The 55704-nt window shown below is 73.7% G+C and carries 58 protein-coding genes and 1 tRNA gene (1 of these 59 running past the window's edge); 42 read left to right on the forward strand and 17 right to left on the reverse strand.

The features are described from left to right. The 3 genes from Q6347_RS12035 to Q6347_RS12045 all read left to right on the forward strand — a co-directional run. Positions 1 to 47 carry the end of an NUDIX domain-containing protein gene (locus Q6347_RS12035; protein WP_304604534.1) on the forward strand. 385 nt of this gene lie to the left of the window's left edge, so the window shows 47 of its 432 coding nt (coding positions 386-432); its start codon lies off the left edge, out of view; it ends in the stop codon at positions 45 to 47. Positions 48 to 86: 39 nt separating this feature from the next. Then, complete coding sequence (locus tag Q6347_RS12040; protein WP_304607472.1) at positions 87 to 1604, forward strand: serine hydrolase; 1518 nt, start codon at positions 87 to 89, stop codon at positions 1602 to 1604. A gap of 152 nt (positions 1605 to 1756) precedes the next feature. After that, entirely contained in the window at positions 1757 to 2596 is an 840-nt protein-coding gene (locus Q6347_RS12045) for a CPBP family intramembrane glutamic endopeptidase (RefSeq protein ID WP_304607473.1), read from the forward strand. A 16-nt stretch (positions 2597 to 2612) separates the two neighbouring features. Here Q6347_RS12045 and Q6347_RS12050 read toward each other — a convergent pair whose 3' ends face one another. Next, complete coding sequence (locus tag Q6347_RS12050) at positions 2613 to 3143, reverse strand: NUDIX hydrolase (RefSeq protein WP_304607474.1); 531 nt, start codon at positions 3141 to 3143, stop codon at positions 2613 to 2615. A gap of 48 nt (positions 3144 to 3191) precedes the next feature. Between Q6347_RS12050 and recR the strand changes: the two genes are divergently transcribed. The 5 genes from recR (at position 3192) to Q6347_RS12075 (ending at position 7906) form a co-directional block, all read left to right on the forward strand. Beyond that, on the forward strand, positions 3192 to 3791 hold the full coding sequence (gene recR, locus Q6347_RS12055; protein WP_171245648.1) for a recombination mediator RecR: 600 nt from the start codon (positions 3192 to 3194) through the stop codon (positions 3789 to 3791). Positions 3792 to 3909: 118 nt separating this feature from the next. After that, positions 3910 to 4488 carry a DUF5063 domain-containing protein gene (locus Q6347_RS12060; protein WP_171245646.1) on the forward strand — a complete coding sequence of 193 codons (579 nt, stop codon included), beginning with the start codon at positions 3910 to 3912 and terminating at the stop codon, positions 4486 to 4488. Positions 4489 to 4545: 57 nt separating this feature from the next. Beyond that, on the forward strand, positions 4546 to 5325 hold the full coding sequence (locus tag Q6347_RS12065; RefSeq protein ID WP_304604530.1) for a TSUP family transporter: 780 nt from the start codon (positions 4546 to 4548) through the stop codon (positions 5323 to 5325). A gap of 146 nt (positions 5326 to 5471) precedes the next feature. Further along, on the forward strand, positions 5472 to 6779 hold the full coding sequence (locus Q6347_RS12070) for an aspartate kinase (RefSeq protein ID WP_304604529.1): 1308 nt from the start codon (positions 5472 to 5474) through the stop codon (positions 6777 to 6779). A gap of 5 nt (positions 6780 to 6784) precedes the next feature. Then, entirely contained in the window at positions 6785 to 7906 is a 1122-nt protein-coding gene (locus Q6347_RS12075; RefSeq protein ID WP_304607624.1) for an aspartate-semialdehyde dehydrogenase, read from the forward strand. Positions 7907 to 8023: 117 nt separating this feature from the next. On the opposite strand, the gene Q6347_RS12080 is transcribed toward Q6347_RS12075, so the two are convergent. Then, entirely contained in the window at positions 8024 to 8593 is a 570-nt protein-coding gene (locus Q6347_RS12080) for a hypothetical protein (RefSeq protein WP_304607475.1), read from the reverse strand. 152 nt (positions 8594 to 8745) lie between these two features. Between Q6347_RS12080 and Q6347_RS12085 the strand changes: the two genes are divergently transcribed. The 5 genes from Q6347_RS12085 to Q6347_RS12105 all read left to right on the forward strand — a co-directional run bounded on the left by Q6347_RS12085 (position 8746) and on the right by Q6347_RS12105 (position 13308). Continuing rightward, the gene (locus tag Q6347_RS12085) at positions 8746 to 9732 is read left to right on the forward strand and encodes an ABC transporter ATP-binding protein (protein ID WP_304604527.1); all 987 of its coding nucleotides are present in this window, start codon (positions 8746 to 8748) and stop codon (positions 9730 to 9732) included. Further along, positions 9729 to 10538: an ABC transporter permease gene (locus Q6347_RS12090; protein ID WP_304604526.1), complete on the forward strand. Its 810-nt coding sequence runs from the start codon at positions 9729 to 9731 to the stop codon at positions 10536 to 10538. The genes Q6347_RS12085 and Q6347_RS12090 overlap by 4 nt, the downstream gene beginning before the upstream one ends. Positions 10539 to 10612: 74 nt before the next feature. Continuing rightward, a complete protein-coding gene (locus Q6347_RS12095) occupies positions 10613 to 11347 on the forward strand; it encodes a glutamine amidotransferase (RefSeq protein ID WP_304604525.1) in 735 nt (244 codons plus the stop codon). 51 nt (positions 11348 to 11398) lie between these two features. Then, complete coding sequence (locus Q6347_RS12100) at positions 11399 to 11899, forward strand: NUDIX domain-containing protein (protein ID WP_304607476.1); 501 nt, start codon at positions 11399 to 11401, stop codon at positions 11897 to 11899. Between the two features lie 275 nt (positions 11900 to 12174). Beyond that, the gene (locus tag Q6347_RS12105) at positions 12175 to 13308 is read left to right on the forward strand and encodes a 3-deoxy-7-phosphoheptulonate synthase (RefSeq protein ID WP_246246252.1); all 1134 of its coding nucleotides are present in this window, start codon (positions 12175 to 12177) and stop codon (positions 13306 to 13308) included. Here Q6347_RS12105 and Q6347_RS12110 read toward each other — a convergent pair. Then, positions 13209 to 13868: a sigma-70 family RNA polymerase sigma factor gene (locus Q6347_RS12110; protein ID WP_304604523.1), complete on the reverse strand. Its 660-nt coding sequence runs from the start codon at positions 13866 to 13868 to the stop codon at positions 13209 to 13211. The two genes, Q6347_RS12105 and Q6347_RS12110, sit on opposite strands and share 100 nt — an antisense overlap. Before the next feature lie 279 nt (positions 13869 to 14147). Between Q6347_RS12110 and Q6347_RS12115 the strand changes: the two genes are divergently transcribed. The 3 genes from Q6347_RS12115 (at position 14148) to Q6347_RS12125 (ending at position 16919) form a co-directional block, all read left to right on the forward strand. Beyond that, entirely contained in the window at positions 14148 to 15359 is a 1212-nt protein-coding gene (locus Q6347_RS12115; RefSeq protein WP_304607477.1) for a S8 family peptidase, read from the forward strand. A 215-nt stretch (positions 15360 to 15574) separates the two neighbouring features. After that, positions 15575 to 16141: an ECF RNA polymerase sigma factor SigK gene (gene sigK / locus Q6347_RS12120; protein ID WP_304604521.1), complete on the forward strand. Its 567-nt coding sequence runs from the start codon at positions 15575 to 15577 to the stop codon at positions 16139 to 16141. Next, positions 16134 to 16919, forward strand: a complete 786-nt coding sequence (locus Q6347_RS12125) for an anti-sigma factor (protein ID WP_304607478.1) — start codon at positions 16134 to 16136, stop codon at positions 16917 to 16919. The genes sigK and Q6347_RS12125 overlap by 8 nt, the downstream gene beginning before the upstream one ends. A gap of 174 nt (positions 16920 to 17093) precedes the next feature. Here Q6347_RS12125 and Q6347_RS12130 read toward each other — a convergent pair whose 3' ends face one another. Continuing rightward, complete coding sequence (locus Q6347_RS12130; RefSeq protein WP_171245634.1) at positions 17094 to 17798, reverse strand: fasciclin domain-containing protein; 705 nt, start codon at positions 17796 to 17798, stop codon at positions 17094 to 17096. Positions 17799 to 17944: 146 nt separating this feature from the next. On the opposite strand from Q6347_RS12130, the gene Q6347_RS12135 reads away from it, so the two are divergent. After that, positions 17945 to 18553, forward strand: coding sequence for a hypothetical protein (locus tag Q6347_RS12135; RefSeq protein WP_304607479.1), 609 nt, complete (start codon positions 17945 to 17947; stop codon positions 18551 to 18553). A 49-nt stretch (positions 18554 to 18602) separates the two neighbouring features. Further along, positions 18603 to 20507: a cytochrome c biogenesis protein DipZ gene (locus tag Q6347_RS12140; protein WP_304607480.1), complete on the forward strand. Its 1905-nt coding sequence runs from the start codon at positions 18603 to 18605 to the stop codon at positions 20505 to 20507. Positions 20508 to 20641: 134 nt separating this feature from the next. Here Q6347_RS12140 and Q6347_RS12145 read toward each other — a convergent pair whose 3' ends face one another. The 3 genes from Q6347_RS12145 to Q6347_RS12155 form a co-directional block, all read right to left on the reverse strand. After that, the gene (locus tag Q6347_RS12145) at positions 20642 to 22177 is read right to left on the reverse strand and encodes an FMN-binding glutamate synthase family protein (protein ID WP_304607481.1); all 1536 of its coding nucleotides are present in this window, start codon (positions 22175 to 22177) and stop codon (positions 20642 to 20644) included. A gap of 45 nt (positions 22178 to 22222) precedes the next feature. Further along, the gene (locus Q6347_RS12150; protein ID WP_304607482.1) at positions 22223 to 23425 is read right to left on the reverse strand and encodes an NAD(P)/FAD-dependent oxidoreductase; all 1203 of its coding nucleotides are present in this window, start codon (positions 23423 to 23425) and stop codon (positions 22223 to 22225) included. A gap of 118 nt (positions 23426 to 23543) precedes the next feature. Then, positions 23544 to 24137: an HdeD family acid-resistance protein gene (locus Q6347_RS12155; protein ID WP_304607483.1), complete on the reverse strand. Its 594-nt coding sequence runs from the start codon at positions 24135 to 24137 to the stop codon at positions 23544 to 23546. Between the two features lie 206 nt (positions 24138 to 24343). Between Q6347_RS12155 and Q6347_RS12160 the strand changes: the two genes are divergently transcribed. Next, a complete protein-coding gene (locus tag Q6347_RS12160) occupies positions 24344 to 26242 on the forward strand; it encodes an adenylyl cyclase (protein ID WP_304607484.1) in 1899 nt (632 codons plus the stop codon). A gap of 116 nt (positions 26243 to 26358) precedes the next feature. Here the strand turns inward: Q6347_RS12160 and Q6347_RS12165 are convergent, their stop codons facing one another. Beyond that, complete coding sequence (locus Q6347_RS12165; RefSeq protein ID WP_304604513.1) at positions 26359 to 27333, reverse strand: LacI family DNA-binding transcriptional regulator; 975 nt, start codon at positions 27331 to 27333, stop codon at positions 26359 to 26361. Between the two features lie 89 nt (positions 27334 to 27422). On the opposite strand from Q6347_RS12165, the gene Q6347_RS12170 reads away from it, so the two are divergent. The 3 genes from Q6347_RS12170 to Q6347_RS12180 are packed head-to-tail and all read left to right on the forward strand — an operon-like array spanning position 27423 to position 29348. Further along, a complete protein-coding gene (locus Q6347_RS12170; RefSeq protein WP_304607485.1) occupies positions 27423 to 28382 on the forward strand; it encodes a hypothetical protein in 960 nt (319 codons plus the stop codon). Positions 28383 to 28385: 3 nt separating this feature from the next. Next, the gene (locus tag Q6347_RS12175) at positions 28386 to 28742 is read left to right on the forward strand and encodes a GntR family transcriptional regulator (RefSeq protein ID WP_304607486.1); all 357 of its coding nucleotides are present in this window, start codon (positions 28386 to 28388) and stop codon (positions 28740 to 28742) included. Between the two features lie 39 nt (positions 28743 to 28781). After that, positions 28782 to 29348, forward strand: a complete 567-nt coding sequence (locus Q6347_RS12180) for a GNAT family N-acetyltransferase (RefSeq protein ID WP_304607487.1) — start codon at positions 28782 to 28784, stop codon at positions 29346 to 29348. A 30-nt stretch (positions 29349 to 29378) separates the two neighbouring features. Here the strand turns inward: Q6347_RS12180 and Q6347_RS12185 are convergent, their stop codons facing one another. The 4 genes from Q6347_RS12185 to Q6347_RS12200 form a co-directional block, all read right to left on the reverse strand. Next, positions 29379 to 29741, reverse strand: a complete 363-nt coding sequence (locus Q6347_RS12185) for a hypothetical protein (RefSeq protein WP_304607488.1) — start codon at positions 29739 to 29741, stop codon at positions 29379 to 29381. 100 nt (positions 29742 to 29841) lie between these two features. Then, positions 29842 to 29918: transfer RNA gene (locus Q6347_RS12190), tRNA-Pro, on the reverse strand. A gap of 93 nt (positions 29919 to 30011) precedes the next feature. Further along, on the reverse strand, positions 30012 to 30914 hold the full coding sequence (locus Q6347_RS12195) for a metallophosphoesterase (RefSeq protein WP_304607489.1): 903 nt from the start codon (positions 30912 to 30914) through the stop codon (positions 30012 to 30014). A gap of 11 nt (positions 30915 to 30925) precedes the next feature. Next, positions 30926 to 33262 (reverse strand): transglycosylase domain-containing protein, encoded by a 2337-nt coding sequence (locus Q6347_RS12200; RefSeq protein ID WP_304607490.1) that lies wholly within the window; start codon positions 33260 to 33262, stop codon positions 30926 to 30928. 130 nt (positions 33263 to 33392) lie between these two features. On the opposite strand from Q6347_RS12200, the gene Q6347_RS12205 reads away from it, so the two are divergent. After that, a complete protein-coding gene (locus tag Q6347_RS12205) occupies positions 33393 to 33554 on the forward strand; it encodes a DUF4177 domain-containing protein (RefSeq protein ID WP_171245625.1) in 162 nt (53 codons plus the stop codon). Positions 33555 to 33561: 7 nt separating this feature from the next. After that, positions 33562 to 34029, forward strand: coding sequence for a RidA family protein (locus Q6347_RS12210; RefSeq protein ID WP_304607491.1), 468 nt, complete (start codon positions 33562 to 33564; stop codon positions 34027 to 34029). A 224-nt stretch (positions 34030 to 34253) separates the two neighbouring features. Here Q6347_RS12210 and Q6347_RS12215 read toward each other — a convergent pair whose 3' ends face one another. Then, complete coding sequence (locus Q6347_RS12215; RefSeq protein ID WP_304604505.1) at positions 34254 to 34931, reverse strand: Crp/Fnr family transcriptional regulator; 678 nt, start codon at positions 34929 to 34931, stop codon at positions 34254 to 34256. A 209-nt stretch (positions 34932 to 35140) separates the two neighbouring features. On the opposite strand from Q6347_RS12215, the gene nth reads away from it, so the two are divergent. Further along, positions 35141 to 35869, forward strand: coding sequence for an endonuclease III (gene nth, locus Q6347_RS12220; RefSeq protein WP_304607492.1), 729 nt, complete (start codon positions 35141 to 35143; stop codon positions 35867 to 35869). 19 nt (positions 35870 to 35888) lie between these two features. Here the strand turns inward: nth and Q6347_RS12225 are convergent, their stop codons facing one another. Then, positions 35889 to 36821, reverse strand: a complete 933-nt coding sequence (locus tag Q6347_RS12225; protein ID WP_304604623.1) for an alpha/beta fold hydrolase — start codon at positions 36819 to 36821, stop codon at positions 35889 to 35891. A gap of 27 nt (positions 36822 to 36848) precedes the next feature. Then, positions 36849 to 37610: a response regulator transcription factor gene (locus Q6347_RS12230; RefSeq protein ID WP_304604503.1), complete on the reverse strand. Its 762-nt coding sequence runs from the start codon at positions 37608 to 37610 to the stop codon at positions 36849 to 36851. Positions 37611 to 37696: 86 nt separating this feature from the next. Here Q6347_RS12230 and Q6347_RS12235 point away from each other — a divergent pair, with 86 nt between their 5' ends. From Q6347_RS12235 to Q6347_RS12245, 3 genes are all read left to right on the forward strand, one after another. Continuing rightward, the gene (locus Q6347_RS12235; RefSeq protein WP_171245622.1) at positions 37697 to 38431 is read left to right on the forward strand and encodes a hypothetical protein; all 735 of its coding nucleotides are present in this window, start codon (positions 37697 to 37699) and stop codon (positions 38429 to 38431) included. 134 nt (positions 38432 to 38565) lie between these two features. Further along, the gene (locus Q6347_RS12240) at positions 38566 to 39027 is read left to right on the forward strand and encodes a thioredoxin family protein (protein WP_304607493.1); all 462 of its coding nucleotides are present in this window, start codon (positions 38566 to 38568) and stop codon (positions 39025 to 39027) included. Beyond that, positions 39024 to 39476 carry a DUF4395 domain-containing protein gene (locus Q6347_RS12245; RefSeq protein ID WP_304607494.1) on the forward strand — a complete coding sequence of 151 codons (453 nt, stop codon included), beginning with the start codon at positions 39024 to 39026 and terminating at the stop codon, positions 39474 to 39476. The genes Q6347_RS12240 and Q6347_RS12245 overlap by 4 nt, the downstream gene beginning before the upstream one ends. 16 nt (positions 39477 to 39492) lie before the next feature. Here the strand turns inward: Q6347_RS12245 and Q6347_RS12250 are convergent, their stop codons facing one another. Next, a complete protein-coding gene (locus Q6347_RS12250) occupies positions 39493 to 39870 on the reverse strand; it encodes a DsrE family protein (RefSeq protein ID WP_171245619.1) in 378 nt (125 codons plus the stop codon). A gap of 153 nt (positions 39871 to 40023) precedes the next feature. Here Q6347_RS12250 and Q6347_RS12255 point away from each other — a divergent pair, with 153 nt between their 5' ends. The 14 genes from Q6347_RS12255 to Q6347_RS12320 all read left to right on the forward strand — a co-directional run bounded on the left by Q6347_RS12255 (position 40024) and on the right by Q6347_RS12320 (position 54516). Then, positions 40024 to 40596: an FABP family protein gene (locus tag Q6347_RS12255; RefSeq protein ID WP_304604500.1), complete on the forward strand. Its 573-nt coding sequence runs from the start codon at positions 40024 to 40026 to the stop codon at positions 40594 to 40596. Beyond that, positions 40593 to 41762, forward strand: coding sequence for a folate-binding protein YgfZ (locus tag Q6347_RS12260; RefSeq protein WP_304607495.1), 1170 nt, complete (start codon positions 40593 to 40595; stop codon positions 41760 to 41762). The genes Q6347_RS12255 and Q6347_RS12260 overlap by 4 nt, the downstream gene beginning before the upstream one ends. Positions 41763 to 41769: 7 nt before the next feature. Continuing rightward, a complete protein-coding gene (locus tag Q6347_RS12265; protein WP_304607496.1) occupies positions 41770 to 42906 on the forward strand; it encodes an aromatic acid exporter family protein in 1137 nt (378 codons plus the stop codon). A gap of 72 nt (positions 42907 to 42978) precedes the next feature. Then, the gene (locus Q6347_RS12270) at positions 42979 to 43275 is read left to right on the forward strand and encodes a type II toxin-antitoxin system Phd/YefM family antitoxin (RefSeq protein WP_171245615.1); all 297 of its coding nucleotides are present in this window, start codon (positions 42979 to 42981) and stop codon (positions 43273 to 43275) included. A gap of 16 nt (positions 43276 to 43291) precedes the next feature. Continuing rightward, entirely contained in the window at positions 43292 to 43714 is a 423-nt protein-coding gene (locus tag Q6347_RS12275) for a type II toxin-antitoxin system VapC family toxin (protein ID WP_304604496.1), read from the forward strand. Positions 43715 to 43723: 9 nt separating this feature from the next. Next, positions 43724 to 44062, forward strand: a complete 339-nt coding sequence (locus Q6347_RS12280) for a DUF2516 family protein (RefSeq protein WP_304604495.1) — start codon at positions 43724 to 43726, stop codon at positions 44060 to 44062. Next, positions 44056 to 45057, forward strand: coding sequence for an asparaginase (locus Q6347_RS12285; RefSeq protein WP_304607497.1), 1002 nt, complete (start codon positions 44056 to 44058; stop codon positions 45055 to 45057). Before Q6347_RS12280 ends, Q6347_RS12285 begins: the two co-directional genes overlap by 7 nt. Further along, positions 45054 to 45479 carry a D-aminoacyl-tRNA deacylase gene (gene dtd, locus Q6347_RS12290; RefSeq protein WP_304607498.1) on the forward strand — a complete coding sequence of 142 codons (426 nt, stop codon included), beginning with the start codon at positions 45054 to 45056 and terminating at the stop codon, positions 45477 to 45479. Before Q6347_RS12285 ends, dtd begins: the two co-directional genes overlap by 4 nt. Before the next feature lie 94 nt (positions 45480 to 45573). Continuing rightward, a complete protein-coding gene (locus Q6347_RS12295; protein WP_304607499.1) occupies positions 45574 to 47208 on the forward strand; it encodes a helix-turn-helix transcriptional regulator in 1635 nt (544 codons plus the stop codon). A gap of 183 nt (positions 47209 to 47391) precedes the next feature. Then, on the forward strand, positions 47392 to 49986 hold the full coding sequence (locus Q6347_RS12300; RefSeq protein WP_304607500.1) for a glycosyl hydrolase family 18 protein: 2595 nt from the start codon (positions 47392 to 47394) through the stop codon (positions 49984 to 49986). A gap of 41 nt (positions 49987 to 50027) precedes the next feature. Then, entirely contained in the window at positions 50028 to 51866 is a 1839-nt protein-coding gene (locus Q6347_RS12305; RefSeq protein ID WP_304604490.1) for a glycosyl hydrolase family 18 protein, read from the forward strand. Positions 51867 to 52017: 151 nt separating this feature from the next. Further along, the gene (locus Q6347_RS12310) at positions 52018 to 52575 is read left to right on the forward strand and encodes an RNA polymerase sigma factor (protein ID WP_304604489.1); all 558 of its coding nucleotides are present in this window, start codon (positions 52018 to 52020) and stop codon (positions 52573 to 52575) included. Between the two features lie 67 nt (positions 52576 to 52642). Continuing rightward, the gene (locus Q6347_RS12315; protein ID WP_304604488.1) at positions 52643 to 54016 is read left to right on the forward strand and encodes a hypothetical protein; all 1374 of its coding nucleotides are present in this window, start codon (positions 52643 to 52645) and stop codon (positions 54014 to 54016) included. 56 nt (positions 54017 to 54072) lie between these two features. Then, a complete protein-coding gene (locus tag Q6347_RS12320) occupies positions 54073 to 54516 on the forward strand; it encodes an OsmC family peroxiredoxin (protein WP_171245605.1) in 444 nt (147 codons plus the stop codon). A 52-nt stretch (positions 54517 to 54568) separates the two neighbouring features. On the opposite strand, the gene Q6347_RS12325 is transcribed toward Q6347_RS12320, so the two are convergent. After that, positions 54569 to 55678 (reverse strand): NAD-dependent epimerase/dehydratase family protein, encoded by a 1110-nt coding sequence (locus tag Q6347_RS12325; protein WP_171245604.1) that lies wholly within the window; start codon positions 55676 to 55678, stop codon positions 54569 to 54571. Positions 55679 to 55704 lie beyond the last annotated feature (26 nt).

The raw sequence follows: 55704 nt of genomic DNA on the forward strand, positions 1-55704 counted from the left end.
TGATGTCCCGGTTCGGTGCCGGGCGGCCCCGGACGACGCCGGGGTAGCCCGCCGGAGCCTCGGCCTCGACCTGCGACAGTGGTTCCGTGACGACGACGCACCACCTGCTGCCCCGCGCGACCCCCGTGTCCCAGGGGGTCGACCCCGAGTCCCTGCGGCGCCTCGTCGCGGCTCTCGACCAGGTCCGTGACGTCCACAGCCTGATGGTGCTGCGGCACGGTCACGTGGTCGCCGAGGCGTGGTGGGATCCCTTCGCCCCGGGCGATCCGCACCGGACGTTCTCGGTCTCCAAGTCGGTCACCGCCACGGCGGTCGGGATGGCCGTGCACGAGGGGCTGCTCGGCACCGGTGACCGGGTGGTCGACCTGCTGCCGGAGGACGCCCCCGCGGACCCGCCGGAGCATCTGGCGGCGATGACCGTGCGCGACCTGCTGACCATGACCAGCGGTCACGGCACCGACACCATGAACTTCACCCTGCGGAACCTGCGCCGACCCGGGTCGGGCTGGGCCCGGGACATCCTGGCCTCCCCGATGGTCCACGCGCCGGGGACCCGGTTCGTGTACGACACGGGGGCCACGTACCTGCTGTCCGCGATCCTGCACCGGCTCACCGGGCAGCGGCTGCTCGACTGGCTGACCCCCCGCCTGTTCGAGCCGCTGGGCATCGCCGGCGCGACCTGGGAGCAGAGCCCGCAGGGGATCGACGTCGGCGGGTACGGGCTCGCCGTCACCACGGAGGACCTCGCGGCGCTCGGGCAGCTCTGGCTCCGGCGGGGCCGCTGGGGCGGCCGGCAGCTCGTCCCGGCGTCCTGGGTCGACGAGATGACCGCCGCGCAGGTGGACAACGGCCCGGACGTGAAGCCCGACTGGGAGCAGGGCTACGGGTACCAGTTCTGGCGGTGCCGGCACGGTGCGTACCGGGCCGACGGTGCCTTCGGCCAGTTCGTCGTCGTCTGGCCGGAGCACGACGCCGTGGTGGTGCTGACCAGCGGCACCACCGAGACCGCGGCCGAGCTGGACGCGATCTGGGACACGCTCGGCCGCGCCTTCGACTGGGTGCCGGAGCTCGGCTCCCCGCAACCCGCGGATGCCACGTCGTTCGCCCCGGACGACCTGGCGGTCCTCACGCCGTCAGGCTGGGAGCACGGCGTGCTCGAGGACGTGGTGCGCGGCTGCTGGTTCGTGCTGGACCCGGAGGACGACGCGGAGGCCGCGCCGTCCGACACCCCGTTGCCCTGGCACGCGATCTCGGTGGACCGCGTCGACGGTGACCTGGCGTTCCGGTGGGTCGGCGCGCCGGGCGGCGCGGAGCACACGGTGCGGTGCGGTCTCGGGCGGTGGGTCACCGGCCGTGCCGAGCTGGACCACGGTGAGCGGGTCGCCGTCGCCGGGGCCGCCGCCTGGACGGGGGGTCACGAGCTGACCCTCCGCATGATCCGGTGCGGCACGCCCTTCACCCTCGAGGTCCGGCTCTCGTTCGGGGGTGACGCCGCAGGGCACCGGGTCGAGGTGGCCGCCGACCAGCCGGTGTCGTTCGGCCGGACCGCTCTGCTGCGTGCGACGGGGGTCGGAGCGCGACGGGAGCCGCCGCGCCAGGTGTGACGGCGGGCGGCGCGTCCGGCGCGAGCGGGTCCGGCGGACGGGGCGAGGAGTCCCGTGCGGTCGGGCCGTTGGTCCCTACCGTCCCGACGGCGGGCGGGGTTGGCTGGTCGCAGCAGGGCTCAGTGACCACGTGACCGCCCCGGGGGCGCACCATGACGACACCGGACGCCGGACCCCCGCGAACCCCGCGGCCCCCCGGCACCGCCGACCACCGTCCACGGGCCCTGCGCCGCTGGGTGGCGGCGCATCCGCTGGCCGCCTTCGTCGTGCTCGCCTACGGGATCTCGTGGACCCTGTGGGTGCCCCTGGTCGCCGGCCTCGGCGGACCCGCGGCCCAGGCCCTGCTGCTCGTGGGAGGGCTCGGGCCGGCGGCCTCCGCGCTGATCGTGCTCCGCGGCACCGGGGCGCCCGTCCGTCCGTGGGCGCGGCAGATCGTCCGGTGGCGCGTCCCGCTGCGGTACTACCTCTACGCGCTCGGCCTGCCGCCGCTGCTCCTCGCGATCGTGAACGTCGAGCTCGCCCTGGTCGGTCAGGAGATCGACCTCGCGCTGCTCGGCGAGCGGCTGCCCGCCTACCTCGGGACGTTCCTGCTCGTGGCCACCGTCGGCGGTGGGTTCGAGGAGCCCGGCTGGCGAGGGTTCGCCCTGCCCCGGCTCCAGGACCGCTTCGCCCCGCTGGCCGCCACCTGCCTCCTCGCGGTGGTCTGGGGAGTCTGGCACCTCCCGTTGTACGGGCTCGGGTTCGTCGGTCCGATGGTGTTCGCGTTCTTCTACACCTGGCTCTACAACCGCACCGGCAGCGTCCTGCTGTGCATCCTGCTGCACGGGAGCTTCACCCCGGCGCTCGACCACCTCGTGCTCCGCGCGGACAACACGACCGTCGACGTCGCCATCGGGGCCACCCTCGTGACCGCCGCGGTCGTGCTCGTCCTCGTGACCAGGGGTCGCCTCGGGTTCGACGCGGCGCGGAACCGCGCCCACCGGGCAGCCTGAGCGGCCGGCCCGCCCCTCAGTCGCTCCCGTGGCCGGAGGCCCGCAGGGCGTCGAGCCAGCGGTCCAGGACGGCCACCGAGTCGGGCACGAACGCGAGCTCGTCCACCATCTCGACCAGGCGCCGGGGGGAGACCCACCGGCCCCAGGCCACCTCCTCCGGCTGCCACCGCACGGGGCCGTCGTAGGTGCAGGTGAACAGGAACGCGCGGTATCGCGTGTGCGCGTCGGCGTAGTCCCGCTCGCCGAGCCGCAGCAGGGGGACCCCCTGGACGCCGAGCTCCTCGGCGACCTCGCGGCGTGCGGACTGCAACGGGGACTCGCCGGCCCGCAGCACCCCGCCGGCGCAGAAGTCGTAGCGGCCGGGGTAGACGTCCTTGGTGTCCGTGCGGCGGTGCACGTAGACCTCGCCGGCGGCGTTGCGGACGACGACGGCCGTCGCCGCGTGGCGCAGGTTCTCGGCCCGCACGCGACGACGCGACGCGGTGCCGCACGGTGCACCGGTGTCGTCGAAGAGGGCGACGAGCTCGTCCCTCGTGTCCTCGCTCATCCCTCGCATCATGCCGGAGAAGTCCCCGCCGCGCCGTAGGCTGGGCGCGTGTACGAAGGTGCGGTCCAGGACCTGATCGACGAGCTCGGCCGGCTTCCCGGTGTCGGGCCCAAGAGCGCGCAGCGCATCGCGTTCCATCTGCTCGCCACCGACGCCGCGGACGTGCGGCGGCTGGTGGACGCCCTGACGGAGGTCAAGGCGCGGGTGCAGTTCTGCGAGACCTGCGGGAACGTCGCGGAGTCGGCGACCTGCCGGGTGTGCGCGGACCCGCGGCGCAGCGACGAGGTGATCTGCGTCGTCGAGGAGCCGAAGGACGTCGTGGCGATCGAGCGCACGCGGGAGTTCCGCGGCAAGTACCACGTGCTCGGCGGCGCCATCAATCCGCTGGAGAACGTCGGACCGGACGACCTGCGGATCAGCGAGCTCATGGCGCGACTGGCCGACGGCACCGTCACCGAGGTCATCATCGCGACCGACCCGAACGTCGAGGGCGAGGCCACCGCGACCTACCTCTCCCGCCTCATCGGGCCGATGGGGGTGACGGTGTCCCGGCTCGCTTCCGGGCTGCCGGTCGGCGGGGACCTGGAGTACGCCGACGAGGTCACCCTCGGCCGTGCGTTCGAGGGACGGCGCGTCGTCGGCGGCTGAACCGGGGCCCGTCGACCTCGCGGGCACGTCTGGCGCCCGGGCGGCCTGTCGGTGGAGACTGGGACGGAGCACGACGGTCCGTCGGCCCGACCGGCCGGCGGCAGGCACCACAGGACGGATGAGCACCGTGTCAGAGATCGCTGCAGACTCCGAGCTCCGCGAGGTCGCCGACCAGATGTCGACGCAGGCGCGGACGTTCCTGTCCACGGCGTCGCAGGTCGCCTCCGGCGGGTTCCCGGGGGCCGAGCTGTCCCTGCTGATCCTGGCCACCTCCGACCTGCTGGCCGCGGGCGCCCGCCTGGCCGCCATCGTCGACGTCGTGCCGCCGCAGCGGTTCGAGCCCGACGCGGGCCGCGAAACCGACGTCGACCCCCTCCGCACGGCCCTGGGCCAGATGTTCGACGGGTTCGACGACTACGTCGAGGTCGTCGACCCGGTGCTGGGCCGGGAGCTCGGCCCGGCGTCGCTGTCCGGCGACCTGGCGTGCGTCGCCGAGGAGATCGCCAAGGGGCTGCAGCACTTCGACGACGGGCACGAGCTCGAGGGCCTGTGGTGGTGGCAGTTCTCGTATCTGTCCAGCTGGGGTGAGCGCGCCTCGTCGGCGCTGCGTCTGCTGCAGTCGGTGCTGGCGCACCTGCGCCTCGACGTGGAGGCCGACGTGGCCGCCGAGGCGGAGTACGACGCCCTGCACTCCTGATCGCGCGCGGCCCGGACCGTGCGTCGCGAGCGGTCGCCGCGTGCGAGGATTCCGGACGTGCCCGACCTCGACCCCACCACCGTCGCCCTGCTCGTCCTGGCCGGACTGACCGCCGGCTGGGTCGACGCCGTCGTCGGCGGCGGGGGCCTCATCCAGCTCCCGGCGCTGCTGCTCGTGCCGGGGATGTCGCCGGTGCAGGCGCTGGCGACCAACAAGCTCGGCTCGATCATGGGCACCTCGGTCAGCTCGATCACCTACTACCGGCGTGTGGGGCCGGACCTGACCACGGCCGGGCCGATGGCCGCGGCCGCGCTGGCCGGCGCCGTCGGGGGAGCCGCGCTGGCCACGCAGATCCCCGCCGAGCTGTTCACGCCGATCATCCTGGTGGTCCTGATCGGTGTGGCGGTCTTCACCCTCGCCCGGCCACAGCTCGGCCGGTACGACAACCTGCGCTGGGAGGGCAACCGGCACCGCTGGACCGCCGCCGGCATCGGCCTCGTCATCGGCGCGTACGACGGGCTGCTCGGTCCGGGCACCGGCACCTTCCTGGTCATCTCCCTGGTGAGCATCCTCGGGTACGCGTTCCTGCCGGCCTCGGCGCTCGCGAAGATCGTGAACTTCGCCACCAACCTGGGTGCCCTGATCTTCTTCGTGCCCGCCGGGGCCGTCGTGTGGAGCCTGGGGCTGGCGATCGGCGTCGCGAACCTCGTCGGCGGGTACGTCGGGGCCCGGATGGCGGTGTCGAAGGGCAGCAGGTTCGTCCGTGCGGTGTTCGTCGTCGTGGTCGGCGCGCTCATCTGCACGCTCGGGTACGACGTCGTCACCGCCGCGGCGTAGGGACGCCCGGGACGGGCCCCGATCCGCCCGGATGTGACACCTGGCACACCGCTCGTCACGTGGGGTCGCTACGATGGACCGCGCACACACAAGGGACCGGCGGACCGTTGAGAGAGACGGAGGCCGGCGACAGAAAGGTTGTATGCATGGCACTGGTCGTGCAGAAGTACGGCGGGTCGTCCGTCTCGGACGCCCGCTCGATCAAGCGCGTGGCCAAGCGCATCGCCGAGGCCAGGCGCGCCGGCAACGACGTGGTCGTCGTGGTGAGCGCCATGGGCGACACCACCGACGAGCTCCTCGATCTCGCCGCCGACATCAGTCCCCGACCGCCGCAGCGCGAGATGGACATCCTGCTCACCGCCGGTGAGCGGATCTCGATGTCGCTCCTCGCCATGGCGATCGACAAGCTCGGGGTCAAGGCGAAGTCCTTCACCGGCCAGCAGGCCGGTCTCCTCACCGACGCGGTCCACGGCAAGGCCCGCATCGTCGACGTCGTCCCGCACCGCATCCGCCAGACCCTCGAGAAGGGCCAGGTCGCGATCGTCGCGGGGTTCCAGGGCGTCAACCGCGGCAACAACGACGTCACCACCCTGGGTCGTGGCGGTTCCGACACGACGGCGGTCGCACTGGCCGCCGGTCTCGACGCCGACGTCTGCGAGATCTACACCGACGTCGACGGCATCTTCACCGCGGACCCCCGCATCGCGCCGGGCGCTCGCAAGATCGACAAGGTCACCTACGAAGAGATGCTCGAGCTCGCCGCCTCCGGCGCCAAGGTGCTGGCGCTGCGCGCCGTCGAGTACGCCCGCCGCTACGGCGTGCCGGTGCACGTGCGCAGCTCGTTCTCGGGCAAGCCCGGCACCCTCGTCAAGGGCACCCACGGAGACCTCATCGACCCGAACGCCAGCTCCGAGGAGCAGGAGGAAGCCCCCATGGAAGACCCGATCATCTCCGGCGTCGCGCACGACCGCAGCGAGGCCAAGATCACCATCGTCGGCGTGCCCGACACCCTGGGCCAGGCGGCCCGCATCTTCGAGGTCGTGGCCGCGGCCGGCACGAACATCGACATGATCGTGCAGAACGTCTCCGCCGCCGACACCGGCCGGACCGACATCTCCTTCACGCTCCCGCACGCCGACGTCCGCTCGACGACGGCGGCGCTCAACGCCGTGAAGTCCGAGCTGAAGTTCATCGACCTGCAGATCGACGACGAGATCGGCAAGGTCTCGCTCGTGGGCGCCGGCATGAAGTCGCACCCCGGCATCTCCGCGCGCCTGTTCGGGGCGCTGCGCGACGCCGGCATCAACATCGAGATGATCTCCACCTCCGAGATCCGCATCTCGGTCGTCACCCGCGCGGACAGCCTCGACGACGCCGTGCGCGCCATCCACACCGCGTTCGAGCTGGACTCCGACGAGGGCGAGGCCGTCGTCTACGCCGGGACGGGGCGGTGAGCCACGTGGCACAGATCAACTCCACCGGAGTCAACGTCGCCGTCGTCGGTGCGACCGGTCAGGTCGGCGCCGTGATGCGCAGGCTGCTCGCCGAGCGGGCCTTCCCGATCAAGGAGCTGCGGCTGTTCGCCTCGGCGCGGTCGGCCGGGTCGACGATCACCTACGAGGGCGTCGACGTCACCGTCGAGGACACGGCGGCCACGGCCACCGACGACCTCGCCGACATCGACATCGCCCTGTTCTCCGCGGGCGGCGGCACCTCCCGCGAGCACGCCCCGCGCTTCGCCGAGGCGGGGGCCGTGGTCATCGACAACTCGTCCGCCTGGCGGCTCGACCCCGAGGTCCCGCTGGTGGTCTCCGAGGTCAACCCCGAGGCGATCAGCGAGGCCTCGAAGGGCATCATCGCCAACCCGAACTGCACCACGATGGCCGCGATGCCGGTGCTGAAGCCGCTGACGGCCGAGGCCGGGCTGGAGCGTCTGCGCGTCGCCACGTACCAGGCGGTGTCCGGGTCCGGGCTGGGCGGCGTCAAGGAGCTCGCCGACCAGGCGCGCGCCGCGACCGCCGGTGACCTCGAGGGCCTGACGCACGACGGCGGCGCCGTGGAGTTCCCGACGCCGGAGAAGTACGTCGCGCCGATCGCCTTCGACGTGGTGGCGTTGGCCGGTGCGATCGTCGACGACGGCTCCGAGGAGACGGACGAGGAGCAGAAGCTCCGCAACGAGTCCCGCAAGATCCTCGGCCTGCCGGACCTCGCCGTCGCGGGGACCTGCGTGCGCGTGCCGGTCTTCACGGGTCACTCGCTGGCGATCCACGCCGAGTTCGGCTCGGCCATCACCCCCGACCGGGCGCGCGAGCTGCTGGCCGACGCCCCGGGCGTGGAGCTCACCGAGGTCCCGACGCCGCTCGGCGCGGCGGGTGCCGACCCGTCGTTCGTCGGCCGCATCCGCACCGACCAGTCCGTCCCGGACGGTCGCGGGCTGGTGCTGTTCGTCGCGAACGACAACCTGCGCAAGGGTGCGGCGCTCAACGCGATCCAGATCGGCGAGCTCGTCGCGGCCGACATCGCCGAGCTGGCGACGTACGACGCGGCGGAGGCCGCGGAGTCGGTGGCCGCCGACGCCTGACCGCCGGTCAGGGCACCTGATCGCGAGTCAGGAGGTCTGGCCGCGAGTCAGGCTGCCGAGGTCGTGCACGAAGGGGCCCGGGGAGAGCGAGACGCTCCCCCCGGGCCCCTCGTCGTGTCAGCCCGTCCCGCGCCGCCCGACGGCGGGAGCCACGACCACGATCGCCGCCGCGGCGAGCACGTGCCAGGCCACGTGGCCCCACGGTTCGACGAAGCCGATCAGCGCTCCGACGCCGAGCACGACGAGGGCGGTGAGCAGCCGGGGTCGCAGCACCGGGCGGGCGACGGCACGCAGCAGGATCGCCACGACCGCGACGACCGACGCCGTCCCCTGCGCGACGATGGACGCCGCCGGTGACACGGCGGCCAGGACCGCGTCGGCGAGCGTCGGGACCAGCCACCACCACGTGCGCAGCCGTCGACCGGTCAGGTCCGCGACGGCGTCCGCGGCCACGAGGGCGTAGGCGCCCAGCAGCGGGGGGTCGTGGACGACCGGGTTCCAGGCGGGAGCCGGACCGTGCTGGACCACGGAACCCAGCCCGATACCGACGGCGAGGATCCCGAGGGCGACTCGGGTGCGCGCGGCGGACGGCGCCTCCGCACCGTCGCCCGGCCGGCGCCGTCGGGCCACGATCCACAGGCCCGCGGCGACGAAGGCCAGGCTCGACCACGTGTTCGCCGCGTCCATGCCACCAGCCTCGCCCCCCGGGAACCTCTCCGCTCACGGGGAGGCCTGCCGGACCTCCACCCCGGCCGGGTGAGAACCGTCGCGGACACCTGCGCCACGAGAGCGCGCGTGGCACCATCGGAGTGACGTCCCGCCTGGCGAAGGGAGGGGCCATGGACGGCCCCGTCGTGGAGGTGAGCCACCTCCGGAAGACCTACGGCGACAAGGTCGCGGTGGACGACGTGTCGTTCTCGGTCCGCCCCGGGGAGATCTTCGGCATCCTCGGGCCCAACGGTGCCGGCAAGACCACCGCCGTCGAGACCATCGCCGGGATGCGGCGGGCCGACGGCGGCACCACCCGGGTGCTCGGCCACGACACCCAGCGCGACCCCGGTGCGGTGCGGGACAGGCTCGGCATCCAGCTCCAGGAGGCGACCCTCCACGACCGCATCACCGTCGGCGAGGCCGTCCGGCTCTTCGCCGCGTTCTACCCGCGTCCCGCCGACCCGGCCGACCTGCTCGCGCTGCTCGACCTGACCGAGCACGCGGACAAGCAGTTCCGCAACCTGTCCGGGGGGCAGAAGCAGCGGTTGTCGATCGCCCTCGCGCTGGTGGGCAACCCGGAGGTGGCCATCCTCGACGAGCTGACCACGGGCCTCGACCCGCAGGCCCGGCGGTCCACGTGGGACCTCGTCGACCGGGTCCGGGCGACGGGCGTGACGATCCTGCTCGTCACCCACTTCATGGACGAGGCCGAGCGGCTCTGCGACCGCCTGGTCGTCATCGACGCGGGACGGGTCGTGGCCGAGGGGACCCCGCGCGGGCTCATCGACGGCCTCCAGGCCGACCGCACCGTCGTCGTCCGCTTCGCCGAGGGCACCGCCGCCCCCGCCCGGGCGGTCCTCGACCGGCTCACCGAGACCCACCCCGACGTCCACGGCGTCGCGCCCGGGAGCGACGGCGAGGTCGCCGTCACCGGCTCGCGACGGGTGCTGTTCGCCGTCATGCCGGCGCTCGCCGAGGCGGACCTCGTGCCGGACGACATCCGCACCGTGACCAGGACCCTCGAGGACGTGTTCCTCGCCGTCACCGGGCGGACGTACGCCGAGCAGGACGACGAGGACGAACCCGCGCTCGCCACGGAGGGGGACCGGTCATGACCGCCACCGCGACCGAGCGACGCCGGCTGACCGGGACGTCCGGGTGGCGCGGGTTCGGGCGTCTGCTGCAGACCGAGTTCCTCGTGTGGTTCCGCGACCTCGCGTCCCCGTTCTTCGGGGTGGTGTTCCCGACGGTGGTGCTGGTCGGCGTCGGGTTCCTCATCCCGGGCATGCGGGACCCGATCCAGGGCGCCCCGCCGGGGTCCGTCTGGTACCAGGTCACGCCCATCGCCACCTACGTGCCGACGATCCTGGCGATGGCGGTCGGCACCGCGGCGCTCACCGTCATGCCGGTCACCCTCGCCACGTACCGCGAGAAGGGCGTGCTGCGGCGGCTCTCGACCACACCGATGCGCCCGCAGGGCATCGTCGCGGCGCACCTGGTGATCAACGCGGTCACGACCTCCGTCGGCGTCGTGCTCGCCCTCGTCGTCGCGGCCGTGGCCTTCGACGTGCCGGCGCCCACGCAGCCGGCGGTCCTCGTGCTCGCGTTCGTGCTGGGCCTGGCCGTGATGCTGTCCCTGGGCATGGTGGTCGCGGCGCTCGCCCCCCGGGCGTCCGCGGCCAACGGCATCGCGATGTCCATCTACTTCCCGATGCTGCTGCTCGCCGGGGTGTGGACGCCGGGGCCGGCGATGCCCGACCTGATCCAGGAGATCGGGCAGTTCAGCCCGCTCGGTGCGGCCTCGCAGGCGTTGTCCGCCGGGTGGTTCGACGACGGCTTCCCGACGTTGCAGGTGGTCGTCATGGTGGTGTGGACGGCGCTGCTGCTGCCGCTCGCCGTCCGCCTCTTCCGCTGGACGTGAGCCGTCCCGGCCGCCTCGCGGACGGGCCCCCGGGCCCGCGAGCGGTCGGCCCGCACGCGGCATAGCCTCGGGTCATGAAGCCGTTCCTGCTGCTGGCGACGCGGGCCGAGGACGTCGCCGCCGACGGCGAGTACGCGGCGATGTGCCGGTACGGCAGGCTCCACCCGGCGCAGCTCCACCGGGTGCGGCTCGAGGCCGGGCCGATGCCGTCCGTCGACCTGGACGCCTACTCGGGGATCATCGTCGGGGGCGGACCGTTCAACTCCTCCGACCCGGACGACCAGAAGTCCGAGGTCCAGCACCGCGTCGAGCGCGAGATGGCCGACCTGCTCGAGGAGGTCGTGGACCGCGACTTCCCGTTCCTGGGGGCGTGCTACGGGGTCGGCACCCTGGGCACGTTCGCCGGGGGAGTGGTGGACCGGCACTACGGCGAGGACGTCGGCATCGTCACCGTCGAGCTCACCCGCGAGGGCGCCGAGGATCCCCTGCTGGAGGGGGTGCCGCCGGCGTTCGCGGCGTTCGCCGGGCACAAGGAGGCGATGCGCGAGCTGCCGCCCGGAGCGGTGCGTCTGGCGTTCTCCCCGTGGGCACCGGTGCAGATGTTCCGGCTGCGCGAGAACCTCTACGCCACGCAGTTCCACCCCGAGCTGGACCTGGCCGGCCTCACCGACCGGGTGCGGGTGTACCGCCACCACGGCTACTTCGACCCGGAGGAGGCGGGCGCAGTGATCGCGCGGGCCTCGGCACGACCGGTCACCGAGCCGATGCGCATCCTGCGCAACTTCGTGACCCGGTACGCGCGCGACTGACGGCCTCCGACGGCGCCGCCTCGCGGAGCCGCGCGGGGATAGGGTCGGCGCATGCCGATCCCCGATCATGTCGCCGCCCTGCGGGCCCGCGTCGGTACCGACCTGCTGTGGCTGCCCGGGGTCAGCGCCGTCGTGCGCGACGGCGACCACCGGCTCCTGCTGGGCCGCCGCGCCGACACGGCGCGGTGGGCGATCCCCAGCGGGATCCTCGACCCGGGCGAGCAGCCCGCCGCCGGGATCGTGCGCGAGGTCCTCGAGGAGACCGCCGTGGTGATCGAGGTCGTCGGGATCGTGGGTGTGTTCAGCACGCCGGTGGTGACGTACCCGAACGGTGACCGCTCCGCGTACCTGGACACCCTGTTCCGCGCCCGGCCGGTGTCGCCCGAGGCCGCCCGGGCCGCCCGGGTCGCGGACGACGAGTCCCTGGAGGTCGGGTGGTTCGCCGCCCACGAGCTGCCCGCCGACCTGGCGGACTCCACCCGCGAACGGCTCGAGCACGAGCGGGAGTTCCTCGCGGCGCCGGACGACGCGGCGCTGTTCGTCCGCCCCTGAGCCCGGATCGTGGACGGCGCTGGACGCGGCGGGACGGCGCGCGTACTGTCGTGGCCGTGGACATCCGTTGGTATTGGCGCTTTACGCCGGCTCCGCTGGGAGCTCGGCGGGCTCGCGCCTGACCGACACCTTCCACCGGAGCCAGCACAGGGCCTGGGACGCGCACCGCGTCCGGGCCCTTCGTCGTCGGACGGGCCTCCGGTCGGGATCGGAACGCGTGCGGCGACACCCGCCGCCCCGCCGACACCCACCGCACCACCAGGAGCCCCGCGATCATGAGCACCACGACCTCCGACACCCCCGCCGCGCGCACCGCCGACGCCGAGCGAGATACTGAGCTGATGGCCGAGACCTCCGACCTCCGCGTCCGCGCGCTGGACCCCCTGCCCGCACCGCGGTCGATGCGTGCCCGCCTCCCGCTGGGCACCGCGCGCAGCGACCTCGTGACCACGTCCCGGCGCGAGGTGCGGGACGTGCTGCGCGGCGAGGACGACCGCCTGGTGGTCATCGTGGGCCCGTGCTCGGTGCACGACCCGGCGGCCGCGCTCGACTACGCCCGCCGGCTCGCACCGCTGGCCCGCGAGCTGTCCGACGAGCTGGTCGTCGTCATGCGGGTCTACTTCGAGAAGCCGCGCACCACGGTCGGGTGGAAGGGGCTCATCAACGACCCGCACCTGGACGGTTCGCACGACGTCCACCACGGGTTGCGGCTCGCCCGCGAGGTGCTCCTGGGTGTGCTCGACGCCGGTGTCCCGGCCGCCTGCGAGTTCCTGGAGCCGACCTCCCCGCAGTACATCGCCGACGCCGTCACCTGGGGCGCGATCGGCGCGCGCAACGCGGAGTCGCAGGTCCACCGCCAGCTCGCCTCCGGGCTGTCGATGCCGGTCGGGTTCAAGAACGCCACGGACGGGGACGTGCAGATCGCCGTGGACGGCTGCATCACGGCCGCGAGCGAGCACACGTTCTTCGGCGCGGACGCGGAGGGCCGTGCGGCCGCCGTCGAGACCGCCGGGAACCCGGACTGCCACGTCATCCTCCGCGGTGGCCGGGGCGGGCCGAACTACGGCGCGTCCGACATCGCCGACGCGCTGGCCGTCGCCCGGACCTCCGGGCTGGGCGGCCCCGTGGAGCACGGCGTGATCGTGGACGCCTCGCACGGGAACTCCGGCAAGGACCACGTGCGCCAGGCCGAGGTGGTGCGGGAGATCGCGGCGCGTCTGGCCGACGGCGAGCAGGGGATCAGCGGGCTCATGCTGGAGAGCTTCCTGGAGGCGGGTGCCCAGCAGCCGGCACCGCTCGACCAGCTCGTCTACGGCCGGTCGGTCACCGACAAGTGCATGGACTGGGGCACGACGGCGGAGCTGCTCTCGGTCCTGGCGGAGGCGATCCGCACGCGTCGCGAGGGCTGAAGCCTCCTGTCCGGGGGATGCTCGACCGCCAGGTCCCGCAGCCGGCGCAGCCCGCGGTGCTGCGCCACCCGGACCGCGCCGGCCGACATGCCCAGCCTCCTGCCGACCTGTGCCGCGGACAGGCCGACCAGGACCCGCAGCACCACGACCTGCCGCTGCACCGCGGGCAGGCGGTCGAGCATCCCCCGCAGGCGCGCCGACGTGTCGGCCGCCATCGCGCTGTCCTCCGGCGTGCCGTCGACGACCGGTTCCGGCACTCCGTCGAGCTCGACCAGGTGACGTGACCGCGCGGCCGCCCGCACCGCGTCCGCGACCTTGTGGGCGGCGATGCCGTAGACGAACGGCAGCAGCGGGCCCCGGGCACGCGGCAACGCGACCAGCACCGCCTCGCACACGTCTTGCGCCACGTCGTCGGCACTGGTGTGGCGCCCGGCTCCCGACCCCAGTCGCGCGCGGCAGTAGGGCACGACCGTGCGTCGCACCGTGTCCATGACCTGGGCGAGCGCCTGTTCGTCACCGGCTACCGCGCGCGCCACGAGATCCGAGGGTGTCTCGACCACGGTGCCGCACCATCCCCCCACGCTCCGACAGGACCTCGCCGACCTGGCGATGTGACCTGTAACACATCCACGCCCCGGAGCGACATCTTCGGCAACGGGTTGTTCTGCAGGGTGCCGACTGCCGCGTCCGTTCTTTATGCCCTGATTTACGTTTTATGTAAAATCTGTATAACAACGTCTGGTCTGTACTGGTGCTCGAGGATACCGACGTGCCACTGTCCTGGCACCCGGTGGACCACCGGCCCGCTCGATCGGAAGACCCCGACGAAAGGACCTGCTGTGCACAAGAAACTCCTGGCCGTGTGGGGCACGGCCGCGCTCGCCGCCGCGAGCGTCGCCGTCCCCGCCAGCGCCGCCCCGCCCGAGACCAACGGCTACATCGTGATGCTCAGCCCGTCCGTCAACACCGCCTCGGTGGCCGCCCAGCACTCCCGCGCCGCGGACGTCGCCGTCGCCCACGTCTACACCAGCGCCATCCGGGGCTACTCCGCCACCATGAGCGCGACCGCCGCCGCTCGCCTGGCCGACGACCCCCGCGTGCTGCTGGTCCAGCCCGACGGCGTCGTGACGACCACGGCGCAGACCACGCCCACCGGCATCGACCGCGTCGACGCCGAGCTGAGCTCGACCGCCGCCATCGACGGCACCGACACCCGTGTCGACGTCGACGTGGCCGTCATCGACTCCGGCGTCGACCTCGACCACCCGGACATCAACGTCTACGAGCCCGGGGCCATGAACTGCTCCACGGGCCGCTCCGCCAACGACGGCAACGGCCACGGCACCCACGTCGCCGGCACCATCGGCGCGCTCGACGACAGCGCCGGGGTCGTCGGTGTGGCGCCCGGCGCCCGGATCTGGCCGGTGCGCGTGCTCAACAACGCGGGCAGCGGGCAGTGGTCCGACGTGATCTGCGGCATCGACTTCGTCGCGGCCAACGCCGACCAGATCGAGGTCGCCAACATGAGCCTCGGCGGCACCGGGACCGACAACGCCTGCGGCAGCAACACCGACGCCATGCACGAGGCGATCTGTGCCGCGGTCGACGCCGGGGTCACCTTCGTGGTGGCGGCGGGCAACGAGTCCGACGACTCCGCGAACCACCTCCCCGCGGCGTACGACGAGGTCATCACCGTCAGCGCGCTGGCCGACTTCAACGGGCTGCCCGGTGGCGGCGCCGCACCGACGTGCCGCACCGACGTCGACGACACCTTCGCCGGCTTCTCCAACTACGGCGCCGACGTCGACCTCATCGCCCCCGGCGTGTGCATCACGTCGACCTGGAAGGGCGGTGGCTACGACACCATCTCCGGCACGTCGATGGCCTCCCCGCACGTCGCCGGCGGCGCGGCGCTGTACCAGGCCACCCACCCGTCGGCCTCCCCGGCCCAGGTGAAGTCGGCCCTGCAGTCGGCCGGCACCACCGACTGGAACGACGTCGACGACCCCGACGGCACGAAGGAGAAGCTGCTGAACGTGGCCGGCTTCTGATCGCTCCACGAACACCCGGCTGACAGCGGCCGGCACGCCTCGCGCGTGCCGGCCGCTGCTGCGCCGGGTACGCCTCGGACGGTCGCGCCACCCCGGGCCGGACCCATCCGGAAGCCGCTCGGCGTCGAACCCCTGGTGTCCCGGGAAGTCCGGGACCGCACGACGGGAGCGGCATGTCGATCGACCTGGTGTGCCCGGTGGGGCACACTGTGCGGGTGCCACCACCCGAGACGACGCCGGTCGACGACGCCCTGGCGGCGTGCGCCGGCGGGACGCCGGACGCGTTCGGGCCGGTGTACGACGCCCTGGCTCCCGCCGCGTACGGCACGGCGCTCAGGGTGCTCCGCGACCCGGACCACGCCGCCGAGGTGACCCAGGAGGTGATGGTCGAGGTGTGGCAGACAGCCGCGACGTACGACCCGGCCCGCGCGTCGGCGCGCACCTGGGTCATCACCCTCGCCCGTCGACGCGCGATCGACCGTGTCCGTGCCGAGCAGGCGCGGCGCGACCGGGACCAGCGCGACCTGGACACGAACGTCACTCCCTCGGGCCACGACGTCGTCGCCGAGGACGTCGAGCAGCGCCTCGAGGGCGCAGCCGTGCGGCGCTGCCTGGACTCGCTCACGGGGACGCAGCGCGAGGCGGTGGTGGACGCCTACTACGGCGGTCGGACCTACCGTGAGGTGGCCGAGCGGCTCGGCGCCGCCCTGCCGACCGTCAAGTCCCGGATCCGCGACGGACTGATCCGGCTGCGCGACTGCCTGGGGGTGAACCATGGCTGACAGCACGCACGACGCCTGGGACCTCCTGCCGGCCTACGCGCTCGACGCGGTCGACGACCTGGAACGCCGTACGGTCGAACGCCTCCTCGCCGCCGACCCGGCGGCCCGCCGCGCCCTCGACGAGTACCGCGAGGTGGTCGCGGCGTTCACGGTGGACTCGACGCCGCCGGCCGAGCTCCGCGATGCCGTGATGTCCCGCATCGCGCAGGGGTCGACGGCGACACCCGCCGAGCGCTCCGGGGTCGACGACGGCGCGTGGTCCGGATCCGACGGCGAGACCCGGAGCGCCCGTTCCGCGGGCGACGAGAACGTCGTGCCGTTGGCCCGGCGCCGTCGCCGGTGGGGCCTCGTCGCCGCAGCGGCCGCCGCCGTCGTCGCCGTGGCTGTGCCCACCACCGTCGCGATCCGGGCGACCGTCGAGCAGAACCAGCTCCAGCAGCAGGTCGACACGGTCGCGCAGATGATGGCCGACCCGTCGGCGACCCTGCTGCGCAGCGAGGTCGCCGGGGGTGGCCAGGCCTCGGTGCTGGTCGCCGGCGAGGACCTGCTGTTCAGCGCGAGCGACCTGCCGGACGTCGGCGCGGGCTCGACCTACCAGCTCTGGCTGGTCGGCGCCGAGGGCGACGTGACGTCCGCGGGTCTGCTCGACCCCGAGGACGGTGCCGTCGAGCGGCTGCTGCAGGGTGTGGACGGCGTCGGCCTGGCCGTGTCGGTCGAGCCGGAGGGCGGCTCGCAGCAGCCGACCACCGACCCGGTCGTCGTGCTCGCCGAGGGCTGACCCGGAGCGAGCGTGCGAGTGCAGGGGCGGTCCGACCGCGAGTTCTGAGGGCTGACCCGGAGCGATCCGCCGCAGCACGACACCGGCCCGCCCCGTCCGAGGACGGCGCGGGCCGGTGCGGAGCTGGTGCCCTGGTCCCGCCCGCCCCCTGCGCGGCCGGGACCAGGGAGCCGGTCACATCGTCGGCATGAGGACCCCGTCGATGAGGTAGACGGTCGCGTTCTGCGTCATGACGCCACCGCAGATGACGCCGGCGTCGTTGACCGTGAGCTCGTCGCCCTCGCCGGTGACCTCGACGGTCTCGCCCTGGACCGTGGTGTGCTCGCCGACGACGTCCTCGGGCAGTGCCTGGCCCTCCACCACGTGGTAGGTCAGCACCGAGGTCAGCAGGTCGGCGTCGGTGGACAGGGCGTCGATGGTCTCGGCGTCGACGGCCTCGAAGGCCTCGTCCACCGGGGCGAACACCGTGAACTCGCCCCCGTTGAGGGTGTCGACCAGGTTCACGTCCGGGTTGAGCTCGCCGCTGACGGCGGCGGTCAGCGTGGTCAGCAGCGGGTTGTTCGACGCCGCGACGGCCACGGGCTCGGTGGACATGCCCTCGATCGAGCCGGCACCGTCGGGCACCTGCGAGGCGTAGTCCTCGCACCCGGGGCCGACGAGGTTGGCGGCCGGGTCCATCTCCATGTCCTCCTCGGCCATGTCGTCCTCGGACTCCATGTCCTCCTCGGCCATGGACTCCTCCTCCATGGGGGACTCCTCGGTCATCGTCTCCTCCGAGCCGGCCGTGTCCCCGTCGTCGGTGGAACAGGCGCCCAGGGCCAGCAGGGCCAGGGTCGCGAAGCCGGCGGCGGCGGTGCGGGTGCGAGTGCGAGCCTTCATCGTTCTCTCCTTGCCTCGTCGCCCCGACGTCCCCGGGGCGCTTCACGGGGGTGTTCGGAACGAGGGCGCCGTCCGGATGGGTCAGGGCGAAAACTTTGTCGATCTGTGATCTCGCGCGCTCGCCGACGGGCCCGCATCATCGGTGGATGAGCGACATGTGGCGATTCGACGGTCGCATCCTCGGCGTCGGGACGACGTCCGGGACGCGGGTGGTGCTGGGGGTCTGGGACCGCTCGCCGTTCGGTGCCTTCGCCGACGCGATGGTCGAGGACGGCTCCGGCCGTCGTCGGCTCGTGGCGCCGGCCCACGTCGCCGAGTTCGTGGCCACGACCTACGGCTTCGACGACGTCGTGGAGTCGCCGGTCCGTGTGCGGCTCGAGGACGGCGCTCCCGGGTCGCTCACCGCCGAGGCCGGTCCGCTCCACCTGCACGCCGTCGTCGGGCGCCGCACGGGACTGGGCCGGCTGCTGCGGCTGATGCCGGGCCGGCTCGCCTCCGCGCCGTGGTTCACCGTGCTCACCGACCCTGTCGCCCGGCTCGTGCTCGACGGCGTCCGGACGCGGGGCAGCGCCGGCAACGGCCGGCACGAGACGTACGGCGCCACGGACGTGCACCGGGTCGACGCCGTCAGTGCCACCTGGGAGGGCACGGACCTCGGGGCGCTCGCGGACGTCGACCCGCCGGTCCGGTTCGGGTTCGGCTCCACGCCGCGGCGTCCCAGCCTGACCAGGGTGACGACGACGGTGCGGGGCTGAGCGTCGGGCTCCGACCCATCCGCGCCGCTCCGCGCTCCGAACCCCGGGCATGGAGACGCTCGTCCTGGTCGGTCTGCTCGGTGGTCTGGTCACCGGCATCTCGCCGTGCGTCCTGCCGATGCTGCCCGTCATCTTCTTCGCCGGCGGTGTCGAGGGAGCGCGGACCCGGGCCGCGACGGGTGACGCACCCGCGAACCTCGGTGAGGACCCGGCACGTGCCCGCGTCGACCAGGCGCTCTTCGCCGGGGCGCCGACGGCCATCCGGGTCGACCGCGTCGGCAGGGTCTCCAGCGGCCCGTCGCGGGGGGACCGGGACGGCACCGAGGCGCGCCACCGCCGGCGGCGGACGCCCCGGTCCTGGCGCCCCTACCTGGTCATCGCCGGACTGGTCGTCAGCTTCAGCCTCTTCACGCTGCTCGGGTCGCTCCTGCTCACCGCGCTCGGGCTGCCGCAGGACCTGCTGCGCTGGCTCGGCATCGCCCTGCTGGCCGCGATCGGCGCGGGCATGATCGTGCCCCGGTTCGAGGAGGTGCTCGAGCGGCCCTTCCGGCGGATCGCGGCCCTCGGGTCGCGGCGGTCCCCGCGCCCGGACCGCGGGGCGTTCCTGCTGGGCCTCGGCCTGGGCGTGCTCTACGTGCCGTGCGCCGGGCCGGTGCTGGCCGCGATCACCGTCGCGGGCGCGACCGGCGACGTCGGACCGGGCACGGTCGCCCTGACGGTGAGCTTCGCCGTCGGTGCCGCGGTCCCGCTGCTCGTCTTCGCCCTGGCCGGACGGCGCGTGGCCGAGCGGTTGCGGGGGTTCCAGCGCCACCAGCGCGGCATCCGCACCGCCGGAGGGCTCGTCATGATCGCGCTCGCGGGCGCCCTGGCGCTGAACCTCCCGGCCCAGCTCCAGCGGGCCCTGCCGGACTACACCGGCACCCTCCAGCAGCAGCTCGACTCCAGCGAGACCGTCCAGGACGCCCTCGAGCTCGGCGGGATCGTCACGGACGCCAACCGCGAGCTGTCGAACTGCACGAGCGGGGACGCCGAGCTCGCCGAGTGCGGGACGGCGCCGCCCCTGACCGGCATCACGACCTGGCTCAACACCCCCGACGGCGCACCCGTCGAGCTCGCGGACCTGCGCGGCCAGGTGGTGCTCGTCGACTTCTGGACCTACTCCTGCATCAACTGCCAGCGGGCGCTGCCGCACGTCAACGCCTGGTACGACGCCTACCGCGACGCCGGTCTGGAGGTGATCGGCGTGCACACCCCGGAGTTCGCCTTCGAGCGCGAGACGCGCAACGTCGTCGCGGGGGCCGAGGATCTCGGTGTCGACCACCCGATCGCGCAGGACAACGCCTACTCGACGTGGACCGGCTACCGGAACCGGTACTGGCCCGCCGAGTACCTGATCGACGCCGACGGGACCGTGCGCTACCTGAAGTTCGGCGAGGGTGACTACGCCACGACGGAGCAGCACATCCGCGACCTGCTGCGGGAGGCCGACCCGGGCGTCACGCTCCCCGCGCCCACGGACACCGAGGACACCACCCCGCAGGCCGACACGACGCCGGAGACGTACCTCGCGCTCAACAAGGTCTTCAACTACGCGGGGCCGACCGACTACGGCAGCGGCGAGCGGCGGTTCACCGCACCCACCGAGCAGCCCGAGGACACCTTCTCCCTGGACGGTCGGTGGGACGTCGACTTCCAGGGTGCGACCGCGGTGTCCGACGACGCGATCCTGCGGCTGGCCTACCGGTCCACCGACGTGTACTCGGTGCTCGGGGGCGAGGGCACCGTGACGGCACGGGTCCTGGCCGACGACGGCACCCTGCGCGCGGAGCGGGAGATCGACGTGGCGGGCAACCCCACGCTGTACGACGTGCTGCGCGGTGACGGCGCGACCGAGGGGACGGTGGAGCTGGAGGTGCCTGCCGGCGTGACCGTGTACACCTTCACGTTCGGCTGACCGCCGCGGACGGCGTCGACGCGTCGGGCAGGGCAGCCGTCAGCGGCCCTCGGGATCTCGGTGGACTCCGCGACGGCGAACACCCTTCCCTGGGCGACCGTGGGCTCGGGTGGCACGGCGATCTCGTCGGGGGGTCAGGACCCGGCGGCGAGCGGACCGAAGCGGTCGGCCGACGCGAGCCGCCAGTCGGCGGCCCAGCCCTGCGGTGCGTCGTCGAGCAGCTCGCCCGGGGCGAGCCACTCGTACAGCTCCGCGTACGAGCGGCTGTCCGTGGGGGACACGGTGCGCCGGAGGTGCGCGGGGGTCAGCTCCTCGGGCCCGGAGACGCCCATGGCGGCCATGAGTCGCATCGCCTCGTCGACGGTGGAGCGCTGGTAGCGGTGGACGCGTTCGCTCTTGTCCGCGACGTCGAGGGCTCGGGCCCGCCAGGGGTTCTGCGTGGCGACGCCGCTCGGGCAGCGGTCGGTGTGGCACCGCTGCGCCTGGATGCAGCCCGCGGCCATCATCATGGCCCGGGCGGCGTTGGTGTAGTCGGCCCCCTGGGCGAGCCGTTTGACGATGTCGCTGCCTCCGGCGATCTTCCCGCTCGCGCCGACGCGGACACGGTCGCGCAGTCCTGTGCCCACGAGGGCGTTGTGGACCGTCATCAGTCCCTGGGTGAGCGGCATGCCGACGTGGTCCTCGAACTCCAGGGGTGCAGCACCGGTGCCGCCCTCGGCGCCGTCCACGATGACGAAGTCGGGGGCGGTTCCGACCTCCAGCACGGCCTTGCAGACGGCGAGCACGTCCACCCGTGAGCCCACGCAGAGCTTGATGCCGGCGGGCTTCCCACCGGCGAGCTCACGCATCCGTGCGACGAACTCGACGAGCTCGGTCGGGGTCGAGAACACCCGGTGGGCGGACGGGCTGACGCACTTCTCGCCCGCGGGGACCTGGCGTGTCCGGGCGATCTCGGCGGTCACCTTCGAGGCGGGCAGTACCCCGCCGACCCCCGGCTTCGCGCCCTGGCTCAGCTTGAGGGACACCATCTTGACCTGGTCTTTCGCGGCGGTGGCGCGGAACGTCGCGGGGTCGAAGTCGCCGTCCGCGGTCCGCGCGCCGAAGTAGCCGGTCCCGATCTCCCAGACCAGGTCGCCGCCGTGCTCCTCGTGGTACGGCGAGAGGCCGCCCTCGCCGGTGTCGTGGGCGAACCCGCCGAGGGCGGCACCCTTGTTCAGGGCGCGGATCGCGTTGGCCGACAGGGAGCCGAAGCTCATGGCCGAGACGTTGAGCAGGGCCATGGAGTACGGGCGGGTGCAGTCGGGTCCGCCGACCTGGACCCGCGCCGGCTCGTCGGGGGTCTCCAGCGGGGTCGTCGTGTGCACGAGGTGCTCGTGCCCGACCCGGTTGACGTCGAGCTCGGTGCCGAACGGCTTCTCCTCGTTGACGCCCTTCGCCCGCTCGTACACGAGCGAGCGGGTGTCGCGGTCGTACGGGCGGCCGTCCCAGTCGCGCTCGATGAAGTACTGCTGCAGCTCGGGCCGGACGATCTCGAGGAGGTAGCGCAGATGGCCGATCACGGGGTACCGGCGCAGGATCGTGTGCTTGCGCTGCAGCAGGTCCCAGGTCGCCAGGGAGGCGATCCCCGCGCCGAGGGCTCCTACGCCTTGCCAGGTTCTCCGTCGTCCCACCTCGTCCTCCGTCCTGGACTCGTGCTCCGTCGGGGCGGCCAGGGGTCAGCCGGCGAAAGACTCCAGCGTCGCCCGGTCGACGGTCCCGTCGTGCCGGATCAGCTCCTCGGCCTCGTCCATCCGCTCCCAGACGTTGACGGCCATGGCCCCGTTGACCCGGCCGCCGTCGACCCAGAACGCGACGCACTCGCGGTCCTCGGCGGAGCCGGAGATCACGACGTCGCCCTCGGTGAGTCCCTTGGCCTCCATGCCGAGGTCGAACTGGTCGGAGAAGAAGTACGGCAGCACGTCGTACGGCTCCTCGGAGCCCATCACGGCCCGCGCGGCATGCTTGCCGGTCTCGTCGGCCACGGCCCAGTGCTCGATGCGCAGCAGCCGGTCGAAGCGTGCGGACGGTACCGCGGCGATGTCGCCGACGGCCCAGACCTCCGGTGCGGAGGTGCGCAGGGTCCCGTCGACGGCGACGCCGCCGCCGTCGCGGTCCGCGACCAGGTCGAGCCCCGCCTCCGCGGCGAGCCCGACCTCCGGGGTGACGCCGATCCCGACGACGACGGTGCGTGCCGCGAGGGACGTGCCGTCGTCGAGGTGCACGCTGCTCGCCCGGGTGCCGTCGCCCTCGATCGCGACGACGGAGCGGCCGTGGAGCAGCCGCACGCCGTTGTCCTCGTGCACGCCGGTGAAGACGCGGGCCACCTCGGCGCCGAGCGACGCGAGCGGGTGCGGGCCGCGGCCGACGACGGTCACGTCCCGGCCGAGCTGCCGGGCGGAGGCGGCGACCTCCATACCGATCCACCCGTCGCCGACCACGACGACGGGTCCGTCCTCGGAGAGCGCGGTGGAGAGCCGGTCGGCGTCGCGCACGGAGCGCAGGTAGTGGACGCCGTCGAGCTCGGCCCCGGGCACGTCGATCCGCCGGACCCGGGATCCCGTGGCGAGCACCAGCCGGGAGTACCGCTGGGACCCGCCGGGAGCGGTGGTGACCGAGCGGGCGCCGACGTCGAGCGCGGTGACGCTGGTCCCGGTCCGCAGGTCGACGTTGTGGTCGCTGTACCAGTCCGCGTCCAGGGGGCGCAGGTCGGCACGTCCCGCCTCGCCGCGCAGGTACTCCTTGGACAGCGGAGGACGCTCGTACGGCGGCATGGGTTCGCCGGCCACCACCACGAGCGGCCCGTCGTAGCCCTGGTCGCGCAAGGTCTCCGTGGCGCGGGCTGCGGCGAGCCCACCCCCGACGACGACGATCGGATCCATCGGTCCTCCTTGGCGCTGTCCTGCAGTCCGCCTCACAGAGTGTCACGTCTGCCCGGATCGTGCCGTGGAGGGCCGCAGGTGCGCGGCGGCGGGCGGTGGGCGCCAGGCCCCGGTGTCGTCAGGCGGTGTCGCGGTCCTTCTGCCGGGTTCCGGTGGAGAGACCCGCGACGAGCAGCACCGCCCCGGCGAGCAGGAGGTACGTCGACAGCAGGAGGGCGATCGTCGGTGCGTCGTCGGTGGGTCGGGCGAGGATCACGACGCCGAGCACGATCCACAGCACCGCGTTGACGAGCTGCCAGTCCCAGGCCTTCGCGCGTACGGCGCGCCCCCGCAGCCCGGCGACGACCCCGGCCACGCCCGCGGCGCAGGCCCACACGCCGACGACGAGGAAGAGCAGGGGAGCCGTCATCGAGGGCCAGAGCACCACGAGCAGGCCGGCGGCGACGCTGAGCAGCCCGGCGACGAACCGCCAGCTCAGATCACCCTGGTCGGCCCGTTGCCCGGGGACGTTCTCGACCGCGAGCAGCGCTCCCTGGGCGAGGATGGCCAGGCCGATCACCCAGCGCAGCCAGGACAGGCCCTCGTCGGGTTTGATGAGGAGGACGGCACCGGCGACGAGGTAGGCGACGGCACGGACGTAGACGAGTCGCCACAACCTCCGCGCCGTGCCCGCGGTCCGTCGCGAGAGTGGTGTCACCGCGTCGTCGGCCATGCCCGGCTCCTCCCGGCGTCGTCCCGTGCTGGTGATGCTACGAGCAGGGCGTGGTCCTCGCCGTCTGACGTGCGGGGACGGTCACGGTTCCGGCAAGACGTCGCAGGATCACCCTTGCGCTCCGATGTCGCGGACCTCTAAGGTCGGCCATGCGTGGTGACACGAGTCACTACTGCCCCCTCGAGTCTCGACGGAGAGGAACTCGCATGTCAGTCCCGTCCTCGCGCGGCAGGCCCCGCCGCGCACTGGCCCTGGGAGCAGCCGCGGCCGTCCTGCTGACCGGCGTCGGCGCCGCGCAGGCGTCGCCGCCCGACCAGGTCGACCCGTTCGACCCGGACCTCGGCCCGAACGTCATGGTCTTCGACCCCTCGACCCCGCAGGCGGAGATCGAGACGGCGCTCGACGAGCTCGCCGAGCAGCAGACCGACGCCGAGATGTCGACGGACCGCTACAGCGTGCTGTTCAAGCCGGGCAGCTACGGCTCGGCCGAGGACCCGCTGCAGGCGCGCGTCGGCTACTACACGGAGGTCGCCGGCCTCGGGGCGTCCCCGGGCGACGTCGACGTCCGCGGCGCGATCGAGGTCTACAACCGCTGCCTGAACAACATTCCGGGCAGCTCGAACTGCATCGCGCTCGTCAACTTCTGGCGCACGCTGTCGAACCTCCACCTGACGATCGACAGCTCCGGTCAGGACGGGTGCCGGGCGTCGGCCAACTTCTGGGCGGTCTCCCAGGCGGTCTCGATGCGACGTCTCGACGTCGACGGCTTCCTGTCCCTGATGGACTACTGCACCGACGGGCCGCACTACGCCTCCGGGGGCTTCATCGCCGACTCGCGGTTCGACACGCCGCCGCTGAACGGGTCGCAGCAGCAGTGGCTGACCCGCAACAGCGAGATGCCCGCCTGGTCGAACGCCGTGTGGAACCAGGTGTTCTCCGGCGTCGTCGGTGCCCCCGACGACTCGGAATTCCCCTCCCCGCCGTACACGACGCTCGACGAGACGCCCGTGAGCCGGGAGAAGCCGTACCTCTTCGTCGACGACGACGGGCGCTGGAACGTCCGCGTGCCCGCGGCGCAGACCGGCACGCGCGGCGTCAGCTGGGCCGACGGCATGACCGAGGGGCGCACCATCGGCATCGAGGACTTCTTCATCGCCCAGCCGGGTGACTCGGTCCGCGAGATCAACACCAACCTGGCCCGTGGCAAGCACCTGCTGCTGACGCCGGGCGTCTACGACGTCGCGGAGACCATCGAGGTCAAGCGTCCCGACACCGTCGTGCTCGGCATGGGGCACGCCACCCTGACCGCCGTCGACGGCGCGACGCCGATGCGCGTCGCGGACGTCCCCGGCGCCGTCGTCGCGGGTGTCACGATCGACGCCGGCGAGACGGAGTCCGAGCTGCTGCTGCAGGTCGGCAAGGAGAACGGCGACCACGAGAACCGGACCGACCCCGCGAACCCGACCACGCTGTCCGACGTGTACTTCCGCGTCGGCGGCCCCCACGTCGGGTCCACGGACACCGCGCTCGAGGTGAACTCCGACAACGTGCTCATCGACCACACCTGGGTGTGGCGCGGGGACCACGGCGTCGAGGGCTTCCCCACGGGTGGGGAGAACGGCGTGAACGGTGACACCGTGCGGTGGAACACCAACATCGGCCGCACCGGTGTGCGCATCAACGGTGACGACGTGACCGCGACCGGTCTGTTCGTCGAGCACTTCCAGGAGTTCAACACCGTCTGGAACGGCGAGCGCGGCACCACCGTGCTCTACCAGAACGAGCTGCCCTACGACCCGCCGACCCAGGCCGACTGGACCCGTCCGGACGGCACCCTCGGGTACGCCGGGTACAAGGTGGCCGACGACGTCACCGAGCACACGCTGCACGGTGGCGGGGTGTACGTCTTCAACCAGAACAACCCGGACATCGTCACCGAGAACGGGTTCGAGGTGCCCGACGCCCCGGGCGTGAAGCTGCACCACATCATGACGGTCAACCTGTCGGCCGGGACCATCAACCACGTCGTCAACGGCGTGGGCGACGCGGTGCCGCCGTCGACGGTCGGTGTGCCGGAGTACCTCGTGGAGTACCCCGCACCCTGACCCCTCCCTCCTGAGCAGGAGATGCAGACCCCGCCCCGGGGACGGCCCGTCCGGTCCGTCCCCGGGGCGGGGTTCTCCTGCGTCCGGGGCGGGGCGCCGTGCGCGGAGGGGGTCGGTCAGGTCGAGGCGCGCGGGACGACGCGGCTCGGCTCGTCCGGCCCGGGCGGCAGCGGCCGGCCGTCCAGCACCGCCTCGACGCTCGCCGCCAGGTGACGGGCCTGCGCGGCGCTCGGCTGCGAGATGGTCGTCAGGGGCGGGTCGGCGAGCGAGGCGGCCGGGACGTCGTCGAGACCGATGACGGCGAGACGGCCGGGCACCTCGACACCGGCCTCGCGGGCCCCGGCCAGGACCGCCAGGGCGACCTCGTCGTTGTAGCAGGCGACCGCGTCGACGCCGTCGGCCACCCACCCGCGCACCGCCTCGGTCGCGGGGGCGACCGGGGTGACGACGGCGACCGGCGGCACGGGGACGTCCGCCCGGGCGCAGGCGCGCCGCACACCGTCCGTGCGCAGGTCGGCGAACTCGCGCAGCCGCTCGTCCGGGGTGGTGGCGATGCCGAGGTGTCGGTACCCACGCTCGAGCAGGTGCTCGACCTGGAGCTCGCCCAGTCCTCGCTGGTTCTCCGCGTCGATGCCGGGGTGGGCGCCGTCGTCCACGGACCCGGCACCGACCACCTCGATGCCCGCCTGGCGCAGCGCCCGCAGGTCCTCGGCCGGGAAGTGCGTGAGACCGACGACGACGCGGGGCGTGACGGCCCGCCACAGCTCGCGCAGCGGCCGGGTCGAGCGGTGGTGGTGCACCAGCAGGAAGAGGCCGCGTTCGGCGAGGTTGTCGGTGAGCAGGTCCAGGACCGTGTCCACGACGGGGCCGGTGGGCCAGTCGGGCAGGACGCACACGACCAGGTCGCTCTGCCCGCGGCGCAGGGCGCGTGCCGCGGCCGACGGCGCGTACCCGAGCTGTGCGGCGGTGGCCAGGACGAGGTCGCGGGTCGCGGTCGAGATGTTCGTGCCCGGGGTGTCGTTGAGGACGTAGCTGACGGTGGTGCGGGACACGCCGGCGGCGCGCGCGACGTCGGCACTGGTGACGGGCAAGGGATCCTCCACGACGGTGTGGGTCGAACTCTACGCGGCGCGCCGTCGCGGTGGGTGCGCTGGACGGGTGTATCAACTCACTGGTACACATGGTCCCGCCGACCGAACCGACGGAGGTCCTCGCCGTGGCGCTGTTCCTGTTCCTGACGTTCTGGCAGGAGGCGGTCGGGCTGCTGGCGGCCCTCGTGCTCGTCGTGGCCCGTCGGCGGTCCGCCGGCGCACTGCCGGTCACGACGGGCGTCCGCGCGGTGGTGCTCTCCGGCCTGGCGCTCGCCCTGGCCTTCCTGGCCGCGCGACGGTGGAGCGGTATCGGGCCCGTCGTGGGCGGACCCGAGCTCCTGGGCGGGCTGTACGGCGCCACCCTCTACACCGGGCCCCTGATCGCCGGCCTGATCGCCCTGGCCGTGTTCCTCCTCCCGGTCCGTCGCCGCCCGACCGGTCGCTCCGCGGTCCTGGCCCGGCGGACGCCTCTGACCTTCGTCCGTCCGTGGTGGTTCGTCGCGGTGTCCCTGGTGCTGACGGGCGTCGTCGTCCTCACGGTCGCGCTGGGCCTGGTCTCGCGGCCTGACGACGAGGGGCACTACCGGATGTTCCTCATCGAGGCCGGGGAGACCGCCGTCGGGGCCTCCGTCTACGGCTGGTACTACTCCGTGCCGTGCCTTGTCCTGATCGCCGGGCTGCTGCTCCTGGCGTTCCTCGACCTCGTGCTGATCGCGCGCCCGGCGGTGGTCGGCGACCACGAGTCGGACCTGGCCCAGCGGACCTGGCGCTCGCGTGCCGTCGTCGGCGTCGTCGTCGGCGCGCTGCTGCTGCACCTGTCCGCCGTCGTCTACTCGCTGCAGGGCGCCCTGATGGTGCGCGGCTCCTCGTCCGGGACCGGGGTGCTGAGCAGCGCGTTCGCCCCGCTCGCGGAACCCCTGCATCTGGTCGGGGACGTCGTGCAGGCCGGCGGCTGGTTCGTGTGGTTCTTCCTGCTGCTCGCCGCGCTGACGGCCCGCCGTGCCGAACGGGCGCGCGACGCGGAACCCGCCCTCGCGACGGAGGGCTGAGCGGTGCCGCTGCGCATCGCGCTGACCGGCAGCGCGCCACCGGCGGACCAGATCCGTGACCAGATCCGGGGCCTGGTCACCACAGGCCGGCTCGGCGCCGGCGAGCGGCTGCCCTCGGTCCGCCAGCTCTCCGCCGACCTCGGGGTGGCGGCCGGCACCGTGGCCAAGGCGTACCGGTCCCTCGAGGCCGACGGGGTCCTGGCCAGCCGCATCGGTTCCGGGACCCGCGTCAGCACAACCGCAGGTGCCGCGCCGCACGCCGTCGTCGAGAGTGCGCAGGGTCTGGCCCGTGCCGGCCGGGAGGCGGGGGTCGACGTCGACGAGGCCGTCCGTGTGCTGCGCGCCGTCTGGGGCGACTGACGCCGACGTCGGGCCGACATGGCCGCCTACGCTGAGGCCGTGGACCCCCTCGACGCCGTCACCTGGCCCGTGCTGACCGAACGCCTGGCGATCCGCCGTGCGACGCCCGACGACGCCGCGGCGACCTGGCGGTGGCGGCGGCTGCCCGAGGTGGGGGAGTGGATCACCAGCGCGCCGACCGACTACGCGACCTACCGGATGCGGTTCGTCGACCCCGCCCGTCTGGCGCTCACGCTGGTGGTCGAGCTCGACGGCGAGCCGATCGGCGACCTCATGGTGAGGGTCGAGGACGGGTGGGCACAGGCCGAGGTGGCCGACCAGGGCCGCGCCGTGCAGGCCGAGATCGGCTGGACCCTCGACCCGGCGTTCGGCGGCCGGGGTTATGCGACCGAGGCGGTCCGTGGAGCGATCGGGATGGCTTTCGAGCAGCTCGGGCTGCGTCGCGTCCACGCCGGATGCTTCGCGGCGAACGAGGCCTCGTGGCGGCTGATGGAGCGCCTCGGGATGCGCCGGGAGGAGCACAGCCGCAAGACCGGTCTGCACCGGTCGGGCGAGTGGCTGGACGGCATGGACTACGCGCTGCTGGCCGAGGACTGGCAGGGCTGACCCTCCACCGGGCGACCCCGGCCCTGCCCTCTACCGGAGGAGGGTCCAGATCGGCACCGCGGTGATCAGGCAGATAGCGACCGCGGCGCCGACGGCGATCGATGCGATCTGCGAGTCGGCCTCCGTCCACGCAGGTCCGGGGAACCTGCGCCCGCGGTGGAACGCCACCACGACGCCGATGATCGTCCCTCCGACGAGGCCGGCACCAGCAGCGAAGTGGGTCTTCCTGAGCATGCCGACGCGCTGCTCCGACCGTGGGCTGGCACCGAACGCCAGCTCGAACTGACCCTTGCTCGGCCGACAGAGCAGTCGCAGGACGAGACCCAGGGGAGAGTCCTCGGCCACGGACCGGTACGTGCGCGGCGAGCGCGTGCCTCCGTCGTCGCTGCGCATGACCGAAGAATGGCCACGGCGGGAACAGACGCAGAGACCCGTCAAGGAAGGACAAGAGGCCCTCCCACCAGCGTTTCCGCTGGCCAGAGGGCCTCTCGACTGGTCGGGGTGACAGGATTTGAACCTGCGACCTCTTCGTCCCGAACGAAGCGCGCTACCAAGCTGCGCCACACCCCGAGGGACTGCGCCCGCACGCTCGAACACCGGCGAACCGGATCCCTCGTGCGGAAGCCTGCTCAGAATAGCCGACGATCGCCCCGGAACGAAAACTCAGATCCGGTCCCGCGCCGTGAACGTGATCAAGGTCGCTTCCGGGCGGCAGGCGAACCGCACCGGGGCGTACGGCGAGGTCCCGGCGCCGGCCGAGACGTGCAGCCAGGTGGAGTCCTCGCCGCCCGGTTCGTCGGGCCGCGGGCCGGGCCAGCCGTGCAGACCCTTGGCACGTCCGCGGTCGATGTCGCAGTTGGTGACCAGCGACCCGTAGAACGGCAGGCACAGCTGGCCGCCGTGCGTGTGCCCGGCGATGATCGCGTCCGCCCCGTCGGCGTGCATCCGGTCCAGCACCCGCTGGTACGGCGCGTGCGCGACCCCGAGGCGCAGCAGCGCCGGCTCGTCGTCGGTCGTCTCCGGGAACTCGTCCCGGTCCAGGTGCGGGTCGTCCACACCGGCCAGGGCGACGCGCCGCCCCCCGACGTCGACGGCGTCGCGCCGGTTGGTCAGGTCGGCCCATCCGGCGTCGCGCATCGCCGCGGCCATGCGGTCCCACGGCAGGTCGGGCGTGCGGCGCATCGGTCCGCGGGCGTCCGGGAGCAGGTAGCGCGCCGGGTTCTTGAAGGTGGGGGAGTAGTAGTCGTTGGAGCCCATGACGAACGCCCCCGGGGCGGCGAGCAGCGGCTGGAGCGCGTGCAGCAGCGGGTCGACGGCGTCGTGGTGCGCGATGTTGTCGCCGGTGTCGATCACCAGGTCAGGCTCCAGCGCGGCCAGCGACCGGACCCAGTCGATCTTGCGCTGCTGGTCCGGGGTCAGGTGCAGGTCCGAGACGTGCAGGACCCGCAGGTCGCGCTCGCTCGGGGCCAGCACGGGCACGGTCACCCGGCGCAACGTGAACAGCTTCGTCTCGAGGTGTGCGTACGCCAGGCCGGCGACGCCCAGGGCGGCGACCCCGCCCAGCACGGTGAGGGGTCTCAGCCGTCGCTCCCGTCGTTCTGACCGTTCCCGTTGCCGTTTCCGTTGCCGCCGCTGTTCCCCGGGCCGTCGCTCGCGCCCGAGGAGTCGGACCCCGTGCTGAACGACGAGCTGTCGTCGGACGTGGTGGGCGCAGAGGTGGGGGCCGGGGCCGAGCCGATCAGCCGCGGGTCAGGGGCGCCGAAGTCCTCGACCGGCATGCCCTTGACCGCCTGGTCCATGTAGGTCTTCCAGGTCGGGGCCGCGACGGTCGAGCCGTAGAGGATGTCGTAGGAGTTGCCCGCGACAGTGCCCGGACCGGTGTGGTCCTCGCGGGGGTTGTCGACGGAGCCCACCCAGACGGTCGTGGCGAGCTGGGGGACGAACCCGGAGAACCACGTCTGGGCCGACAGCTGGGACGTGCCCGTCTTGCCGGCGACCGGGCGGCCGTCCTCGAGACCGCCGACGTAGTAGGCAGTCCCGCGCGTGAAGACGTTCTCCATCGCGTAGGCCATCGTGGCGGCGACGTTGCTCGGCAGCGCGTTCTTGTCGCAGTCGGCCTCGGGGACCTCGTACTCCTCACCCCGGGGTCCGGTGACGCCCGTGATCGCCCGCGGCGCGCAGTAGGTCCCGCCCGAGGCGATGGTGGCGTACATCGCGGCCATGTTCAGCGGGGAGGACTCCTGCGTGCCGAGCAGCATCGGCGCGAAGATGTTGATGTCGCTCTCCTTGACCTGCGTGGTCTTGAGCGGTCCGACATCCCGCGTCTCGGTGGGCAGGCTCGTGCTGGTCGGGCGGAAGCCCATCTGGTAGGCCGTGCCGCGCAGGTCGCAGAGGTTGAGGCGTGAGCCCATGTCGGCGTAGGCCGCGTTGACGGACAGGTAGGTGGCCTTGAGCACGCTCATCGGCCCGGCGGAGCCGCCCTCCGCGTTTCCGACCGACCACTCCTCCGAGGGCAGGGGCTTGCACGGAGAGTTGAACTTGCCGGTGTCCCAGGTCCGTTCGTTGGCGTTCACGACGTCGTTGAGGGTGTGCCCGCTCTTGAGCCACTCGGCGAGGACCACCGGCTTGAAGTTCGACCCGGGGGAGAACCCGCCCGAGGCGCCGTGCAGGTAGTCGGCGTTGTAGCTGACGGTCGTGTCCCGGCTCGCCTTCTCGGCGGCCTTCGTCCCGGTGTAGGGGACGTTCTGGGCCATCGCGAGAATCTTGCCGGTCCCGGGCTCGACGGAGACGATCGAGGCCTCGAGACCCTCGCTGCTGCCGTCCTCGGGCACCGACTTCTTGATGGTCTTGAACGCAGACTTCTGCTTCTTCATGTCCAGCGTCGTGTGGATGTCGAGACCGCCCCGGTACAGCAGGTTCTGGCGGTCCGCGCGCGTCTCCCCGAACGCCGGGTCCAGCAGCAGCTCCTTGATGACGTAGTCGCAGAAGAACGCCGAGTTGTTCGCCATCTGGCAGCCGGCCGGCGTCGGGTTGACGTTCAGCGTCTCCTCGATCGGCTGGTCGAGCGCCTCGTCGCGCTCGTCCAGCGAGATGTACCCGAGGCTGTACATGTTCTTGATGACCAGGTCGCGCCGCTCCTGGGCCAGCTCGGGGTTCCGCGTCGGGTCGAACTTGCTGGGCGCCTTCGTGATCCCGGCGATCGTGGCGGCCTGGACGACGGTGAGGTCGGCCGCCGTGGTGTCGAAGTAGTAGCGGGCGGCTGCCTCCACGCCGTAGATCTGGTTGTGCCCGAACTGTGCGACGTTCAGGTAGCCCTGGAGGATCTCGTCCTTGGACATGCGCTCCTCGAGGGCGATGGCCATCTTGGCCTCGCGGAGCTTGCGGTCGATGGTGGACTCGTGGGCGGCGATCACGGCGAACTGGTCACCGTCCTGCAGAGCCGACTCGATGAGCATGTTCTTGACGTACTGCTGTGTCAGCGTCGAGGCGCCCTGCGTGGCGTCGTTGGTGAGGTTGTTGACGACGGCACGGGTGATGCCCTGCGCGTCCACGCCGTTGTGCTCGTAGAAGCGCTCGTCCTCGATGGCGATCGCCGCGTGCTGCACGTTCTCGGAGATCTCGTCGAGCGGCTTCACGATGCGGTTCTGGTAGTAGAACGTCGCCAGGAGCCTGCCGTTGGAGGCGTAGATCCGGGACTGCTGGGACAGCGGCCGCGGCTCGAGCTCGGCCGGGAACTCGTCGTAGATCTCCACGGTGCTGTCCGCCACCGCGTTGACCCCCGCGACGGCCGGGATGACGAACCCCGCGGCCAGCACGCCGCCGGCGCCGGCGGCCAGCAGGAAGGCGAGCAGCAGCGCGACCATCTGCGTGGCCGGGATCGTGCGCGTGATGCGACGAGACTCAGGAGGCGCCATGTGCCCAGCCTAGAGGTTCGGTCCGCACCGCCGCACAGGAGGACCGGCACGGGTGTGCAGGTCCTGTGGAGTCGTGGTCCCGGACTCGTGCCGATGCCCCGACGAAACATGGTCGGGCTACCATCGCCGCATGGCTACCACGTGGGAGTACGCGACCATCCCCCTCCTGATCCACAACACGAAGGCGATCCTCGACCAGTGGGGCGCCGACGGCTGGGAGCTGGTGCAGGTCGTGCCGGGTCCGGACAGCGCGAACCTCGTCGCCTACCTCAAGCGACCCTCGGGTGAGTGAGGCCGGCGTGAGCATCGAGCCCCGCCTGGCAGAGCTGGGCCTGACCCTGCCCGACGTCGCCGCACCGGTGGCGGCGTACCAGCCCGCCGTCCGGTCGGGACGGTACGTCTACACCGCGGGGCAGCTGCCCTTCGTGGACGGTGCCCTGCCGACCACCGGCAAGGTCGGCGCCGGCGACGGCCTCGTGGACCCGGCGGACGCCACCGAGCTCGCCGGTATCTGCGCCCTCAACGCGCTGGCCGCCGTGCACAGCGTCGCCGGCACGCTGGAGGGTGTGCGCATCGTCAAGGTCACCGGTTTCGTGGCCAGCGACCCGTCCTTCACCGGCCAGCCCGCCGTCCTCAACGGTGCCAGCGAGCTGCTGGGCAAGATCTTCGGGGACGCCGGCACGCACGCCCGGTCCGCCGTCGGCGTCGCGGTCCTGCCGCTGGACGCCCCGGTCGAGGTCGAGCTGATCGTCGAGCTCGCCGACTGACGGGTCGCCCGTCACAGCACGAGCTCGGCAGTTCGTGCGTCGATCGGCACCTCAAGCTGCCGATCGACGCAGGAACTGCCGACCGCGCGGGACGCCGCGGTACAGCGCACACAGCGGACGTCGAAGGCCCCCGGACACCGTCATCCACCCCGAAGTGGAGGCCGCCCAGCGGCCGTGAACGTGACGGTGTCCGGGGGCCTTCGACGTCCGCGGACGAGCAGGACTCAGCGGGCGCGGCGCTCCAGCCGGTCCATGTCGAGCAGCACGACGGCACGGCCCTCGCGACGGACCCAGCCACGCGTGGCGAAGTCGGCCAGCGCCTTGTTGACGGTCTCGCGGGACGCGCCGACGAGCTGGGCGAGCTCCTCCTGCGTCAGGTCGTGCGCGACGCGGACGCCCTCGTCGTTCGGCTCGCCGAAGCGCTGCGACAGGTCGAGTAGCGCCTTCGCGACCCGCCCGGGCACGTCGGAGAACACGAGGTCGGCCAGGGTCTCGTTCGTGCGGCGCAGCCGTCGGGCGAGCGCGCCGAGCAGCGTCGTGGCGACGTTGGGGTGGGCGGCGACCCACTGGACGAGCGCCTGGTGGCGCAGCTCGTAGCACAGCGCGTCGGACACCGACGACGCGGTCGCGGTCCGGGGGCCCGGGTCGAAGAGCGAGAGCTCGCCGAACATCTCGCCAGGTCCGAGGATCGACAGCAGGTTCTCCCGACCGTCGCTGGAACGGCGTCCCAGCTTGATCTTGCCCTGCGCGATCACGTAGAGCCGGTCGCCCGGCTCCCCCTCGCGGAACAGGACGTCCCCGCGGCCCAGCTCGACCGGGATCATGGACTCGATGAGCGCCTTGGACTCCTCGGTGTCCATGTCGGCGAACAAGGGGGCGGAGAGCACGACGGTGTCGTCCACAGCAATCCTCACGTTCTCGGGCCTCTGCCCGAGCGGGGCGAGGCGCGCGTCTGTCAAAATGTGTTCCAGGTCTCAGTCTGCCTCACACCAGGGCGTCGTGCCTGGACGCACCGCCGCGGGGTGACGTCCGGGCGAACGACCGGCGGGGTCCTCGAGTTCCGCGACCTGGCGTCCGTCCTGCGGTCGGAGTCCGGGGTTACGCTGCCCGCATGGTCGAGACGTCGGAGCAGCCTACCCCTACCGGCGAGTCCCGTCTGGCCCTGGTCCGACGGGCCCGGCGCATCGACCGCGTGCTCGCCGAGACCTACCCGGACGCGCGTGCGGAGCTGGACTTCACCACGCCCTTCGAGCTGCTGGTCGCCACGGTGCTCTCGGCCCAGACCACCGACGTGCGGGTCAACGCGACGACGCCGACGCTGTTCGCCCGGTACCCCGACGCCACCTCGCTCGCCGCGGCCGAACCGGCTGACGTCGAGGAGATCCTGCGCCCGCTCGGCTTCTACCGGGCCAAGACGCGGTCGGCGATCGGCCTGGCCCAGGCTCTCGTGGAACGGCACGGCGGCGAGGTGCCGCGCCGTCTGCCGGACCTGGTGGCGTTGCCCGGCGTCGGGCGCAAGACGGCGAACGTCGTGCTCGGCAACGCGTTCGGCATCCCCGGCATCACCGTGGACACCCACTTCGGCCGGCTCGCCCGGCGCCTCGGGTTCACCGAGGAGGAGGACCCGGTCAAGGTCGAGCACGCCGTCGGCGAGCTCTTCCCCCGCAAGGACTGGGTGATGCTGAGCCACCACCTGGTCTGGCACGGCCGCCGGGTCTGCCATGCGCGGCGTCCGGCGTGCGGCGCCTGCCCGGTCGCGCGGTGGTGCCCGTCGAACGGTCTGGGGGAGTCCGACCCGGTCGCTGCCGCGAAGCTGCTCCGGCCGGGGCCGCAGGGCTGACCGCCGTCGCGCCCGTCGGTCAGCGCAGCACGCCCGGGCGCCGCAGCCAGTCGAGCAGCAGCCCGGTCACGGCGTCGGGGGCCTCCTCCGGCAGGAAGTGGCCCGCCCCCTCGACGACCTCGAACCGGAAGTCGCGCGCGAGCGCCGCCCCGTCCAGGTCGGCGGTCTCGCGCCGCAGGAACCCGTCGGCGGCGCCGTGGAGCTGCAGGACCGGCACGTCGATCGGGCGCTTGAGGGCCGCGAGGTACCGGCGTCCGGCCGGGTGGCTCGACGTGCGGGACAACCAGCGCAGCGCGTCCACCGCGCTGTGCGCGGCGAACGGGACGCGCAGCGCCTCCCGGTAGCGCGCGACCGCCTCCGGGTCCAGGGGGCGGTCGGAGCCGGCGTCCAGGATGCCGGCCACGCCGTCGGCGTCCTGCAGGCGGCGTTCGAGGACGCCGGGCAGCTGCGCGGCGGCGAACAGGCGCCGGGCCGCGGGGGTGAGGATGCCCCTCCCCGGGACGTGCAGGCGGCCCGGGTGCGGTGCGCTCACCGCGGCGACGGCCGCGGTGACGGCCGGCTGGAGCGCCGACATGGCCCACGCGAGGGCGCCGCCGGTGCCCGCACCGACGACGACGGCACGGTCGTGTCCGAGGGAGCGGATCACCCCGGCCACGTCGCGGGTGCGGGTCGGCACGTCGCGGCCCGACGGCGGTTTGTCGGACGCGGCGACCCCGCGGACGTCGAGCGCGGCGACCTGCATCCCGGCGTCCGCCAGGGCGGCGATCTGGTGACGCCAGGCCCACCAGAACTGCGGGAAGCCGTGGAGCAGCACCACGAGCGGGTCCCGGTCGCCGTTCGTGGGGCGCGGGCCGGCGACGGCGACGTGGAAGCGGGAACCGTTGGCGGCGACGAACTCGTGCCGCCACGGTCCGTCGACCAGTGCGCAGGAGTAGTCGGCGGCGTCGGACATGGCGGTCACGGGCCGCAACCTACCCGGTCAGCCGCCGGAGGACACGTGGGCGGAGCCGGGGGCGTCGCGGTCGGGGCCCGGCCCCGTCCCCGGGGCGGACGTGTCGTCGCGGGGTTCCTTGGGCGGGTCGAACCGGTAGCCGACGTTCCGCACGGTGCCGATGAGCTGCTCGTGCTCCGGGCCGAGCTTGGCGCGCAGCCGGCGCACGTGCACGTCGACGGTGCGGGTGCCGCCGTAGTAGTCGTAGCCCCACACCTCCTGCAGGAGCTGGGCACGGGTGAAGACGCGGCCCGGGTGCTGGACCAGGTACTTGAGGAGCTCGAACTCCTTGTAGGTGAGGTCGATCGGGCGGCCGCGCAGGCGGGCGGTGTACCCGCCCGCGTCGATCGCGAGCTCGCCGGCGGAGATCTCCTGCGGCGAGTCCTCGCGGGTGCCGTGCGCCGACCGCTCGACGACGAGGCGCAGCCGCGCCTCGACCTCCGCCGGGGAGGCGGACTCGAGCAGCAGGTCGTCCGCGCCCCACTCGTGGTTGACGACGGTCAGGCCGCCCTCGGTGAGGATCAGCACGAGGGGGACCGTGAGCCCGGTGGCGTGCAGCAGGCGGCACGTGGTGCGGGCGGCGACGAGGTCCCGGCGGGCGTCCAGCAGGACGACGTCCGAGTCGGGGGCGTCCACGAGCGCCGAGGGCTCCATGGGGAGCACGCGCACCTTGTGCGAGAGCAGTCCCAGCGCGGGCAGCACCTCGACCGAACCGCCGGTCGCGGGCGTCAGGATCAACAGTTCCGCCACGTGCACTCCTCCCGCTGCGGGTGATCGTCAAGGTACCCTGCCGCGCCCCGAAGGTCACAACGTCTTGGCATGGGAGACTCGTCCGCGTGACCGTGACCTCCCGTGCCGTGACGACGGCGGTGCTCGCCACGCTCGTGGCGACCGCCGCCTACCTGGGGCCCTGGTGGACGCTCGGCGCGTGCGGGCTCCTGATCCTGCTGCTGACGGCCGGCTGGGCGCCGCTGCTCCGCCTGCCGGCCGAGGGGGCGACCTCGGTGGTGGTGCTGCTGGCGGGTGCCGGCGGGCTCGCCGTCACCTGGTTCACCGAGGGCGAGCCGATCCTGCGCAACCTGCCCCTCGTCATCGCGCTGTCGCTCGTGCTGGCCTTCGTGGCGCAGATGCTGCGCCGTGGCGGGCGCCCTCGTCTGGTCGAGTCCGTCAGCGGGATGACGGCCGGCGTCGTGGTCACGGTCTCCGCCGCCGGATGGCTGGCCACCGCGTCGACGGACGCCGGTGCCGGGCTCGTGGTCACCAGCGCCGTCGGCCTGGCCGTGGCGTCGGCGGTGGCGGCGCTCCCGGTCGCCGGGGGGTGGATCGGGTCGCTGCTGGGCGTCGTGCTCGGTGGAGCCGCGGGGGCCGGCACCGCGTCGGCCCTGCCCGAGGTCGAACCCGTGCACGGCCTCGTCGTCGGGCTGGTCGCCGGTCTCGTCTCGGCCGCGCTCCGTCTGCTCTTCGAACGCCAGCCCGCCCTCGAGAGACGTCGTGCCGCCGCGGCGGCGGCCGCCGTCCCGGTGACGATCACGGGGATGCTCGTGTTCGTCGTCGGCCGCATGCTCCTGTAGCCCGGGGGTCGGACCCGCAGGTGGACGGTCCGGCGCGGACCGGGCGGGGCGCGTATTCTCCGGTGACGACGGCCGGGAACATCCATGCGAAACGATCTGTTGCCGGTGGGTGGTGATCTGAAGGAGGCCATCGCATGACCGCACAGTGGACCGCGCTCGCCGCGTTGCTCGTGGTGACGGCGGTGCTCGCGCTGACGTGGCGCTCGGCCCAGGGCCGCGTGCGCACGACCGCACCGGGCGCCGTGGACGCCGCCGCGACCGGCTGGACGGACGAGCTCGTCGCCCAGGGCGTGACCCCGGGCGACCGCGCGACGTTCCTGCAGCTGTCGGCGGAGGTCTGCTCGGCCTGCCGGTCCACCGCCCGGACCCTGGGCGCGCTGGCCGCCGAGGAACCCGGCGTCACGCACGTCGAGGTCGACGTGGACCACCGTCCCGACCTCGTGGAGCGCGCCGGGGTGCGCCGCACGCCCACCGTGCTGGTGCTGGACGCCGCCGGCACCGAGGTGGCGCGCGCGTCCGGCGGGATGACTCCGGCCCGCGCCCGGGACGCGCTCGCGACGGTGCCGTCGGCACCCGTGGCGGGGAGGACCGCATGACCGTGGAGACCACCGACCCGCCCCGCATCGACCCCCGCGGCCCCCGTGTCGGGGCCGGCATCACCGCCTTGCTGCTGGCCGTCGTCGTCCTCATCGGTCCGACCACGCCCGCGCTGGTGCTGCTCACCGTCGTCGCGCTGAGCTTCGTGCCGGGTGCGGTGCGCGGCCCGCAGGCCACCTGGCAGGGCTGGCTCTTCCGCACCCTGGTCCGGCCGAGGCTCGCCCCGCCGCCGGAGCTGGAGGACGTCCGTCCGCCGCGCTTCGCGCAGACCGTGGGGCTCGTCGTGACCGGTGCGGGCGTCGTCGCCGGCTGGGCCGGGGCGCTCGCGGTCGTGCCGTGGGCCGCCGGGCTCGCCTTCGTCGCGGCGGCGCTCAACGCCACCGTGGGGCTGTGCCTCGGCTGCGAGCTGTACCTGCTGGGACGCCGGCTGCGTCCGTCCGCGCGGTAGGGCGCGGGCGCGCCGGTCAGTAGACCAGGGCCTGGGCCCCCGGGCGCAGCGACTCCTCGACGAACACCGGGGCGCCGGCGATCCGCACCCCGTCGAGCACGTCCTCGGGGCCGATCTCCCGGCGCGCCGCGCACTGGGAGCACACCGTGACCGTCCCGGCCGCCAGCACCGCCTCGAGCAGCTCGGCGGCCGGCGCGGCGTGCTCCAGCGCCAGCTCGTCGGCACGACCGGGCACCCCGAACCACGCCGCGTCCCCGGTCAGCCAGAGGGAGACGTCCACCCCGGCGGCGACCGCCGACGCGGCCACCGTCAGCGCCTGGTTCGCGGCCTCCGGCCGGTCCGTGCCCGACGTCGTCTTGACGACGAGGGATCGCCGGTCTGTGGTCTCGGTCATAGGTCGACCCTAGCCCCACGGCGATGGGTACCATCGAGGCATGTCGATCCACGCGCTCGAGATCTTCTTCACCAGCCTCCTGGTGGTCACCGTGGGAGTGATCACCTGGTTCGCCGCCTACGTCGTCTACAAGCTCTTCCACGGTCAGCGCTGATGCCGTTCACCTTCCCCGAGGGACTCGCTCCCGAGGTGTACCCGCTGGCCTGGCTGGTCGGGCGGTGGACCGGGGGCGGTGTCATCAAGTACGAGGGCATCGAGGAGACCGAGTTCCGCCAGGAGCTCGTCTTCGACCACGACGGCGGTCCCTACCTGCGGTTCGAGTCCACGCTGTCCGTGCGGTCCGGCGCCTCCGACGGCGCGGTCACCGACGGTGAGGTCGGCGACGACGCCGCCTTCGACACCGTCTGGTCCACCGAGACGGGCTACTGGCGCGTCGCCTCCGAGCGGCCGGAGGGCCTCTCCGAGAGCCAGCACCCGCTCGAGGTGCTGCTCACGGACGCCTCGGGTCGGGTCGCGCTCTTCCTGGGCGTGGTCGGCGACGGCCGGGTGGACCTGGCCACCGACTTCGTGGCCCGCACCGCCACCGCCGCCGAGGTGACGGCCGCCAAGCGGCTGTACGGCAACGTCGACGGCCGGCTGCTCTGGGTCGAGGAGCTCGCCGCCTTCGGCCACCCGATGGGCACGTACGCGTCGGGAGAGCTCGACCGGGTCACCGACGAATCATGATTTACCGCAGCCCCCTGCTGGACCGCCCGGACGCCGTCGCGGCGACCGGCCCGGACGCCGGGGTCGCCTGGCACTACGGCGACCCGGTGGCCGAGCAGCGCGCGCTCGTGCGCGGTGCGGCCGTCGTCGACCAGTCGCACCTCGGCGTGGTGCGCCTGACAGGCCCGGACCGCCTGGGCTGGTTGCACTCGATCACGTCCCAGGACGTCGAGCACCTCGCCCCGCGCACCTCGACCGAGCTGTTCGTGCTCTCCCCGCAAGGACGGACCGAGCACGCGCTCGCGGTCGTCGACGACGGCACCTCCACCTGGTTCGTCACCGAGCGGGACCACGTCGCACCGCTCGTGGCGTGGCTCGAGCGCATGAAGTTCATGATGCGCGTCGAGATCGACGACGTGACCGACTCCTACGCCGCGATCGGTGAGGCCGTCGACGCCGAGGGCACCGAGGACGAACCCGTCACCTGGCGCGACAGCTGGCCCGAGGTGGTCGGCGGCGGCACCCGCTACGGTCCGCCTGCCGCGGAGCACCCCGGGGCCGACCGCGACTGGCGTCTCGTGCTCGTCCCGCGGGAGACCCTCGTCGACGCCGTGGCCGCGCGGGAGGTGGCCGGGTGGCGGCTCGCCGGGACGTGGGCCACCGAGGCCCTGCGCGTCGAGGCGTGGCGGCCGCGGCTCGCCCGCGAGGTCGACGACCGCACCGTCCCGCACGAGCTCGACTGGCTGCGCACCGCCGTCCACCTGCACAAGGGCTGCTACCGCGGGCAAGAGACGATCGCGCGCGTGCACAACCTCGGCCGGCCGCCCCGGCGCCTGGTCATGCTGCACCTCGACGGCTCCCAGCACGTCGTGCCGGAGGCCGGCGCCGAGGTCCGTCGCGACGGACCGGACGGCAAGGTGGTCGGACGGGTCACGACCGTGGCCCGCCACCACGAGCTCGGCCCCGTGGCCCTGGCCGTGGTGAAGCGGAACGTCCCCGTCGACGCCGAGCTCGCCGTCGTCGGCCCGGTCGGTGCCGGGGACGACGCCGAGCAGATCGCCGTGGCGGCCTCGCAGGAGGTCGTCGTGCCCGGCGAGGGCGTCTCGGCCGACCGGCCCGCCGCGCGCGGCGAGACGATGCGGGGCCTGACCTCACGCGGTGGCGACGGGTCTCAGAGCCTGCTGTGATCGAACGGTGAGGACCGGGCCGGACCCGCGCCGGGCGCGTGACGCCGCCAACACGGCCGTGCGGTCCCTGGTCCGTCGGATCCGGCTGCGCCAGGGCTGGGCCCGTGTCCGCAGCAGCTTCTGGCCGATCGTGCAGGCCTCCCTCGCCGCCGGTGCCGCCTACGGGATCGCGCACACCCTGCTGGGGCACGCCCAGCCCTTCTTCGCGGCGGTGGCCGCCTGGGTGTGCCTCGGGTTCTCCTTCGACCGGGAGCTGCGCCGGGTGGCCGAGGTCGCCGCCGGCGTGGCCGTCGGGGTCGGCATGGGCGAGCTCGTCGTGGAGGTCATCGGCTCCGGGTGGTGGCAGCTCACGGTCGTGCTGCTGGTCTCCGCGCTGCTGGCGCGGTTCCTCGACCGCGGCCCCCTGCTGGTCACGCAGGCGGGTGTGCAGGCCATCGTGGTCGTCGGGCTGCCCTTCGCGATGGTCGTCGACGGCGCGTTCGGCCGCTGGACCGACGCCGCCATCGGCGGTCTGGTGGCCCTGGTGGTGACCGTGCTGACCCCGGGGGACCCGCGCCGCCGGCTGCGGGCCCAGGCGGCCGGGGGCACCTCCGAGCTGGCCGAGACACTCGAGTCGGTCGCGCGGGGGCTGCGGAACCACGACGCGGACGAGCTGGCCGCCGCGCTGGTGCGCGGCCGGGCCAGCGAACCCGTGCTGGCGGACTGGCGCGACGCGGCACGCAAGTCCGCCGACATCGCGCAGGTGAGCGTCAACCGGGGGCACTGGGCGGAGTTCAGCCGTCTGGCCGAGCAGGCGGTGCTGCTCGACCGCGCGATGCGCAGCGTGCGGGTGCTCGCCCGGCGTGCCCCCACCGTCGTCGCCCCGGACGGCACCTGGCCGGACGTGGCCGCCGTCGCCGACCTCGTGGACCGCTTCGCCGGCGGGGTGCGGCTGCTGTCGACGGCGCTCGGGGACGGCGCGTCGCTCGAGGGGGCGCGGGCGCTGCTGCTCGAGGTCGCCGCGGAGGCCGACCCGCGCGAGGTGGGGGGTGACGACCTGGGCGTCGCCTCGCTCGTGGTGCTGCTGCGCGCGCCCGTGGTGGACACCCTGGAGGCCGCCGGCCTGGGGGCCGGGGACGCCCGCGCCGCGCTGCCGGAGCTCTGACCTGGTCTCTCGGGCCGCGAACCCGCCACGGGGCCTACCTGCGACGGACCGACTGCGGTAGCGTCGTCGACCATGGACGTCCCGGTGAGCACGCTGCGTGCCGAGCTCAAGTCGTGGATCGAGCGGGCCCGCGCGGGCGAGGAGGTCGTCATCACCGAGCGCGGGGTCCCGGTCGCCCGCCTCACCGGCGTCCAGAGCGCCGACCTCGTCGCCCAGCTGGTGCGCGACGGCCTGGTCTCCCCGGCGGACGGGTCGCGGCCCGTGCACGAGGTGCCGTCGGCCCCGGAGCCGACCGGCCCCGGCCACGGCGCGCACCGCTCGACGTCCGGTTCCGCCCTGTCCGGTCTCGTGCGCCGCATCCGGCGCTGACCGGGGCGGGACAGCGATGGCTCTCGTCTACTTCGACGCCAGCGCCCTGGTGAAGCTCTGCGTCCCGGAGCCGGGGTCCGAGCTCGCGAGCGCGCTGTGGAACCGCGCCGACCTCGTGGTGACCTCGCGGCTCGCGGACGTCGAGCTGCGAGCGGCGCTGGCGGCGGGGCTGCGGGCCGGCGTCCTGGACGCCGCGGAGCACGACCGGGCCGTCGCCCGGTGGGAGGAGCTGTGGCCGGCCCTGCACCGGGTGGAGGTCACCGCGGAGCTCGCCGACCAGGCCGCCGCGCTGGCCGCGGGGACGGACCCGCTGCGGGGCGCCGACGCGGTGCACGTGGCCGGAGCGATCGCCGTCATGCGCGACGGCGGGATCCTCGCGGCCTGGGACGAGCGGGTGGCGACCGCCGCGCGGAGCCACGGACTGCGGGTGCTGCCGTAGCCTGGGCCCGTGATCGCGAGCCTGCAGTTCTACGTCTTCGTCATCCTGGCGATCGTCATCTTCGTCATCGAGGTGTTCGCCCTCGTCGACGCCGTGCGACGTCCGGCCCACGGGTTCACCGCCGAGGGCAAGCTGTCCAAGCCGATCTGGCTGGTCATCCTGGGTGTCGCCACGGCGCTCGGCTTCCTCGCGCTGCCCACCTCGGGCGGGGCGATCAGCTCCCTCGGGTTCCTCAGCATCGTCGCGGTGGTCGCCGCCATCATCTACCTCGTCGACGTCCGCCCGCGGCTCAAGCCGTACGGCACCGGACGGGGCAAGGGCCGGTCGCAGGGGTCGAACGGATGGTGAGCGTCGCGCAGGGAGCCGTCCCGCTGGCGGAGGTCGTTCGGGGCGGCCTGGTGGAGTCCGTGCACCTGGGTCACCTGGTCGTGCTGGACCCGGACGGCACGGTGGTGCTCGCGGCCGGGGACCCGGACGTCGAGATCTGGCCGCGCTCCTCCCTCAAGCCCGTCCAGGCCGTGGCCATGCTGCGCGCCGGGCTGGAGCTCCCGGCCGACCAGCTCGCGCTCGCCGCCGCCAGCCACGACGGGACCCCCCGGCACGTCGGGGTGGCCCGGCAGATCCTGGCCGGGGTGGGGCTGACCGAGGAGTCGCTGGCGAACACCCCCGACCTGCCGTACGACCCGCAGGCCGCGGCGGCGTGGCAGGGGGCCGGGCACGGGCCCGACCGCCTCACGCAGAACTGCTCCGGCAAGCACGCCGCGATGCTGGCCACCTGCCGGGTCGCCGGCTGGCCCCTCGAGGGGTACCTGGCCGTGGACCACCCTCTCCAGCAGGCGGTACGGGCCGCGGTGGTCGAGCTCGCCGGCCCGGACGCCGCCCGGCGCGTCACGGTCGACGGGTGCGGGGCACCCCTGTTCTCCACCACGCCGGCCGGTCTCGCGCGGTCCTTCTCGCGCATGGTCCAGGCGCCGGCCGGGAGCCCCGAGCGGCGGGTGGTCGCGGCCATGACCGCCTTCCCGGAGCTGGTCGGCGGCGACGGTCGCGACGCGACGCGCGCGATGCGTGCGGTGCCCGGCCTCCTCGCCAAGGACGGTGCCGACGGGGTGTACGCCGCCGCTCTGCCGGGTGGGGCGGCGCTGGCGTTCAAGGTGCTCGACGGGGCCTCCCGGCCGCGGCCGGCGGTGCTGGCCGCCGCCCTGCGCGCCGCCGGGGCCCTCGACGTGCCCGGCGCCGACGAGGCGGCGCTGGACGCGCTCGGCGCCACGCCCGTGCTCGGGGGCGGCGCACCGGTCGGCGAGGTCCGCTCCACCGTGGCCGTCCGGGCGGAGGTGGCCTCGTGAGGGCCGTGGTCCAGCGGGTGACCCGGGCCCGGGTGACCGTGGACGGCCAGGTCGTCGGCACGATCGACCGGCCGGGCCTGGTGGCGCTCGTGGGCGTGACCCACGACGACGGGCCCGCCGACGTCGCGACGATCGCCCGCAAGATCGCGGACCTGCGGATCCTGCGGGGCGAGCGCTCCGCCGCGGACGAGGGTGCCCCGGTGCTGGTGGTCAGCCAGTTCACGCTCTACGGGGACGCCCGCAAGGGACGGCGGCCCACCTGGCAGGCGGCGGCGCCCGGCCCCGTCGCCGAGCCGCTCGTCGACGCCGTCGTGGCGGACCTGCGCGGGCGCGGTCTCGAGGTCGCGACCGGGGCGTTCGGTGCCGACATGGCCGTCGACCTCGTCAACGACGGGCCGGTCACGATGCTGCTGGAGACCTGACAACCGGAGCGGCAACCGGTGACCCGGGATATCATCCGGAAACCTGACAAACTCGTGACCTGCACCGATCGTGCGGATCACCGGGAGGTTGACGATGACGTCCCTGGACCCGGCAGCACCGGCAGCGCCGGCGGCCCGGCGCACCGGCACCGGGGGCGTCGTCGTGGCGCCCTGGGTGGGGGCGTGGCTCGCGCGGGCGGCCGCCGGTGACCCCGAGGCCGTCGAGCAGCTCGTGGCCGCTCTGCGTCCGGCGCAGGTCGCCGGCGGATCGGCTCTTCCCGACCCGCTGCCGGCCGTGCCCGCGCTACGGGCCCGCGTCCCGGTGGCGGCGCTCGACCCGGAGGAACGCCGGGTGCTGCTCTGCGCGGCCCTGGCGGTGTCCGGGCGCGCCGAGGTCGTGCTGGACGCCGCCGGTGCCGACGCCGCCGTGCTGGCCCGGCCGGTGGTCGCCGACCGGCTGACCGTGCGCGACGGGTCGGCCGCCCTGGTGGATCCCGGGGTGCGCGCAGCGCTGCACGCGGCCGCCGATCTGTCCGAGCGGGTGGCGCTCCACGCCGCGCTCGCCGGTGCCGCCCGTCGGGTCGGTGAGACGGCGGCCGCCCTGTGGCACACGGCGGTGAGCACGCCGTCCGGCGACGAGCTGCTCGCCGACGGACTGCTGGAGCTGGCGGACCTGCTGCTGCAGCGGGGCGACGCCTCGGCCGCCCACCGCGTCGCCCGCGAGGCCGTCTCGCACGCCGTGGGGCCCCGGCGGGCGGCCGCCGCCCTGCTGTCCGGCCGCTGCGCCCTGTGGAGCGGGTGCCTCGACGACGCCGACCGGTGGCTGCGCGACGCGGCCGGGGGCCCGGACGCCGGGGTCGCCCGGCAGGCCGCACGGCTCGTCCACGCCGTGGCCACCCTGCGACGGGGTGCCCCGGTGGGGGCCGGCCCGACGGCGCCCCGCCACGGCGGCCGCGACCGTCCCGCGGCCGCGCTGGCCCGGCTCGTCGACCCCCTCGTCGTCCTCGCGCCCACGACGTCGGACCGGACGGCGATGGCTGCGGTCGTCGACGCCCTGCGGCTCCTGGACGACGACCCGGTCGGGGCCGACGCCGCCCTCGCCCGGACGGTCGTGGGAGCCGTGCCGACGGTCCCGCGGCCGGGGCCCTGGCCCGTGGCCTCCGGGGCGCTGACGCCGTTGGTCGAGGCGCACCTGCGCGTCGTCCAGTCCCTCGTGCTGGTGTGCACCGGCGACGCCCGCGCCGCCGTGGACGTGCTGGCGGACGCCGCGGCTCGTCTGCCGTCCGCGCACGTGGTCGGAGGGCTGGCCGCCGAGCTGGCCGGTCGTCTCGCCCGCGAGCGGGCCCCGGGTGCCGGGCCGCCTGTCGAGGTGTGGCGCCGGATCGGACCGGTCCGGCGCGCGGCGGCGGGGACGGTCGCCGCGCTGCTGCCGGGCGTCGTACCGCCGTCGGGGTCGCTGCTCGCGGCGGCTGCGGCACGAGCCTCCGGCCCGGGGGCGCCGGACGCGGCTCGGAGGACCGGGCTTCCGCCGGCGTGGTCGACGACGCTTACCGCACGTGAGCTCGAGGTGGTCGAGGCCGTCGCACGCGGCCTGACCAACCGGCAGGTGGCCGTCGAGCTCTCCGTCTCGGTGCGGACGGTCGAGGTCCACCTCGGGCGGGTGTTCCGCAAGCTCGACGTCTCCTCGCGGTCCGAGCTGTTGGTCCGGGCGCTGCGCCCCGACGCCTGACGACCCGTACGGGATCACCCGTAGCCCGGGCGGCGGTCGCGGCGGGCAAGTCTGTGGGGATCCCTGATCCGTCGAAAGGTAGGTTCCCTTACTTTTTAGGGACGCGTTCATCGACGAACCGCCCGGCGGGTCCTCCGGCCGGTGCCGGCGGTGGCGTCCCCGACGACACGAGGGAGACCTCTCATGCGAGCAACCCACCCGGCACCGCGCCGGCTCGGCGCCGCCGGTGCCGCCGTCGTCCTGCTGGCGACGACCCTCGCGGCGGCCACGAGCACCGGAGCGGCGACCGCCGCCGTCGCGTGCGAGCCGTCGTGGACGGCCGAGTCCGTCTACACCGCGGGTGACGTCGCCTCGTTCGCGGGGGAGAACTGGACGGCCGGCTGGTGGACCCAGGGCGAGGAGCCCGGGTCCGCTGAGTGGGGCCCCTGGACGAGCGACGGCGCCTGCGGCGCCACCGGGCCCGGCCCCGAGCCGACCCCGGAGCCGACCGACGAGCCCGGCCCGGAGCCGACACCGACCGCGGAGCCGAGCCCCGAGCCGACCGGGGAACCGACCGCGGACCCGGGCGAGCCGATCTCGACCAACCCGGACGACGTCTGCCGCCCCGACGGCATGAAGCCGACCGCGGGCGTCGACACCCCCTACTGCGACGTCTACGACACCGACGGCCGCGAGATCCTGCCCAACGGGCTCGACCGCCGTGTCATCGGCTACTTCACGAGCTGGCGCACGGGCGGGAACGACCAGCCGAGCTACTTCGCGAGCGACATCCCCTGGGGCAAGGTCTCGCACGTCAACTACGCGTTCGCCCACGTCGGCCCGGACAACAGGGTGTCGGTCAACGAGGACGTGCCCGGCAACCCGGCCACGGATGCCACCTGGCCCGGCCAGGAGATGGACCCGGCGCTGCCGTACACGGGGCACTTCAACCAGCTCGCGCAGTACAAGGCCGCCAACCCGGGCGTCAAGGTGATCCCCGCCGTCGGCGGCTGGGCCGAGACCGGCGGCTACTTCGACGGTGACGGCAACCGGGTCGCCTCGGGCGGCTTCTACACGATGACCGAGACGCAGGAGGGCATCGACACCTTCGCCGACTCCGTCGTCGACCTCATCCGCACCTACGGGTTCGACGGCATCGACATCGACTACGAGTACCCGACGTCGAACACGAACGCCGGCAACCCCGACGACTTCGCGTTCTCCGACGCGCGTCGCGGCGAGCTGTTCTCCGGCTACGTCGACCTGATGCGCACCCTGCGCGAGAAGCTCGACGTCGCCGGTGCGGAGGACGGCGAGTACTACCTGCTCACCACCGCCTCGCCGTCCTCCGGCTGGCTGCTGCGCGGCATGGAGGCCCACCAGGTCGTCCAGTACCTCGACTACGTCAACCTGATGTCCTACGACCTGCACGGGGCGTGGAACGAGTACGTGGGCGGCAACTCGCCGCTGTTCGACGGCGGCGACGACCCCGAGCTGGCCGCCGGCGGCGTCTACACCGCCTACGACGGCATCGGCTACCTCAACGGCGACTGGGCCGCGCACTACTTCCGCGGCGCGATGCAGTCCGGCCGCATCAACCTGGGCGTGGGCTTCTACACCCGCGGGTTCCAGGACGTGCAGGGCGGCACCTACGGCGACGGCGGCACCGCCCCGGCACCGGCGGGCTTCGACTGCCCGGCGGGGACCAACGGCTCCTGCGGGTACGGCGCGGACGGTATCGACAACCTCTGGTACGACACCGACCCGCAGGGGAACGCGATCCCGGCCGGCGTGAACCCGATCTGGCACGCACTGAACCTCGCCGACGGCGTCGTCGGCGACTACGCCGCCTCCTACGGCGTGCCGACCACGATCGAGGGCACCTACACCCGGCACGTCGACGAGGTGACCAAGAACGAGTGGTGGTGGAACGAGACCACGCGGACCTACCTCTCGGGCGACACCACCTGGGCGATCGGTGAGAAGGCCGACCACGTCGTCGACTCCGGGCTCGGCGGCATGATGATCTGGGAGCTCGCCGGCGACTACGCCTACGACGAGGCGGCCGGGCAGTACGGGATCGGCTCGACGCTGGTCGACCTGATGCACGCGAAGCTGTCCGGCGTCGCCCCGTACGGCGCGACGAAGGCGAACGCCGACCGGCCGATGCCGGACCGGGCGCTCGACCTGAGCATCGACTACACCGAGTTCGCCCTGGGGGACAACAACTACCCGATCGCCCCGAAGGTCGTCCTCACCAACCACGGGGCCACGGACGTCCCGGCCGGCGCCACGATCTCGTTCCAGTACGGCACGAGCGACCTCGGCGAGATGAGCGACTGGTCCGGGTTCGGCACGACCACGACGCGCCAGGGGCACACCGGAGACAACGTCGGCGGGCTGACCGCGGACTTCCACGACGCGGAGTTCACGGTGCCGGCCGGGGGGATCCCCGCCGGCGGGTCGATCACCAACAACCTGACCTGGACCCTGCCGATCGCGCAGCTCTCCAACGTGGTCGTCACCGTCGACGGGACCGACTACGCCACCACCTACGACCAGCCGCGGGGTGTCACCGTCGTCGACCTGCCCGCCGGCTCGGGCGGCTCCGGGGGCGGCGACGACGGCGGCGGCGCGGCGGACGGCACCGCCTGCGAGGCCCCCGCCTGGCAGACCGGCGGCACCTACACCGGCGGGGACGCCGTCACCCACGCGGGCCACGCCTGGACCGCGAAGTGGTGGACCCGGGCCGAACCCACGGCGAGCGCCGACGCCTGGACCGACGAGGGCACCTGCTGACCGTGCACGACGCACCGACCACCCACAGGAAGGACAGCACCATGACCGGATCACGACCAGGGGTGCGCCGCGTCGCGGCCGCCCTGACCGGCCTCGCCGTCGCGGTGACGGGAGCCGTCGGCGCCGTCGCCGCCACGAGCGCGACGGCCGCCGAGACCTCCTCCGGCGACAGCGCCATCAACGGGTACCGCAACGTCGGGTACTTCACGCAGTGGGGCGTCTACGGACGCGACTTCCACGTCAAGGATCTCGACACGTCCGGCGTCGCGGCCGACCTCACCCACATCAACTACGCCTTCGGCAACATCCACCACGAGACCCTCGAGTGCTTCGAGGCGAACAAGGCCCAGGGCACCGGTCCGAACGGCTCCGACGGCGCCGGGGACGCCTACGCCGACTACGGCAAGAGCTACTCCGCGGCCGAGAGCGTCTCCGGCGAGGCCGACGCCTGGGACCAGCCGCTGGCCGGGTCGTTCAACCAGCTCAAGCAGCTCAAGGAGAAGCACCCCCAGCTCAAGGTGATGATCTCGCTGGGCGGCTGGACCTGGTCGAAGAACTTCTCGAAGGCGGCCGCGACACCGGAGTCCCGGCAGAACTTCGTGTCCTCCTGCCTCGACCTGTACATCCGGGGCGACCTGCCCGTCATCGACGGCAGGGGCGGGCAGGGGGCCGCCGCCGGGGTGTTCGACGGCATCGACATCGACTGGGAGTGGCCCGGCTCCACCAACGGTCTCGAGGGCAACCACGTCGACGTCGAGAACGATGCCGAGAACTTCCGGCTGCTGCTCGCCGAGTTCCGCGCCCAGCTCGACGCCTACGGCGCCGAGACCGGCGAGGACTACCTGCTGTCGGCCTTCCTGCCGGCCAACCCCGCCGACATCGCCGCCGGCGGGTGGAACGACCCGCGGATCTTCGACTCCCTGGACTACGGCAACGTCCAGGGCTACGACCTGCACGGCGCCTGGGACGCCTCGCTGACCGGCCACCAGGGCAACCTGTACGACGACCCCGCCGACCCGCGCGAGCCGAGCCGGCAGTTCTCCGTGCACCAGGCGGTGCAGGAGTACACCGGCGCCGGCATCGACCCCGCCCAGCTCGGCCTCGGCCTGGCGATGTACGGCCGCGGCTGGCAGGGCGCCACGTCCGCGGACGCCTGGGGCCCGGCCACCGGCGCGGCACCCGGCACCTGGGAGGCCGGCAACGAGGACTACGACGTGCTGAAGACCCTCGGCACCGAGTACTACGACGCCGAGATCGGCGCCGCCTGGCGGTACGACGGGAACCAGTGGTGGTCCCTCGACACTCCGCAGAGCGTGACCCAGAAGGTCGGCTACGTCCGTGAGCAGGGTCTCGGCGGCGGCATGTGGTGGGACCTGTCCGGCGACGAGGAGGGCGAGCTCGTCGACGCCCTGGCCGCCGGGCTCTACACGGGTTCCGCCGGGCCGGTCGACGTGCCGGACCAGCCGGACCCCGAGCCCACCGAGGAGCCCACGCCGAACCCGACCACGTCGCCGAGCCCGGACCCGACCCCGGAGCCCGGGGAGTGCGCGGCCACGGCCTGGGAGACGGGTGCGGTGTACACCGGCGGCGACGTCGTCGCCCACGCCGGCAGCGAGTGGGAGGCGAAGTGGTGGACGCAGGGCGAGGAGCCCGGCACCGCCGACGTCTGGGCAGAGACCGGTGCCTGCGACGGCGGGGAGCCGTCGCCGGCACCGACGACCGCTCCCGGGGACTGCACCGCCACGGCCTGGGAGCCCGGCGCCGTGTACGTCGGGGGTGACGTCGTGAGCCACGACGGCGCGGAGTGGACCGCGAAGTGGTGGACCACCGGCGAGGAGCCCGGCGCGACCCAGGTGTGGGAGGGCCCGGCCTCCTGCTGACCGCCCTCCGCAGCGCGGCGGCCCCCGACCTGACCAGGTCGGGGGCCGCCGTCGTGCAAGGCTGGCCCTGCTCGGGACACACACCGGGTAGACCGGCGCCCGAGCACCCCGCTCGGCCGGCGCGGACCCGACGACGACCGCAGGAGGCCCCGTGACCGCCGACGAGGCGACCGAGCACGACGCCGCATGGTTCGACAGGCTCTTCGCCGCGCACGCGGGTGCCGTGCACCGCTACCTCGTGCGGCGTCTGCCCGCCGGCGACGGCCGACGCGACGAGGCCGAGGACCTCGCGGCGGAGGTGCTCGCCACCGCGTGGCGACGCCGCGAGGACGTCCCCGGCGGCGCCGAGCTGCCGTGGCTCTACCGCACGGCCGGCTACGTGCTGGCCAACCATCGGCGCAAGCACCGGGCGATGCCGGTCGCGGCGGTCCCCGAGCAGCCCGACGACGTCGACCCGGCGGCGCTCGCGGTGACCGACGACGCGGTGCGCGACGTCCTCGGGCGGCTGAGCCCCCGCGACCGGCGCATCCTGCTGCTGGTGGCCTGGGACGGGTTGAGCGGGGACGAGCTCGCCGAGGTGCTCGACGTCTCGCGCGGCGGGGCGGACGCGGCGTTGTCCCGCGCCCGGTCCAGGCTGCGCGCGGCCTGGCTGGAGGCCGTGGGCTCGGCCGGGTCCGCGGACGACGTCGAGCAAGCGAACCGACCGTGACGACACAGACCGGGTGTGCGGACAGGACCGCGCACCGGCACCGTCACCGAAGCGTCAGGAGGTCGTGATGGACCAGCGAGACGAGGCCTTCGACCGGCTCACCGCGGCCGACCCGGCCGCCGGGGTCGAGACGCGGCACGGGGTGCTGCGCGCGAAGACGGACGCGCTGCGCGAGGAGCAGGGCGGACCGGCGCACGGCAGCGCCGACGAGCTCGCGGTCGCACGCGCCCGGCGTCGGTCCGGGTGGCTCGTCGCCGCCGGCGTGGCGGGTGCGGTGGCACTGACCGGCGGCGGGTACGCCGTCGGCGTCGCCGAGGGCGGGGGAGCGGGCCCGACCGTCGCCGACGGCGCGCTGCCCCCGATCTCCCTGGACGGCGGGGCCGGCGGCGAGGGCGGCGTGGTGACGGAGGAGCGCGCGCTCGGCGGTCAGGCCGCGACGGACCCGGCGGTCGGGACGTCCGTGATGCCGGCGCCCGGCTTCGGCGGCCGCGTCACGTTCTCCCAGGAGGGGTTGTCCACCGAGCCGGGCACGGCGGCGGCGCTCGCGTACGACGCCGCCGACGTCGCGACGGAGTCCGGTGCGGCCGACCTGGCCGCGGCCCTCGACGTCGCCGGCGAGCCGCGGTGGGAGTTCGGCTCCTGGGCAGTCGGCCCCCGGGACGGCAGCGGTCCGAGCCTGTGGCTCGCCGCGGACGGCATCGCGTACTTCAGCTACACGGACCCCACCCTGGACCCCTGGCGGTGCGAGGAGGTCGAGGTCCTGCCGGAGGAGTCGACGGAGTCGCAGGGAGCGATCGAGCCGGCTCCCTGCCCCGTCCCCGACGGGGAGACGGTCCCCGCCGAGGACGCCGCCGACGGGCTCCGGGAGCTGATGACCGCGGTCGGCGCCGACCCGGCCGAGTACGAGGTCGAGGTGGCCGAGGCGTCCGGCGTGGGTCGTCGTGCCGTCGCGTACCAGGTGGTCGAGGGCCGGCGCACGGGTGCCACGTGGAGCGTGACGGTCACCGAGGACGGTGTCGCCTGGGCGGACGGGTTCCTCGCCGAGACGGTCTCGCTGGGCGACTACCCCGTCGTCAGCCCGGCCGAGGCGGTCGAGCGGCTCGGCGACCCGCGGTTCGGGCAGCAGACCTGGCCGATCGCGTACGCCGACGACACCGTCTCCGGGCTGGAGCCGAGCACCCGGCAGCTGCCCGCTCCCGACGCGGTGGAGCCCGACCTGAGCGAACCGACCGTCCCGCCGGCGCCGCCGTCGTCGGGCAGCGACCTGTCCTGGCCCGTGCGTGACGTGACGATCACCGGGGCACGGCTCGGGCTCGCCCAGGAGTTCACCGCCGACCAGGGCGTCCTGCTGCTGCCCGCCTACGAGCTCACCGACGCCGACGGCAGCACCTGGTCGGTGGTGGCCGTCGCGGAGGAGGCGCTCGACACCACCTCTCGCTGAGCCGTTTCCCGGGGTACTGTCGGTCGGGTCCTGATGTACAGCGCGAAGGAGGCGCCATGCCCACCCGTACCGCACGCACCGCCTGGAGCGGCACCCTCACCGACGGCTCGGGCAAGGTCGAGCTCGCCAGCTCCGGTACCGGGACCTTCGACGTCTCGTTCCCGCGGCGTGCCGCGGAGTCGGCCGACGGCGTGGCGAGCCCCGAGGAGTTCATCGCCGCCGCCCACTCGTCCTGCTTCGCGATGGCCCTGTCGGCCGAGCTCGCCGCGCTCGGCGGCACGCCCGACCAGGTCGAGGTCACCGCGGACGTGACCCTCGACGACGACCCGAACGGCGGTCACCGGATCACCTCCAGCGTGCTGACCGTGAAGGGTTTCGCCGCCGGTCTCGACGAGGCGTCGTTCCGTCAGGCGGCCGAGGCCGCGAAGATCGGTTGCCCGGTCTCCAAGGCCCTGGGCACCGTCGACGAGATCGTGCTCGAGGTCGTCTACGAGCACTGAGCCGACCCGCGTCATGTCCTGAGCGCCCGTCCCGCCGCCGCGGGGCGGGCGCTCAGCGCTGCAGGGGCGGGGTGTCGGCGCTCGCGCGGTCCAGCACCCCGTGCAGGACCTCGAGCAGCACCTCGCCCTGCGGCCGGGCCGGCTGCCAGCGCAGCACCTCGCGGGCGCGCGAGGCGTCCATGACGATGTTCGCGGCCGCCATGTCGAGCCATCCGGCGTCGATCGGCACGAGGCGGGCGCGGGAGGCGAGGTCCAGGCCCCCGCGCAGCAGGCCGACCGGCAGCTCGACGAGCTGCCCGGCCGCCAGCAGGTCGGCCATGTCCTGACCGGTCAGCGCGCCGTCGGGCGCCAGGTTGAAGGCGCCGCCGTGGCGGCCGACGACGGCGGCGCGCACGGCGGCGGCCGTGTCGTCCGGGTGCAGCACCTGCAGGCGCAGACCCGCCGGGAACGGCATGAGCGGCAGCAGCGGCGGCTCGTCGGGTTCGGGCAGACCCTGCCAGCCCCGCACCGCCCCGCCGAGCGCCTGGCCCAGCGGGCCGGTCGCGACCTTGAGGCCGAGCTGCCCGAGCGGCCCGAGGAAGTAGCGCCCGATCTCGGCACCGGCCTCACGCTGCAGCATGATCGCCGCGCGCATCCGGGTCACGGTCAGCCACGGCTCGGACTCCTCGAGGGCGTCGAGGTGGTGCTCGACCTCGGCCTTCTGCAGCGCGTAGGAGGACCCGGGCACGCCGTCGCGGGGCCAGTCCTCGTCGATCGCGGACCCGTCGGCCGGGCCGGGGGAGTAGACCCCGGAGGCCGACATGAACAGCAGGTGCGGGACCCGGTTGCGGACCACCGCGGCGGTGACCGCACGGGTGCCGTCGACGTTGAGGCGGTGCAGGGTGTCCGGCTCGCGGGCCGGCTGGATCGCCCAGGCCAGGTGGACGACCGCGTCCGCCCCGACGACGGCCGCGTCGAGCCGTTCGGCGACGGTGGCGTCGTCGGTCAGGTCGACGCTCACCCACTCCGCGGCGTCGTGCGGCGGACCGACGGTGCTGGACCCGTCCGTGCGGGGGATCCGGCGGGCGACCCCGACGATCTGGGTCACCACCGGCTCGGCGACGAGGGCCCGCAGGATCGCGGTCCCGACGTTTCCGCTGGCTCCGATGACGACGACGCGCATGCACCGACGCTATCCGCGTGCGGGGC

Origin of the sequence: Isoptericola sp. b408 (genome assembly GCF_030588085.1) — a bacterium.
GTDB lineage: Bacteria > Actinomycetota > Actinomycetes > Actinomycetales > Cellulomonadaceae > Isoptericola > Isoptericola sediminis.

Bases quoted from the DNA above. Each gene is read 5' to 3' on its own strand.
- Q6347_RS12045 (WP_304607473.1), top strand. From the start codon at position 1,757: ATGACGACACCGGACGCCGGACCCCCGCGAACCCCGCGGCCCCCCGGC.
- Q6347_RS12050 (WP_304607474.1), bottom strand. From the start codon at position 3,143: ATGAGCGAGGACACGAGGGACGAGCTCGTCGCCCTCTTCGACGACACC.
- Q6347_RS12060 (WP_171245646.1), top strand. From the start codon at position 3,910: ATGAGCACCGTGTCAGAGATCGCTGCAGACTCCGAGCTCCGCGAGGTC.
- Q6347_RS12070 (WP_304604529.1), top strand. From the start codon at position 5,472: ATGGCACTGGTCGTGCAGAAGTACGGCGGGTCGTCCGTCTCGGACGCC.
- Q6347_RS12080 (WP_304607475.1), bottom strand. From the start codon at position 8,593: ATGGACGCGGCGAACACGTGGTCGAGCCTGGCCTTCGTCGCCGCGGGC.
- Q6347_RS12085 (WP_304604527.1), top strand. From the start codon at position 8,746: ATGGACGGCCCCGTCGTGGAGGTGAGCCACCTCCGGAAGACCTACGGC.
- Q6347_RS12090 (WP_304604526.1), top strand. From the start codon at position 9,729: ATGACCGCCACCGCGACCGAGCGACGCCGGCTGACCGGGACGTCCGGG.
- Q6347_RS12095 (WP_304604525.1), top strand. From the start codon at position 10,613: ATGAAGCCGTTCCTGCTGCTGGCGACGCGGGCCGAGGACGTCGCCGCC.
- Q6347_RS12100 (WP_304607476.1), top strand. From the start codon at position 11,399: ATGCCGATCCCCGATCATGTCGCCGCCCTGCGGGCCCGCGTCGGTACC.
- Q6347_RS12105 (WP_246246252.1), top strand. From the start codon at position 12,175: ATGAGCACCACGACCTCCGACACCCCCGCCGCGCGCACCGCCGACGCC.
- Q6347_RS12125 (WP_304607478.1), top strand. From the start codon at position 16,134: ATGGCTGACAGCACGCACGACGCCTGGGACCTCCTGCCGGCCTACGCG.
- Q6347_RS12130 (WP_171245634.1), bottom strand. From the start codon at position 17,798: ATGAAGGCTCGCACTCGCACCCGCACCGCCGCCGCCGGCTTCGCGACC.
- Q6347_RS12135 (WP_304607479.1), top strand. From the start codon at position 17,945: ATGAGCGACATGTGGCGATTCGACGGTCGCATCCTCGGCGTCGGGACG.
- Q6347_RS12140 (WP_304607480.1), top strand. From the start codon at position 18,603: ATGGAGACGCTCGTCCTGGTCGGTCTGCTCGGTGGTCTGGTCACCGGC.
- Q6347_RS12150 (WP_304607482.1), bottom strand. From the start codon at position 23,425: ATGGATCCGATCGTCGTCGTCGGGGGTGGGCTCGCCGCAGCCCGCGCC.
- Q6347_RS12155 (WP_304607483.1), bottom strand. From the start codon at position 24,137: ATGGCCGACGACGCGGTGACACCACTCTCGCGACGGACCGCGGGCACG.
- Q6347_RS12160 (WP_304607484.1), top strand. From the start codon at position 24,344: ATGTCAGTCCCGTCCTCGCGCGGCAGGCCCCGCCGCGCACTGGCCCTG.
- Q6347_RS12170 (WP_304607485.1), top strand. From the start codon at position 27,423: ATGGTCCCGCCGACCGAACCGACGGAGGTCCTCGCCGTGGCGCTGTTC.
- Q6347_RS12185 (WP_304607488.1), bottom strand. From the start codon at position 29,741: ATGCGCAGCGACGACGGAGGCACGCGCTCGCCGCGCACGTACCGGTCC.
- Q6347_RS12200 (WP_304607490.1), bottom strand. From the start codon at position 33,262: ATGGCGCCTCCTGAGTCTCGTCGCATCACGCGCACGATCCCGGCCACG.
- Q6347_RS12205 (WP_171245625.1), top strand. From the start codon at position 33,393: ATGGCTACCACGTGGGAGTACGCGACCATCCCCCTCCTGATCCACAAC.
- nth (WP_304607492.1), top strand. From the start codon at position 35,141: ATGGTCGAGACGTCGGAGCAGCCTACCCCTACCGGCGAGTCCCGTCTG.
- Q6347_RS12225 (WP_304604623.1), bottom strand. From the start codon at position 36,821: ATGTCCGACGCCGCCGACTACTCCTGCGCACTGGTCGACGGACCGTGG.
- Q6347_RS12240 (WP_304607493.1), top strand. From the start codon at position 38,566: ATGACCGCACAGTGGACCGCGCTCGCCGCGTTGCTCGTGGTGACGGCG.
- Q6347_RS12245 (WP_304607494.1), top strand. From the start codon at position 39,024: ATGACCGTGGAGACCACCGACCCGCCCCGCATCGACCCCCGCGGCCCC.
- Q6347_RS12250 (WP_171245619.1), bottom strand. From the start codon at position 39,870: ATGACCGAGACCACAGACCGGCGATCCCTCGTCGTCAAGACGACGTCG.
- Q6347_RS12255 (WP_304604500.1), top strand. From the start codon at position 40,024: ATGCCGTTCACCTTCCCCGAGGGACTCGCTCCCGAGGTGTACCCGCTG.
- Q6347_RS12260 (WP_304607495.1), top strand. From the start codon at position 40,593: ATGATTTACCGCAGCCCCCTGCTGGACCGCCCGGACGCCGTCGCGGCG.
- Q6347_RS12270 (WP_171245615.1), top strand. From the start codon at position 42,979: ATGGACGTCCCGGTGAGCACGCTGCGTGCCGAGCTCAAGTCGTGGATC.
- Q6347_RS12275 (WP_304604496.1), top strand. From the start codon at position 43,292: ATGGCTCTCGTCTACTTCGACGCCAGCGCCCTGGTGAAGCTCTGCGTC.
- Q6347_RS12285 (WP_304607497.1), top strand. From the start codon at position 44,056: ATGGTGAGCGTCGCGCAGGGAGCCGTCCCGCTGGCGGAGGTCGTTCGG.
- Q6347_RS12295 (WP_304607499.1), top strand. From the start codon at position 45,574: ATGACGTCCCTGGACCCGGCAGCACCGGCAGCGCCGGCGGCCCGGCGC.
- Q6347_RS12300 (WP_304607500.1), top strand. From the start codon at position 47,392: ATGCGAGCAACCCACCCGGCACCGCGCCGGCTCGGCGCCGCCGGTGCC.
- Q6347_RS12305 (WP_304604490.1), top strand. From the start codon at position 50,028: ATGACCGGATCACGACCAGGGGTGCGCCGCGTCGCGGCCGCCCTGACC.
- Q6347_RS12315 (WP_304604488.1), top strand. From the start codon at position 52,643: ATGGACCAGCGAGACGAGGCCTTCGACCGGCTCACCGCGGCCGACCCG.
- Q6347_RS12320 (WP_171245605.1), top strand. From the start codon at position 54,073: ATGCCCACCCGTACCGCACGCACCGCCTGGAGCGGCACCCTCACCGAC.
- Q6347_RS12325 (WP_171245604.1), bottom strand. From the start codon at position 55,678: ATGCGCGTCGTCGTCATCGGAGCCAGCGGAAACGTCGGGACCGCGATC.